A 57,671-nucleotide genomic window follows, 5' to 3' on the forward strand; every position below is an offset into this window, starting at 1 on the left:
GTGCCACGCTATAGTTTGGCTGCTTAAAACTCAAGGCGAATCCGCGGCCGGAGAACTGCTGGCCAAGATGCCTGAGAAAGGCGAGTCTATCCGTCAGCTCGCCTATCACCTCTATACCCTCTGCGAACGCAAGAAGTGGGCTGAAGACGCCCGCGTCTATAACGAATTGATCGGTTCTTGGAATGCCATCGTCGCCGCCTCTTACGAGATCGGCCATTATGGTACGCAAACCGAATTCGGATTGGACCCTTGAGGAGTGGATGATGAACTTGAAACCTTGGCGAGAGATCGCCCGCCCGCACAAGGACGTATTGGAAGGCACTTTCAAGCAGTCCGAATTCGCCGCCGATATCACTCGGGTCGCCGATGGCACTGCAACCGACGAATATCGAGATGCCGAGAAATTCTTCTCTCGCACCTTCATCACCGAAGGCATGCGGCTATTGCTGATCTCCGTTGCCCAACGCTTGGCAGGTCTTGGCGGCGATCCGGTCATCCAGCTGCAAACCGCCTTCGGTGGCGGTAAAACCCATACCTTGTTGGCGGTGTACCACCTTGCTTCTCGGGCGGTGGGTACCGATAGACTCAACGGCATTCCGCCGGTGCTCGATGAAGCGGGCATCGAGGGTTTGCCCTACGCCAAGGTCGCCGTGATCGACGGTATCAATCTATCACCCAGCCTATCTCGGCAGCATGAAGGAGTGATCGTCAACACCCTATGGGGCGAACTGGCATATCGGCTGCTCGGCGAAGAGGGTTATCGGATGGTGGCCGATAGCGATGCCGATGGTACATCCCCGGGCAAGGATGTATTGACCGACCTGATTCGCAAAGCCGCTCCTTGCGTGATCCTGATCGACGAGTTGGTGGCATTCATCCGTCAGTTGGAGATGGGCAAGCAGTTCAAGGCCGGCACCTTCGATAGCAATATCAGTTTTATCCAAGCCCTCACCGAATCGATGAAGGCGGTACCCAACGCCATCTTGCTGGCCACCTTGCCCGAATCCGAGTTGGAAGCGGGCGGCGATGTGGGCCAACGGGCACTCAACTCCTTGGAAAAATACTTCGCTCGCGTGGAATCCGTTTGGAAACCGGTGGGGACGGAAGAATCTTTCGAGATCGTGCGGCGTCGCCTGTTCGAAACACCCGGTGAGCGGGCCGATGTGGAGGATACAAGCCGCCGGTTCTCTGAATACTATCGCCAAAATGCCGATAAATTCCCGGCTGAGACGCAATCCAACGAATACTTCGAGCGGCTTTGTCGCTCCTATCCCATCCACCCCGAGATCTTCGATCGCCTCTACGAGGACTGGTCCACATTGGAGACATTCCAGCGCACCCGGGGCGTGTTGCAGTACATGGCCATCGTCATCCATCGCCTGTGGAACTCGGATAACAAGGATGCGCTGATTTTGCCCGGCTCGTTGCCATTGGAAGACAGCAATATCCGCAACAAGAGCACGCACTATCTGCCGCAAGGTTGGGAGCCGGTGATCGAGCGCGAGGTGGACGGTACTCGTTCGACCCCCTATGGTATCGACGGGCGCCATACGATATTCGGAAGCGTACAAGCGGCGCGCCGCACGGCACGCACCATCTTCTTGGGCAGCGCCCCTTCCGTACGGGAGCAGGTGGCCCGCGGCATTCAGGTCGAGCGCATCCTTTTGGGGGCGGCGCAGCCGGGACAAACCATCGGCATATTCGAAGACGTACTCAAGCGTCTGCGCGATCGCCTGCACTATCTCTATTCCGACAAGGATCGCTATTGGCTCGATACCAGACCCAACTTGCGCCGGGAGATGGAGAGCCGCAAGCAAAATATCGACGAGCGCAACGATCTGCTGCCGCTATTGAAAACCCGCGTGACCTCGGTATTCGGGCGCAACCATCGATTCGGCGGTATCCATGTCTTCACCCCCTCCGCCGACATACCGGATGATTATGCAAAAGGTCCCCGACTCGTCGTTTTGCCAACCGACGGCGCTTATGGCCGCGGCAACACCAACCAAGCATTCACCGCTGCGGAAAAGATACTGCGGAGCCGCGGCGATCAGCCTCGACATAAGCAAAATCGCCTGATATTCCTCGCCCCGGACTACGATGCGGTTAGCCGCCTCAAAGATCAGGGTCGAGTTTTCTTGGCTTGGAAATCCATCGTCGAGGATATCGAGAACGGGTCTTTGAACCAAGACATCTCGCACTTCAATCAAGCCAAGCGCTACCTCGAAGGAGCCGATCAATCCCTCGCTCAACTGGTACGAGAGGCCTATAAGTGGCTGATCGCACCCTCCGAAGAGATCGTCAAGGGCAAGCCGGTACTGAATTGGGAGGCGGTTTCGGTCTCACCCACCGCCCCAAATCTGATCCAGACCATCGAGGACAAGTTGCGCGAAGAAGAATGGCTGATCTACGAATGGTCGCCGATACATCTGCGCAAAGTGCTGAACGATTGGTACCTGAAAGAGAATGTCGAAGACATCAACGCATCGAAGGTCTGGCAGGACAGCTGCCATTACCTCTACCTGCCACGCTTGGTCAATGACAGCGTTTTCCGAGATGCCATCAATCGAGGCTTGGAGAGCGAAGACTTCTTCGCCTTCGCCTCCGGCAAGGAAGAAGATCGCTACCTCGGCTTCAACTTCGGCCGAGGCTCCGTCATCAACCTGGACGAATCCTCTTTGCTGATCGACCGAGAAGCCGCCATCGCCTACCGAGAGCGCACCCAACAACCACCCCCACTCACCTCCGAACCCGGCCAATCCATAAACGATGGAAGCCCTAAGATCCCAAGCGCCAAAACGAGTGACACGGGAACACCAGTCCCGACACCCGGTTCGTCAGGCAAGATCAACCAACCCTCCCCGACACCAACCACCAAACGCTTCTACGGCACCGTCACCCTCGACCCGGTAAAAGCCAAAATAGACTTCGCCACCATCATGGACGAAGTGATCCAACCCTTCACCACCAAACTCGGCGTCGATGTAACAATCTCGGTAGAAATCGAAGCCAAAAGCACCACCGGCTTCGACGAGGGCATCCAGCGCACCATCAAGGAAAACAGCAATACGCTACGCTTCCACAACGCAGAGTTCGAGAGCGGTGAGTGATGACGGAGGTCGAAGTTATGAGATGATTCATAAATCGGCCTCACTAGTACCGAATTGTCTGAAATTCAGAATTATGATTTGTGAAAGATGCATGATGTCTTGATCTGTAGTATTTGTCGGAATGTGATATGATCCAAGGCGTAAGGAAAGTCAATCGGTCAATTTATCGTCCCATTGCAGCGAAACGATTTATTTCAATCAACCGATGCCACAATCACCTGAACTTACTGGCGGAGAAGGCTTCACATTTGAAGGTAATGTGGCAGCGTTTTATCTCGCTGCTTTGCTTGCCGAGGATTATGCTCCCGGTATCGATGGTCGAATCGTTTCCCAAGTTTCGGTTCAACAACGGAACTTCGGCGAGCCATTGGATGATGTGATCGTCGACTTTGAGGACACTTCAAAGAATCAAGCCCGGCTTAGTCTCCAAGTAAAAAGCTCGCTCACGATCAGTAACTCAAAATCTAACAAAGCCTTCCGCGAAATAATTCGGGACAGTTGGGCGACTTTCAATAAACCCGACTTCCGCTCTAATGTTGACCGCTATGGGACTGCAGTCGGTACAGTAGCCGCCTCCAAAGAAAGAGCATTAAGGACCCTATGTGATTTGGCTCGAGCAAGCCTGACGGCTGAAGATTTTCATGCTCGTTTTTTGAAAGACGGAAACGCTAGCAAAATCATCAAATCTATGAAAAATCAGATTGTTACTCTATTAGAAGAAGTGAAAGGCTCGCCATGTACTAGAGAGGAAGAGCACCAGTTCATTGCTCATTTCATACTTATACCATTTGATTTTCTTCGCGAAGGTTCCATAAATCCTCCTGGTGCAATTAATTGTATTAAGAATTGCCTAGCGCCAGATAATTCAGACAAGGCGGCACGATCAGTCTGGGCATGGCTAATTGAATTGGCTCGATCATTGGCAGGGCAGTCAGGTCAGATTGATCGCAAGCGTCTTGTACATCGGATATCACCTATTGCAGAATTTCGTGGCGCACCCTCATTGCGTAATGACCTTGATAGATTAAAGGATCTAGCAAATAATTATGCAAATCTTATTTCGGACAATATTGCGGGGATAGAGTTTAACCGTACATATCTCCTTGAGAAAATGGAGGAAAAACTTACTACTGCTCGCGTCGTTCTAGTTAGCGGTTTGCCAGGGAGTGGAAAATCAGTATTGGTGAAACGAGCGGTGAAGCGCGCGCTAGAAAAAGGGCCGGTCATATTCCTTAAAGCGGAACAACTGCAAGGGAAAAGCTGGATCAGTTATGCGACATCGCAGGGATTATCAAAATATGTTCATCTGGAGGAATTGCTTGTAGAGATCGGACATGTAGGTACTCCAATTCTTTTTGTAGATGCGGTTGATCGTATCAAAAAAGTGCATCAGCCTATTATAATTGATATAATAAATACTATCAAAGAATCTCCTCTACTTGGTAATTGGCGTATCGTGGTCTCCATTCGTGAAACGAGCATCGAAGGTGTCCGCATATGGTTGAGTGATTGCCTTGATGCTCTGAAGTTCGAAATACTAAGTGTTGAACATCTGAATGATGATGAAATCGAGGCACTTGCAAAAATCAACCCACGCCTAAGAACAATTTTACTTGGATCGGATCAAGTGGAGGAAATTGTTCGTCGGCCTTTTTTCGCGAAAATTCTACATCAGAGTAGTATAGCTAATCCTGATACTTCAATGATCACACCACAATCAGAAGTGGATTTGATCGAGAGTTGGTGGAAAAGAGGTGGCTATGATAAGACAGGTCAGGATGCTATAGAGCGTCAGAGTGCATTGCGTGACTTGGCAATCGCTCGTGTTCGCCAAATTAGCCATCCGATTATTATTGACGAAATCAAGTCAGCAAAACATATCTATGATCTAATCTCAGATGGAATACTCCAATACGCTCGCGAGGGCGTTTCTGTTCAGTTCGCTCATGATATTTTCTTTGAATGGTCATTTTTCTATGTCTTAGCCAGTCGTGGATCAAAGTGGATGGATGCCATCAAGGATTGTGGTGAGCTGCCAGCCGTTGCGCGTGTTGTCGAACTCAGTTCCCAATGGGAATATGAAAAGGGAAAAAACTGGCGAGAGTATCTTGCACGCGCGGAGGATTCGAAGCTTATCAGATCGCAATGGTTACGAGCATGGTTGATCGGTCCTCTCGGATCTGCGAGATTCAAATCAAATGAAGAACAATACGCAGATGCCATTTTTGCCAAAGATTTTCGACTCTTCAGAAAAATGCTTGTCTGGTTTCAAGCTGAGAAAATTACTCCTAACAAAAATATTCTCGATCATGATCTCCCATATGAACAGTGCCAAAGACTTGCTTATGTTCTGGGGCGGCCGTCTGACATTTTCTCATGGCGTCGCCTTATAAATTTTATACTAGGGCGTATTATAGACATTCCGCAACGGTTTTATCCGGATATCCTATCAATCTTTGATGTTTGGCAGAATGCCTTTGCCGATCTTCAAAATTCGACATCCCAATCATTATTACGACAATGTGCTGCTTGGCTTGATGCTGTTGACTCATCTGCTATTGATATGCACGATGAGGGAATTGCTTATTGGGATAAAAATCTTGATTTAGGCGCTTTCAAGAAGTCATTGATCAAGATTCTCTTAGTGTCGTCGAGAGCCGGGTATTCCTTCGCAGCTGAATATCTGAAAAAGATATCCGATTCAAAGCAAATTCAAGACGATGAATTTCATGACATTATCGTTTACTCACCCATTCTTGCCCAATATTTGCCTCAATCATTAGTAGATACTTCGCTGGCATTTTTCCTAGAGAATCTTCCGGACGAACGAGCCGATCGAGAAAAAGTGGTTTTTTCGGATGGAACTTATTTGCCAACTAGTGTTCATTTCACTCTCTTTGACTGGGAAAATCTTTCGATTCACAATCGTCATAGAGATTTTCTGACTCCGTCGCCACTTCGAGAACCGTTTCATTCTCTTTTTCAATCATCCCCTGATCATGCGCTTCAGCTACTCCGAGATCTTTGCAATCATGCGATGACAGCATGGAGACAGATGCATGATCATTCGCATGATCGTGGAGGTATCCCTATACCGCTCGAAATTACATTTCCATGGGGTACTCAGATATTTTGGGGCACAGATCGTGAATATCTTTGGTTTCGGTCGACATGGGCACCCAAGCCCATTGGCTGCGCATTCATGGCACTTGAGGAGTGGTGCTTTGCCGAAATTGAGAAAAGCCGCGATGTTGACGAACTAATCCAGCAAGTTGTTGAGGGAAATGAATGCATCGCTATCCTAGGTGTAGCGTCAATGATTATGCTCCATACAGAAAGAGTGTCTAACGTAACATTACCACTTGTTACCTCGCAGCGTTTATTGACTGCAGACCATAATCGAATGGTACAAGATCCCTCGTCGTCAGTGAATCTGATGGGTTTTATGAACAAGGCTGATAAAATCCATATTGAAGCAATCCAAGCAGCAAACGCTAGGAATGTTCGTAGGATGCAACTTAGACAGATGGTGCCCATGTTTGTTTTCGGGAAAAAATCTTTTAGCGATAGAGTACGCAAGGCTATTCTTGACTTCGAGAAAAAGTTACCTTTTCAGTATGAAGAGGATTCTGGCAATTCAGATATACGAAATCACCTTGTAAAAAAAGCCATTGAATATGCCGAATTAGTAGATATAAAAAATTATCAGATGAGTCATTACGATGATGGCTCGGACCAAGCAAGTATTATTCATGTTAGTCCATCTGCTGCTCAGCCTGAAAATGTTGCTAGAACCGAAGAATCTGCTATGTATCTTAGGCTGACTAGTCTTTCTATTCGGGCATCCAAGTTATTGCAAAAAAGGAAGTTGGATGACGATTGTATAATTAATGATGCTATTTTATTATCCAAAGAAGTGAAAGAAGTGAATATTGAAGATATATTCGATGATCAGAATAGCTATAACGATACAATTCCTTTGGAAATTTGTCGGAGTGCAGTTTCAGCCGCAGCGGCAATAATACTTAACTTTCGAGGAGAATGTTCATACGAAAATATTGAGTGGGCTCATGATGTTTTAGAGCGTGCTATGCGTTTACCAGAAAAATCCGATCAGATGCTCTCCTATGGTTCGCTTGATTCGTTGCATCAAGGAATTTTTGTAGCCCGATGCTTTGCAGCGGATATCCGGGAGAATACAGCGGATTACAATGCAACGAATGAACTTATCAGACTAATTGCATATCCGCTGGAAGACGTTGCGATATCTGCATTCGAAGAAGCATGCGATCTTTGGTCTAAGGATTCAAAATTGACTTGGGCAGCATTGATGTTGGCGTTTTCACGATGCCATGTATCCTCCAGATCGCATGATTATCATATTCAGCACAGCGGAATATCTCACAAATCAAGCGAGGTGCAACTCGCCGTTGATACAGCGCTTGAATTTTATGAAAACGGAAATGGGTGGCCATCTCTTCCCTTACCGCCATCGCCTTGGGTAGCGGTTAATTCAAAAAAAGGATGGTTTGAGCATCAAAGATACGAAGAATATCATGAAGATGATTTAATTGATCCTAAAGATCTATGGGGTGAGCCAGATGTCTTTTGGGATTCAAAAAAGGCTAAAAGAATTTTTAGTCTCATTCCCATTAAGGAGATTCTTGATAGCAGTGCAAGAAGCGAGTTCCTCGATTTCCTTTCAGGGATTCTCGATTGGACAATACAGAAGAATGCGCCGCCATGGGTGAAACCGGGACGCCGTGATCAGCCATCGACCCAAATTATGGAGTGGACGGATGCTCTCGGTTCTAGGTTGGGTCATGTCGCAGGTCTTGTTCCGCTTGATTACCTTCGGAACCACTTCCTTGATCCGATTTTTGAACTTGAAAGGGAAAATTGCTGGGCTCTCCTAGCTCCGTTTACGATTGTTTATGTCAGGCATTATGTGTATGGTGCTTCGATTGTTCAAGATAGCACAGTTGATATACTGGATCGTTGTCTCGGGCGGTTCCTTAAAGCCTCTATATTCGATCGGGATAGCAGCCGGAGCGGAAGTTTTCTAGATTTTCATCAATATGATCTTATTCCCGATCTTATTCGCACTTTGATGTTTGTTTTGGACGAATATGCCGATTCATCCGATGGTTACGAAAATGACGAATGGAAAAAAGTCAGCCAAGTTTTGCCAGTGATCGATCGTTTCGTTCGCGCCGGCGGATGGATTGCTTTGGTGATGGATTCATTTTTGATGTTCTGTGAACGAGCCAAAGACAACTACCCAGCCGAAGATTTCGCGGATCAAGTGCTTGCAGTTATTGGTGATGGTCCCGATAGACTCAGAGGCTGGCATGGAACACCCATCCCGGCACGTATTGCAGGGTTGGTGCAACACTTTGCACATAGGGAAACACCGATGCAGCAGACATTGGCCCAGAAATTCCTGCGGATTCTCGATGTGCTGGTTGATATGGGAGATCGACGAAGTGCAGCACTTCAACAAAGTAATGCGTTCCGGGAAGTTCAAATGACACTTTCTTCCTAGGGTTATTTAGATCGTAGATATCACTTAAGATAAAAGTAGGGGATACGACGGATGGATTGGTAGGTGTTTATCGGGTTGAAGGTCAGTGCTGGATACGCAATCACTCCCATTCGATGGTGGCCGGAGGCTTGCCGGAGATGTCGTAGACGACTCGGGATATGCCCTCGATTTCGTTGATGATTCGGTTGGCGACGCGGTCGAGGAAATCGTTGGGGAGGGGGGCTCGGCGGGCGGTCATGAAGTCGATGGTTTCCACCGCTCGTAGGGCGATGACGTATTCGTAGCGGCGTTGATCGCCGGTGACTCCGACGGATTTTATGGGGAGGTGGACGGCGAAGGCTTGGCTGACGCTATCGTAAAGGTTTGCGGATCGTAGTTCGTCGATGAAGATGGCATCGGCTTGTTGCAGGGTTTTTACGTACTCGGGGCGTACTTCGCCCAAGACTCTTACCGCCAAGCCGGGGCCGGGGAAGGGGTGGCGGAAGACGATGTCTTTCGATAGTCCCAGGCCCAATCCGATGGTCCTTACTTCGTCTTTGAAGAGATCTCGCAAGGGCTCGATCAGTTTCAGGCGCATCCGTTCGGGGAGTCCTCCCACATTATGGTGGGATTTGATGACTTGGGCGGGGCCGGTGGCGGCCGATTCGATGACGTCGGGGTAGATGGTGCCTTGGGCGAGCCAGTGGACATTGTCTATCTTGGCGGCTTCTTCTTCGAAGATGTCGATGAACAGGCGGCCGATTCGCTTTCGTTTTTCTTCGGGGTCTTCAACGCCGGCCAAGGCGGCGAAGAAACGATCGGCGGCGTCGATGCGGATGAGGTCGATACCGAAGTGACCGGCGAAGGTGGCCATGACTTGATCGCCCTCGCCTGCGCGCAACAGACCGTTGTCGACGAAGATGCATACGAGGCGATCGCCGATGGCTCGGTGCAGGAGGGCGGCGACCACCGAGGAGTCGACTCCGCCCGATAGGGCGAGCAGGACGCGGTCGCCACAGGTGCGCTCTTGCACTTTGGTCACGGCGTCGTCGATGATCGCATCCGGGGTCCAGTGTCGGTTGCACCCGCAGATATCGTGGACGAAGCGGGCGATGATCGCCGCCCCTTGGGGGGTGTGGGTCACTTCGGGGTGGAACTGGAGGCCGTAGAGATCGCCGCTCTCGGAGGCGATGCCGGCGATGGGAGCGTTTGCGGTGGATGCGATGCGTCGAAAGTCCGGGGGCAGTGAAATGACTCGATCGCCGTGGCTCATCCATACATCGAGCAGGCCTTGTCCTTGGGGACCAGTGCGATCCTCGATGCCTTCGAGCAGGCGTGAATGTCCGTGGGCTCGCACCTCGGCGTGGCCGAATTCCCGGTGGCTTGCGCTTTCCACCTCGCCTTCGAAACGAGCCGCCATCGCTTGCATGCCGTAGCAGATGCCGAGTATCGGGACTTGCAGATCGAAGATCCCTTCCGGTAGTCGAGGAGCGTCGCTATCGTGCACCGATTCGGGTCCCCCGGAAAGGATGATGCCTTTGGGAGCCAAAGCGCGAAGCGTGGCGGGGTCGATGTGATAAGGGTGGATCTCGCAGTAGATGCGAGCCTCTCTGACCCGCCGGGCGATGAGCCGGGTGTATTGGGAGCCGAAGTCGAGAACGACGACGAGCTCTCGACGAATATCGAGGGCGCCGGCGGATGAGTCGGCGGGGGTGTTCATCCCGATCGGGCTTCGGGGGTGGCAACGAGCCGAGGCATCGGGCGCGGGGGTTTGGCAGGAGTTCTCGACACGAGTCTTATTAAGAAGGTCGATGAGTATGGGGGCGAAGGGCGAAGGCGTCGGGCGGTTGACCTGAGCGGATCAGCCGACTCGATAGTTCGGGGCTTCCTTGGTGATGCTGACATCGTGGACATGGCTTTCGCGCACTCCGGCGCTGGTCAGGCGTACGAACCTCGTCGATTTGCGGAAATCCTCCAAGGTGCGGCAGCCGGTATAGCCAAGGCTTGCGCGCAAGCCCCCGACGAGTTGGTTGAGCACCGCGGACAACGGTCCCTTGTAGGGCACCCGTCCTTCGATGCCCTCGGGGACGAGTTTTTCCAGATCGCTCACATTGTCTTGAAAATAGCGATCGCGAGATCCGGTGGCGCGGGCCATCGCCCCGAGCGAGCCCATGCCTCGGTAGGACTTATAGGAGCGCCCTTGGTAGAGCTCGACTTCCCCCGGTGATTCCTCGGTGCCGGCGAAGAGTCCGCCGATCATCACGCTATGGCTGCCGGCGGCGAGGGCCTTGGCGGCGTCGCCGGAAAAGCGGATGCCGCCATCGGCGATGGCCGGGATGTCGGTGCCGCGCAGGGCATGGGCGACCTCGGCCACCGCCGAGAGTTGAGGAACGCCGACCCCGGCCACCATCCTCGTCGTGCAGATCGAACCCGGCCCGATCCCCACCTTGACGGCATCGCAACCGGCCTGCGCAAGGGCCTTGGCGCCCTCGGCGGTGGCGATATTGCCGGCGATCACCGGCATATCGGGAAAGCGCTGCTTGATGGATCGCACCCGGTTGATGACCCCTTGGGAGTGGCCGTGTGCGGTATCGACCACGATCACATCCACCCCGGCCTCGACCAAGGCTTCCACGCGCTCGTCCGTTCCCGGACCCGATCCGACCGCCGCTCCCACGCGCAACTGTTCGTATTCGTCCTTGCAGGCATCGGGGAATTCGTCGGCCTTTTGCATGTCCTTGACCGTCACCATGCCGCGCAGTTCGAAGCGATCGTTGACCACCAAGACCTTTTCGATGCGGTGTTCGTGCAGCAGTTGTCGGATCTCCTCTTGCGAAGATCCCTCGCGCACGGTGACGAGTTTGTCCTTCGGCGTCATGACGCTGCTGACCTTCGCATCGTGGCGGGTTTCGAAGCGTAAGTCCCGATGGGTGACGATGCCCGCAAGTTCGCTTCCGATCACCACCGGCACCCCGGAGATTCGGTGTTCGCGGGTCAAATCGATCACCTCCCGGATGCTGGTATCGGGCGAGACGGTGATCGGATCGGCGATGACGCCGCTTTCGAACTTCTTGACGATGCGTACTTGCCGGGCCTGATCCGCCGCCGACATATTCTTGTGGACGATGCCGATGCCTCCCGCTCGGGCGATGGCGATGGCCAGCCGCGCTTCGGTCACCGTATCCATGGCCGAGGAGATGAGGGGGATATTGAGGCGGATATCGCGTGTCAACCAAGACGAGAGATCCGTCTCTCGGGGCAGGACCTCGGAGTAGCCGGGAACCAGCAAGACATCATCGAAGGTGAATGACTCGCGGACTTCAAGCATTTGCGGGGGATTCCATCGAAGAAGGACGGATTTCGCCGATCCGGATGGCGGCGATTCCCAATGACGATACGAGGATTGTAATGCCCCCGGCCGCATTCGTGCCGGTGTTTTGCGCAAAATTTTCTAATGCCAAGGCTCGAAAAGAGGGTCGATGCGGGCTCCGGGTTCGCCGGATAGGGGCGGATCCGCGTGCATCTCGACGAGGAGCGAATGTCGCCGTGATCGAAGCAAAGCGGCCCGTAAGCCACGAGCCCGATTTGTCCGAACCGCATCCAAAGAAAAAGGCGACCGATCGGTTCGGTCGCATTCGAGTATCGATGGCTCGAATCAATGAAGATAAAAATAACCGAGTCGCCCAAAGAAAAGATAGGCTGACGATATCCGTGATATCGCACTCGCCCCGAGTTCGGGTAGGAATCGAGCGTAAAGAGCTAGATTCCGGTTCCGGCTCGAAGAAGCAAAGTCGCCATCGTGAAAAGGCCGGCCATCGTTCCTCCCACGACGAAGCCTGCGATCATTTTCCAAGAAAGCTCTTTTTCGAGCCGAGCGAACCTCATATCCAATAGATCTTTGACGGAATCGATCTTCTTTTCCAGCCTCCCTACCGAAGACGTGACCTCGGCGACCCTATCCTTCAAATCCGCGATCGCATCCGCATTGCGCTCGACCACGCGCTCGATTCGATCAAGCCTTTTCTCATCACTCATCGTTATTCCCTGTCTCGTCCATGGTTGCCTTGCCGGGTTCAACCGGATCGATTTCCTCTTTACTCAACCCTTGCATCATCGATTGCGAAGAACGTCACCAAACTGCCCATTCTCGCTCGTCGGTCGTTATTCGAAAAGGCAGTGCTTGCAATTCGTATCACCATCAAAATCATCCGTGGCCATAGCGGGCAAGATCGTCGGGGAAGGGTGGATCACACCCCATCTTGGCGGTGAACGAATGTCGCCGTGATTGCGGTAAAGCGGTTTGTAAGCTCCGAGCCCGGCTTGCTCGATCCATGCCCAAAGAAAAAGCGACCGATCCGATATGACCCCCATCGAGTGTCAATAGGGTTGCATAGACGACTCAAGATTCTCCGTCCTTGGTTTGAATCGTCTCGAATCGGCTATCGTTCGTATCCCTGCCTAGCGCGTCGATCACGCCACCTAAAGTCGCCTCGCGATTATCGGGTGACGGCGGTGATCCGGTACTTTCGGGTTTGGCAGTCTTGATTTTTGGCGCAGGAGCCGTCCACTGCTTCAATCGCTGTACAACTTGACGATAAAAACGCAGCACCTCCTCTTCGGCAATTTTGGGCAGCCCATTACCGCTTTTGAGTTTGCCGACTCCCAAATCAATGACCCGTTTCAGCCTCACCGTGCTAGGAAGTTCTTTGAAGTTGTCAGGGATCAGGCTATCGCACTTGTCCTCATCAAGAGCCTTGCGAATAGACAGCGACGTGGTTGGTACCCTCTTCGGCCAATCTACATACACCTCTAGGTCATCACCCTCGAAATCTTTGATCTGATTGAGCACGAAGTTAATGGCGGTTCGCGGTCGCATACCTTCTTTCTTGGGCGCGTCCATCGAAATACTGAGATCGATAGTTTTTCTCAGAAGGCTGATCGACAATTCCAGCTTGCCGGCTGCGTTAGGGATTTCCAGTGCCGACCTCATCTCTTGGGTGCGGATCACATCGACAATCGTCTCGTCCAAACGCACCGTAGGGTCAGCGGCGTGCTTGCGTGGCATGGCCTCCTTGCAGATCACATTCACAGCGAGAGACAGCTTTATGGAGAGATAGCGCAGTAGTTGAAACCAGTCCGAAACGGCCTCGGTAACTTCCTCGTCGTTTTTTCCCAGATGAGCGTTTTGGTGAACCCTCTCCACAACACCTCGCCAACCACCTGACATGCGGATGCCTGTAGTGATGCCTGCCGCTTCGCTTTGCAGATACCTCACAAGTTCTTCGAGCATGAAAACCTGCTCGCGGTCGGTGAAGCCCTTGCTCTCGATAAGCATCCGCGCCCGGCTTATGAGACTTAGCCAGCTGAAATGGAATAGCTGCACTTTGCGCGTCTTGATCTTGTTGACTTTGATGGGATGATGTCTCGGTCGAGCGGCGAATTGGTTTCCGATGGTTATCACCGCATCGAATCCCTGTTCCTTGGCAATATCAAGATAGCCTTCGACCTGCTCGACGGTCAGTTCGGAGCGCCCCACTTTTGTCTCGACCAGTGCCGCCCAATTGCCTGAGATTGAAATCCATCCGTCAGGTCGCAGATTCTCGCCGCTTCCTTTGAACGCTACCTCGGTAAAGCAGTCCAATACCGCTTTCTTGCCGATAGGTGCTCCCGCATCTGCCAGTACCGCTCTTGCAAAGTCAGGGACGGCGGTAAAAACCGCCAGCAGAATTGAGGTGGCGCGCTCTTCTCGTCTAGATTCAGACAGTACAGGAAAAAGCCTCGCCCTCTGGCCCTTTTTCATGTTGGATTTAATCTTTTCAATGTCCATGATCTGACCTCTCTCCATGAAGGCTCTTTTTCGAGCCGGGTGAATCCGATTTCCATTCTCTTGTGGGTGCGGGCTGAATCGATTTCCTCTTATCGGGCTGATTTCGTCCCCCATCTGCTTCGTCTGCGCAGGTGCCTCATACAAGCGAATCTCGTAGGATAAGACCGATATTTCTTATCGTTGTGTGATATCGATGTCATTTTTTCGAAAAGGGGCGATGGATATCGTCGCGATCTCGGCGGGGTTGTTCGAGCGGGTTTGCATCTTCGAGGGCGGGGGGTGTTGTTTCGTCGTCGTGGTGTCGGTATTCGCCCTCGATGGGCTCGGAGGCCGTTCTCGGGTGGCTGTTTAGTCTTCCGGATCGGATCAGGCGCATGATCAAGGCTTGTCGCAGTGGTGGGATCAGGCATAGAAATCCCAAGGCGTCGGTTACGAAGCCGGGGGCCAGCAAGAGGGCGCCGGCCAGCAGCAAGAAGACGCTTTCGATCATCTCGATCGCCGGCAACTCGCCGGCGTCCATGCTGCGCCTCGCCCGACGCAAGGTGGCGAAGCCTTGGGCGCGCACCAGCATGGCGCCGACCACGGCGGTCAATACCACCAAGGCGATGGTAGGGAAGACACCGAGCGAACCGCCGACTTCGATCAAAAGGGCGATTTCGATCAGGGGAAAGCCGATCAGCAAGATGATCAAGAAGTGAAAGATATTCATCGGGGGATGGGGGCGATGGTTGGCGGTCAGGTCTCGGTGAGCGGTGGTGCCGGATATCCGGTGGGGGTGCCCTCGAGAATCGGCGATGTTCGGGGGTTGTTCGGTGAGTGAGGTCGGTTCGGTATCCGATTTTTCATGCTTCTTTCACGCTTTTTTCATGCCGCTGCGTTCGCCGAGTCTTTGGTTGCCAAGGAAAAGGATCCTTTTTGAGGGTTCCGATGAGCGTGCCGAAGAACCGAACAACCGAACAACCCTACAATTGCTTTGGTCCGCTCCGGTTGTCATGTTGGATCCGCAGCCCCGAGATCCAAGGCCCAGACCCGATTTCGAAGATCGAGGGGTGGCACGGTGGTCGGCGGGAGACAATGATCGCATATTACATGGATCGATGAGCGGATCGATGAACCGCTTGCGGGTTCATGATGTGTCGTGGAGCTACGCAGATGGCGGGATACTCGGGCATTCGACAAGTGCGCCAAGCAACGAGGCGGGGCGCTTTGGATGTGGCTCGGCGCGCAAAGGAGTCGGGGGCGATGATGCCTCGCCCGCTTGCCGGCGAGCGCAAGGGTTCGGTGCTAAGGAGCGAAGGATCGTGATCAAGCGCAGATGGATGATCGCCGCGCTCGCGGCGGGGGGCTTGGCTGCCGGTTTCGGCATTTCGAGGTGGCAGCGAGAGGGGCTTGCGTTTTTTTCGAGCGGCACATCGAGGGATGCGCCCTCGGATCGCTTGGCGGGATCGGATGGGGCGATGGTCGATGATTCCTACCTGCCGGATTTCGAGTTCACGGATCAGCATGGGAAAGTGCATCGTTTTTCCGATTTTCGCGATCGCCCGAGGTTGGTCAATTTTTGGGCGACTTGGTGTCCTCCCTGTGTCCACGAGATCCCGATCCTGATCTCTGCGCAACGGGAATATCGAGAGAAGGGTCTGCAAATCATCGGCATCGCCTCCGATCGCAAGGAAGATGCCTTCCCGATGGCGCTTCGATTCGATCTCAACTATCCGACGATGGCCGATACCGGACGCTCGCTCGATCTCCTGCGGGCTTTCAAAAGTCCTTCGGCGGCTTTGCCCTTTAGCGTATTCATCGACGCCGAGAACGTGATTCGAGAACGGCATACGGGGGATCTTTCACAGTCCCAGGCGAAAGAGAAGATCGAAGCGCTTTTTGCATGAGGTGTGATCATTGCAAAGGTCAACGATGCCTTCGATCTTCGAAAATTCGGTCAAGTCCTTTGGCGTTCGGCGGGGTTTTCGAATGCGCCTTTTCGAGTCCATGGCATTCGAGGGTGTGCCGATGCAAAGATAGCCGATGTAAAAGCCAAGGCATCCCCCAATCATGCGCCATCATGATGAAACTGCTATGATATCGCCGCTAAAAAGCGCGAATTCATCGCTATCCGCTTGCGAACATTCGATTCTCGATCATTCGATCGCGAGGGTTTGGATTCGGGCTTGTCGCTCAAAATGCATCTAGGCTTGATCGAGTGCTTGGCGGTTGCCAGATGCCCGCTCGGTCTTGAATGAACCAATGAAGGCGATCGATCGAGCCTCGTTAGGTCAAGTATCGTCAGGTCAAGTCTTGGCGAGTCGAAACGCGGATGCCGCCCAAGTGCCAAGCGGCGAGATACCCGAAAAGCGAAATACCGCAAGCGTCGAATATCGGAGAGACCATGAAACTGCTGCTGCTCAACGGCCCGAATATCAACCTTCTCGGCCGGCGCGAACCCGAAGTCTATGGCAGTGCGACCCTTGCCGATATCGAGGCGCGCCTGATCGGGCTGGCGATGGCCGATGGCCACGTTCTAGAGTGCTTTCAAAGCAATGCCGAGCATCGTCTGATCGAGCGGATCCATCTGGCGGCGTCGGAAGGGGTGGATCGCATCATCATCAACCCCGCCGCTTTCACCCATACCAGCATCGCCTTGCGCGATGCCATGCTCGGTGTCGCCATCCCTTTCATCGAGGTTCATCTATCGAATATCCACCGCCGCGAGGCTTTCCGCCATCATTCGTATTTTTCCGATATCGCCGCGGGAGTCATCATCGGGCTGGGGGTGGAGGGCTACCATCTCGCTTACCGGGCGGCGCTGTCGTTGCCCGGTTGAAGCCGACGAAAACGCAAGGCAAAGAGGAATTTTCGCATCGTGGATATTCGCAAGATCAAGAACCTGATCGAGTTGGTCGAGGAGTCCGGGATCGACGAGATCGAGATTCGAGAGGGCGACGGGCAGATACGAATCACCCGCCGCCGGGAGAATCCGAATCCGCCGGCAGCACCCGTCGCCTTGCATCCGCAAGCATCGATCGCATTGCCGGAGACGCAAAAGCCGCCGTCCGTTCCCGTCGCCGCCGATTCCGGGGCGCTCTCATCGGTGCCGGAAGCGGATGATGGGCTCCCTGCAGGTCATGTCGTCACCTCGCCGATGGTGGGGACCTTCTATCAGTCATCCTCCCCTAATGATCCTCCCTTCGTTTCCGTCGGCGCCCAGGTTGCGCAAGGCGATACGCTATGCATCATCGAGGCGATGAAAATACTCAATCAGATCGAATCGGAGGTGAAGGGGAAGGTGGCGGCGGTGGTCGCCGAGAATGGCCATCCCGTCGAATACGGCCAACCGCTTTTCGTGATCGCCACCGATTGACGAAGGGTGGGATCGAAGATCCATCGCTTTTTTTGCCCCCTCGCTCATTCCCGCTCATCTAGCCTTTGAAAGCCCGCATCGATGCTCAAAAAAATCGTCATTGCCAACCGGGGGGAGATAGCGCTTCGGATACTGCGCGCCTGCCGCGAACTCGGTATCCGCACGGTGGCGGTGCATTCCCAAGCGGATCGGGAGCAAAAGCATGTCCGCTTGGCCGATGAATCGGTTTGCATCGGCCCCGCCTCTTCGGGCGAGAGCTACCTCAATATTCCGGCGGTATTGAGCGCAGCGGAAGTCAGCGATGCCGACGCCATCCATCCCGGCTACGGCTTTCTTTCGGAAAACGCCGATTTCGCTGAGCAAGTCGAGAGGAGCGGTTTCGTTTTCATCGGTCCGCGCCCCGATACCATTCGTTTGATGGGGGACAAGATCTCGGCGATCTCGGCCATGCGCGAAGCGGGGGTTCCTTGCGTTCCGGGTTCCGACGGGCCGCTCGACAGGGATCCGGACAAGGCGATCGAGGCCGCCCGCAAGATCGGCTATCCGCTGCTGATCAAGGCCACGGCCGGCGGCGGCGGACGCGGAATGCGGGTGGTGCGTAGCCAAGATTCCCTCTTGGAGTCGATCGACTTGACCCGCAGCGAGGCGAAGGCGGCCTTCGGCGAGGATACCGTCTACTTGGAGAAATACCTCGAGAACCCCCGTCATATCGAATTTCAGGTCTTGGCCGATATGCATGGCAATGCGGTGCATCTCGGCGAACGCGATTGCTCGATGCAAAGGCGACACCAAAAGGTGATCGAGGAGGCGCCCGCTCCCGGGCTCGATGCCGATGCGCGAAGGACGATGGGCGCAAGGTGTGTCGAGGCCTGCCGAGAGATCGGCTACCGAGGAGCCGGGACCTTCGAATTCCTCTACGAGAACGGCGAGTTCCATTTCATCGAGATGAATACGAGGGTGCAGGTGGAGCATCCGATCACGGAGATCATCACCGGTATCGATATCGTCAAGACCCAGCTGCTGATCGCCGCCGGCGAAGCGCTGCCCTTCGTTCAAGACGAGGTTCGCATTCGAGGGCATGCCGTGGAATGCCGCGTCAACGCCGAGCATCCGCAGAACTTTCGCCCGTCGCCCGGGCGCATCTCGCTTTTTCATGCACCCGGCGGTCCTGGCATCCGTATCGACAGTCATATCTATACCGGCTATGTGGTTCCCCCCTACTACGATTCGATGATCGGCAAGTTGATCGCCTTCGGCGATACCCGGCAGTCGGCCATCGCCAGATTGCTGACCGCCCTCGACGAGATCGTGATCGAGGGGATCGATACCAATATCGCGCTGCATAAAAGGCTCTGCTGCGATCCGGGCTTTTTGGAAGGCGGCACCAATATCCATTATTTGGAACGAAACTTGGAGCGAATGACCCAAGGGTTGCGCCAAGCGGGGCGAAGTTGAGCGAGCGTCGGTGTTCTGCGTCCAAGCCGGTATCGCATGAGCCGGATGCTCCGCCTGCGGGCGAGGGTGGGCGAGAGGGCGAGCATGAAGACGAGCCTTGGTACGAGCTGATCTTCGAGTGCGAGAGCGCCGATGCGAATGCGCTTTGTGCTTCGCTCGAGGATGCATTGTCCGAAGCCGGCGGCGAGGCCCCGGCTTCGTTGACGATCGAGGATGCCAGATCCGATCGCCCGGAATTGCCCGATGCTTCCGATCCCTTGGAGCCTTTGTCGGGGGAGATGCCGCTTTGGCCGCAAGTGAGGGTGCGTGCGCTTTATCGAGATCCGATCGACCTGCAAGCGTTGAAGGTGCGATTGCCAGGAGCCACCGGCTTGCGGCGGCGCGTGCTTTGCGATCGCGATTGGCAGGCATCGGCCTTGGAGGCGATTCATCCGATCGAGATCGGGGATCTATGGATAGGACCGGAGCGACTGGCTCCGCCATCGTCTGCGCGCACCGGGCGCAAGGTGGTTTTTCTATCCCCGGGGCTCGCCTTCGGATCGGGAAGGCATCCGACCACCCGTCTTTGTCTGGAAAGGCTGGTGGCGAATCCGCCTTGCGATCAAGACGTGCTGGACTATGGCTGCGGGTCGGGCATCCTCGCCATCGTCGCCGCTATGCTTGGAGCCAAGCGGGTGTTCGCCTTCGATATCGAGCCGCAAGCCTTGGAGGCGACGAGGCGCAATGCCCGCCTCAACCGGGTTTCGGATCGCATCCGAACGATATCGGATCCGAAAGCGATCGAGGCTCTTCCGTGCGCTTCCTTTTCCTTGATCCTCGCCAATATTCTGGCGAGGACGCTCGTGGATCTCGCACCGGGCATCGGGCGGTTGACGGCGCCCGAGGGCGAGATCGCCCTCTCGGGTATCCTCGCCGATCAAAGCGATATGGTCATCGCCGCCTACGAGAGGGATTTCGATTCGAGACTTGCGGCGACAAGCGACGGCTGGTCCTTGATCGAGGGTCGCCGCCGGCGGGGTTGATGCACCGTTTTCGTTGGGTAAAGGCGGTCATATCATTGCCTTCGAGCGGCCGTGTCGTTGGGGTTCGGATCGCTGATCGCCTTCGCCGATCGAGGTGCGACGCAGCCCCACCATCATCCAACGGCGAGCGAGCCATCGACACCGATCACATCGGGTTCGACCGGGATTTCGGCGAGCGGGGCGGTGTAACGAACCTCTTGACAGCCCATCTGAAGCATGCTATTCGTAGAGAGACATCCACACGGAGTAGGGACACCCACCAAGGAGAATCGAGTGATGAAAAAACTTGCGATGATTGTGATGCTTTTCGGATTCGTCGGATCGGTTCATGCTGACGGCACGAGCGACGAGCCGATGATGCTTGCTTACGATGATCCGGATCAAGGAACATCCCATCAAAATAACGAAGGCGGTGCGATGTTGAAGCCGGAGCCGGAATATGACATCAAACTCGACAGCGACTCGCTCTGCGACACCGATCCGTACTCCTGTTTCCATTTGGCGGATAACGATGCGACCGTGATTCGTACCGAGGAGAATCTTGAGGCAGCGCAGCAGGCGTTTCTCATCCTGATATTTCTTCCAATCGGATGCGCGCTGGGCGAAAGCTCTATGTGCTAAAAGTTATAAACAAGGGGCTCCGTGCGAGCCCCTTCGTACTTGTCCTAACTCTTCTTACCTAAGTGCGAGGACGTACCCGATTTATTCGCCTAAAATGAGCCGCCCGTGCAATACCTAGGCTAGATAATAGCAACCTTCGCAAGTGCCATCGTACCGCTTGCCACCCTCGATCCGGTCGACCGCATAACCGAGGGCTGTCCATCGAACGCATCTTGCACTGCGCGCGGCACTTCGCGACTATCTTGTTCACCGCTCGCTCGAAATTCTCTTCGCATCGGAAGTTCTGACCGATGACACCACGGGTAGACAAGTCGGGTCCTTTCCCGGCGATACGCTTATGGTGCCGGAACGATTGCGCCGGCACGACAGCCGACACTTCGGCGATCGCGGACATCCTCGACTTGCCGTTGCGATCGGCCTGTATCGAGTTCAAACTACCGGTGTGCCGAGTCTTGCACCGGGTGCCAAGGCGAGCGAACCGGCGTTCCCTATCCCCCCCCAAACAGTCCTTGGGATTTAAAGAGTCTCGATCCCGAAAACATCATCCATTTCAAGGGTGGAAAATCTCGATGAGTCAATCCGCAGATTCTTTGTCGCCGCCGGCCTCGTCGTCCGGGATGTCGAGGCGGGCGCTTGCGATCATCGTCGCCGCTTGCCTGATCTCTTTGGTGGGTTTCGGGATTCGTGCCAGTTTCGGCCTTTATCTCGAACCGATGACCGGGGACAGGCAATGGTCGCGCGAGACCTTCGCCTTGGCGATGGCCATCCAGAATCTGCTTTGGGGGTTGGGGGTTCCGGTGGCGGGGGCGATCGCGGATCGCTTCGGGCCGACGTGGGTGATCGCGATCGGCACCGTCGTCTACGCGCTCGGAATGATCGGGATGTCCATGGCGGAAAGCGGGCTTCTCATGTATTTGACCGGCGGGTTGCTGGTCGGGATCGGGGTCGCCTTCACCGCCTTCTCGCTGGCGCTGGCCGCGATCGCTCGCGCCGTGGGTCCTTCCAAGCGCTCCCTTGCCTTGGGGTTGGGTACCGCGGCGGGATCCTTCGGGCAGGTGGTCTTTTCTCCGATCAGCCAAGGGTTGATCGCGGGCTATGGCTGGGATCATGCGCTGGTCATCGTGGCCGTGATATCGCTGGTGATGATCCCGCTGGCCATCGTCTTGCCCCGCAGCGGGGGTCAGTCATCGGGGGAAGCGCATTCCGATCAAACCCTCAAAGAGGCGCTCGGCGAGGCTTTTTCCCACCGTGGCTACCTATTGCTGACCGTCGGCTTTTTCGTCTGCGGATTCCATATCGCGTTCATCGTCGTGCACTTTCCCGCATACATCGGTGATATCGGTCTTTCGCCGATGGTCGGGGCTTATGCCCTTGCGCTGGTGGGTCTTTGCAATATCGCCGGATCTTTTCTTTCGGGGGCGATCGGGCAGAAGTTCAGCAAGAAAAGTGCGCTCAGCGCGATCTACTTCGCCCGATCGTTGGTGATTCTGTTCTTGTTGATGGCTCCGGCCACCGAAACCACCATCTATGTCTTTTCGATCGCGATGGGGTTTTTATGGCTCTCCACGGTACCGCTGACGTCGGGGATCGTGGTTCAGGTTTTCGGGATCAAATACATGGCATCCCTTTTCGGCATCGTCTTTTTGAGCCATCAGCTAGGCAGTTTCGTCGGGGTCTGGATGGGCGGTTTTATCTATCAGCAGCAGGGTTCTTACGACCAGATGTGGTGGGCGGGGATATTCTTGGGGCTCTTCGCCGCCGCCGTCCATTGGCCGATCGATGAAAAGCCCTTGCCCCGATTGTCCTTGGCCCCGGATGCGCAGGCGACGGGGGTACGATAGAGGGTCTACGATAGGCACTCGGCCAAGGTTCGAACTTGTCGGTCGGCGCAAGCGCCGGGGGTGGTTTTGAAAGCCCGCCCTCGGATCGGCCTTCGCCCGGTCGTTTTTTGCGTTTTTTGAAAAAGACGCATCGGATAGATCGTTATCTGCGGACAATGGTCGTACCCCCAACAAGAACATCACACGATCGGAGGAAAGATAAGATGAACGATTCAGTCAAGTCCTCTTCGAGCATCCCCCAATGGTTGGCCGCCTTCGGCGATGCCTTGGAGCGAGGCGATACCCAGGCGGCGGCGGATCTCTTTGCGCCCGAGTGCTACTGGCGCGATCTCGTTTCCTTTACGTGGAATATCAAAACGATGGAGGGAAGGGAAGCGATCCGCAAGATGCTCGATGTCCAGTTGGGGCATGTCAAGCCCTCCGCATGGGCCATGCAAGGCGATGAGAGCCATGCCGATGGCGTCAGCGAGGGTTGGATCACCTTCGAGACCGCAAAGGCCTCGGGCAAAGGATTCATCCGTCTCAAAGACGGTCGGTGCTGGACCTTGTTGACGACCATGGTCTGCCTCAAAGGTCATGAGGAAAGGAAGGGTCAAACGCGCGAGAACGGGGTCGAGCACGGGGCCATCCGGGATCGAAAGAGTTGGCTCGATCGAAAAACGCAACGGGCCCAAACGCTGGGGTTTTCCGTCCAGCCCTATTGCGTGATCATCGGCGGGGGGCAAGGGGGGATCGCTTTGGGTGCCCGCCTCAAGCGTTTGGGGGTGCCGACGATCATCGTCGAAAAGAACGAGCGCCCCGGGGATTCATGGCGCAAACGCTATCAATCCCTTTGTCTGCACGATCCGGTCTGGTACGACCATCTGCCCTACCTTCCATTCCCCGATCACTGGCCGGTATTTTCTCCCAAGGACAAGATCGGCGATTGGCTCGAGTCCTATACGAAGATCATGGAGCTCGATTATTGGAGTTCCACCGAATGCTTGGGCGCCGAATACGATGCCGCCGGCGGGCAATGGAAGGTCAAGGTCAAGCGAGAAGGACGCGAGATCACTCTTTCGCCGAAGCAACTGGTGCTGGCGACGGGGATGTCCGGCGTGCCGAATATGCCGCAATTCCCCGGTGCCGATCGTTTCGCCGGCGAGCAGCATCACTCCAGCCGACATCCCGGCGGTCAAGGATATCAAGGCAAGCGCTGTATCGTGATCGGCTCCAATAATTCATCGCACGATATCTGCGCCGATCTATGGGAGAACGGGGCCGATGTCACCATGGTGCAGCGATCGTCCACCCATATCGCCCGTTCCGAGAGTTTGATGGAGTTGGCATTGAAGGGGCTTTACTCCGAGGATGCGGTGGAACGAGGAATCGATCACCACACCGCCGATCTGATCTTCGCCTCGCTTCCCTATCGGATCATGCATACCTTTCATGTTCCGGTTTACGAGGAGATGGCCAAGCGCGACGCCGATTTCTACCGAAGACTCGAAAAGGCGGGCTTCATGCTCGATTTCGGGGATGACAATTCCGGTTTGTTCATGAAATACCTGCGCCGCGGCTCCGGCTACTACATCGATGTCGGGGCCAGCGAGCTGATCGCCGATGGCAGCATCAAGCTCAAGAGCAAGGTCGAGATCGAGGAGATCACCGAGAACGGCGTCAGGTTCAGCGACGGCAGCGAGCTCCCGGCGGATCTGATCGTCTATGCCACGGGCTATGGTTCGATGAACGGCTGGGCGGCGCAGATCATTTCCCAAGAGGTCGCCGACAAGGTCGGTAAATGTTGGGGGTTGGGATCGGGAACCACCAAGGATCCGGGTCCGTGGGAGGGGGAGTTGAGAAATATGTGGAAGCCGACGCAGCAAGAGGCATTGTGGTTCCACGGCGGCAACTTGCACCAATCCCGGCATTATTCGCAGTTTCTTTCCTTGCAGATCAAGGCGCGAATGGAGGGGATCGACACTCCGGTTTACGGGTTGGCCGAGGTGCATCACACCCATTGATTCGTCTTGATTCGCCGATATTGCGTTCCCTCGGATCCGGCTTCGTCTTGCGCCGGATCCGAAGGGATCGATCACGCAACCTTCTCATCACCGATTCTTCGCCCCTCGATCAGGCATCGATCCTCCCTTTACCACGGAGGGTCTTTCGAAAAGATATTGCCTTGATCGGGCGAGGATCGACCGACGCGGCAGGTCCGGTCCTTTGAGCAAGCCTCTTCCTCTTTGCGTAGTCGGCGGCGGGCTTGTGGGCCTGCGCCATGCCCGGATTGCCCACTCGAGCGCCGGTATCGATCTGTGTGCGGTGGTGGAGGTCGATAGCGCCAAGCGCAAGGAGATTGCGGCTTCGGGGTTGCCGGTGGTGGCGGATATGGCCGAGGTTCCCGCTCGGGCCGAGGCGGCGGTGATCGCCGTCCCGACCTCCGATCACTTCGCTTGCGCGTCGCAGGCGATTTCCAAAGGGTGGGCGCTGTTGGTGGAAAAGCCGATCACCGGGACCTTGGGGGATGCCCATCGCCTGATCGATGCCGCCGAAAAGAAGGGCCTTCCTCTTTTCACCGGTCACCATCGCCGCTGCCATCGCTTGATCGAGCGCTTCAAAAAACGGCTTCCACGCATCGGCCACCCGATCGCCGTGCAAGGGCTGTGGTCGTTGCGCAAGCACGATGATTATTTCGATGTTACTTGGCGGATGCAATCCGGCGGCGGGCCGCTGATGATCAATCTCTCTCACGATCTGGAGATGTCGATGTACCTGTTGGGATTGATCCGAACGATCGATGCTCGCAGCGCCCGCTTTGCCAGAGGCGGATCGATGGAGGATACGGCGGCATTGATCATGGCCTTCGAAAGCGGGGTGTTGGGCAGCTATCTGCTCTCGGATGCCGGGGCATCGCCTTGGTCTTTCGAGACTGCAACCGGCGAGAACCCGAACCTTGGCTATAGCGGCGAGGATTGCATGGTCATCATCGGGGATCGAGGGTCGATCGGATTTCCCTCCGGGGTTCTATGGGAAGCGGCATCGGGCGAATCCCCGGATTGGCGCAATTCCTTGGTCAGGGATCGCGATCCGTCGGCCATGGTCGATCGGGTCGAATTCGATACGCTGGCGGAGCAGATGGCCCGATTCGTTCGATCCCTCGAAGGAGAGGAGGTCGATCTCTGCTCGGGGGAACAAGGTCGAGATGCCTTGGCCGCCACCTTGGCCTGCGTGCTTGCAACGCAGCAGGCGCGATCGATCGCCCTTGCCGAGGTGCCGCTTGCTTACGATGGCACGTACGATGGCTCGGCCTTCGAATCCTCCCCTAAGTCTTCGTAGTCCCGTATCCCCAATGGCCTTTATCCACGATGATTCATCCCGTCCTTTATAAGGGGATCCCGGGGTAGCGATCCGAGCGGGTGCCCGGGATCGGGCGATTGTCGTCGGTGTGGTAGGTGAAAACGGCCGAGATCTTGGTCTTGTCGCTGCGGTTTCTACCGGCGGCGTGAAAGAGCCGACAGTGAAAGAACAGGACATCCCCGGTGCGAAGTTCCACCAGCTGCGAGCGCTCGATCATCTCTCGATTCTCGTCGAGCTCCGGGCGCAGAAAAAGGTTCTTGTCCAGCCGTCCTCGATCCGGATGCAGACGATGGCTGCCGGGGATCACCCTAAGCGCGCCGTTATCCTCGCGCTCGGGTCCCAAGGCCAGCCACACCGATACCAGCTCGGGGGTATCGAAAGACCAGTAGCGGATATCTTGATGCCAAGCGGTTTCGCTGCTGAAACCGGGGTGTTTGGTCATGATGCAGTTATGGTGGCATTGAGACATCTCGATCTTGGGTGAGCCCATGATGCAGCGCAAGATCGTTGCCACTTCCGGCGATCTTGCCCATCGACGAAAGACCGACCCTCTCGAAAAGGCATGCAGGAGACGCCTCGGGGTGCCGCCGCCGGTGGCGCCTCGGCTTTCCGGCGATCCCGGATAGCCCACCTCGGCCTCGAATTCCGCCGGGGCCTGCAAGGGGGACAATGCATGGCAGATGGCTTGGGTCATCGGCTCGGTGATATCCTTTCCCGCCAGCCCTTGCGCGACCAGATAGCCGTCGCGCGCGAAGTGATCGAGGCTCGTCGGATCGTTAAGGGTTCGTTCATTCATCGAAAGCATCCTCGGGCATCGGCCCCCTCGTTTTCGGAACTTCGGCGAGTTTTTCGATCCGCCGCCGACTCGATTTCAATCGTTCGCAAGCATGGTATCGATATCCGCCAGCAGATCGTCGATATGGCGATGGACATCGGGCGAGGGATAGTTCTTGAGGATACGCCCGTCGGCACCGATCAACACCGACAGGCGCAAAGCCTTGGCATCGTTCTCGCTTTTCGCCGCCCCCCACGCAAGGGCGACTTTGCGATCCGAATCGCTGAGCAGATCGAAGGGGAGATCGAGCTCGGCTTTCCACCTCGCCAAATCCTCGATCGGCGAGAACGTGATGCCCAGCGGTACCGTCTTGGTGGATTGGAAGTCGCGGAATCGATCACGGAATCCTTGCGCTTCCACCGTTCAGTTGCTGCCGAAGGCTCTCGAGAAGAACCATACGATCACGAGATGCCCCGATTGATCGCCGAGCGATATGATTTGCCCGTCTTGGTTCGGCAGGGAAAAAGTCGGAGCCATCGCTCCTTCGATCATCCTCGTCATTGTCGTCGTTCCTTGGAAGTTCATGATGATGGCCGATGGCAGCTGCGGATCGAGCGTTCTCGAAAGGCATCGGCGGTATGAAACAATACCACCTTGGATCGGCTTTTTTCATAACATTTTTTCACTAAAAGGAGCGATCGAGTGCCTATCGTTTCCCCCTTGGAAGATCGCGAGATCGACCGAACCTTGATGGAGAGCCTGCAGTTTTTCAAAGGCCCGTTGGGGGTGATCCCGAACAGCGTCCGGACGATGGCCTATCGACCGAAGGTGGCGGCGGCGTTCACTATGCTCAATGCCGCGGTCATGGAATGCCACGGGCAGGTCACGCCGGAATTCAAGCGACTTTTGGGCTATGCGACCAGTTTCGTATCGGGTTGTGGCTACTGCCAAGCGCATACGATATTGGGCGCCGAGCGTTTCGGATCGAGCCCGGATCGTTTGGAATCGGTCTGGGATTTCGAGAACAGCCCTTGTTTCAGCGAGGCCGAGAAGGCCGCTCTGGCTTTCGCCCGGGCCGCCGCTTCGGTGCCCTGCGGGGTCGACGAGCCGATCATCGATGAGTTGCGGGCGCATTGGAGCGACGAGGATATCGTCGAGATCACGGCGGTGATCGCGCTCTTCGGATTTCTCAATCGCTGGAACGATTCGATGGGAACGGCGCTCGAGGATCTGCCGATCGCCGCCGGTGAAAAATACCTTGCCCGCGGTACGAGCTGGGAGGTCGGCAAGCATCGGTGAATCGGGCTCGTGCCCGATGGACGAGCTGATATCGATCGGGGAATGGAAAAAGCGCCAAAGGGGATCCGAGCGTCTTTCGGCTCTTGTTCGTTGCAGATGGCGGATCGCTTCGAAGCGGAATTCGTGCGTCCCGATATACAATAATGACCTGTCATTCATTCAAGCCCCTTCGAGGTCTTCGTTGAAAGAGTCGCATTTCTTTCAAAAGACATGAAGACCGATTTTTTTTACGGGGTCTTGTCGGTGGTTTTTCTTTTGCGCCCGTAGCTCAGCTGGATAGAGTGTTGGCCTCCGAAGCCAAAGGTCACAGGTTCGAATCCTGTCGGGCGCGCCATTTCCATGATCGAAAGCGGTACCCGGCGATCGAGGCTCCGGCGATCGGGGGTCGAAGAGCGAGCGCTCGCTCAGGATCTGTCGGCGCTGCGAATTCTCCACCGGTTTCCAAGATATCGCCTTTGATCGCGATATTCGATCGGGCGAGGGGCCGACAAATGAAAACGACCGAGAGGCTTCGGTGCGCTCCCGGTCGTTTTCATTGCCGCAGGCTTATCGGAATATCGGCGATTATTTCAGGTCGTTTTGGGCAGGCTGTCGTTGAAGGCCTTGATGCTGTCCACCAAGATATCTTTCATCTCCGAGCCGGTCTCACGCTGGATTTCCGCGATACGGCCGGCGGAGGCGACGAAGCTCTCGCTCATGGACATCGCGATATCGGTCTGCAGGGCCAAGGCCTCGCTCGGCTGCTTGACGCCGGCGAAGGAGCGGGTGGATTCCATCGCCGTCTCGGTCCACTCCATCTGCTCGCGGGCGATGCGCTCGACTCCGCGGGCGATCACACGGTTGGTGCGGATGGTCTGCTCGAGCATCGCGTTGTAAAAGCCGACCGCTTGATCGTTCTTGAAGGGATATTGGACGCCGCCCATGACAGCCGCCTCTTTCTTCTTCTCGCTCATCTCGAAATCTCCTGGGTCGATCGGTGAATGGATTGAATCGCGGGTTATGTTGCACTGCAACATAAGCGAATCATAATATCGATCGACAATCGTGTCAAGAAAAAGATCGTCCGCTCGTCAGGTCGTCAGTTCCCGATCTTGGAAGTGATCAAGCGTCCGATCAGGCGCTCGATCGGCGCATGGTCATCCGAGAGAGCGGGCAGCCGATCCATCGGGGTTCCGGTCGATTCCAGCACTTTGGTGATCCGATGCCAATCGCGCTCGAAGCCGCGCTGGGCTCGCAAGGTCAAAGGGGGTTCGAAGCGATCCGTCGCCGAGAGGATGAAGGTCTCGCGCGATATGTTCTCGGGCAGGCGTTCGATCCATACATGGACATGTTCGAAGTGAGGGCGAAGGGTATTCACAAGGCTCTTGACGAGGAGCGGATCGGGATAGGCATCGATGAGGTTGAGGAGATAAAGGCCGTCTTGGGTGAGCCGGGATTTCACCAATCTTGCATATTCGTCGGTCATCAAATGCCACGGCATCGTAACATCGTGGGCGATGTCTCCGATGATCACATCGAAGCGCTCGTCATCCATCGACTGCAGCGCGATCCGGGCGTCCGAGTGAATGATGCGCATCGATGATCGATCCAGATAAAGGGACTCGGCGGCGACCCGGGTGACCTGAGGGTCGATCTCGACGACGGTGATCTTCGCATCCGGGGTCAAGGCCGCGACCGCCCGGGGGTGGGTATAGGCGCCGCCCCCGAGAAAAAGATAGCGGGCGTCGGATGCCTTCGAACCGAGGTAGCCGAGGATCAGCTCGTCGCTCAAATGCAAGTAAGGCGATATCAGCATTCCCGGCTCGGTGGCATGACTGATGCCATGCACCAGATGGTCGAGCACCATCGCCCGAGCTTCGCCGAAGGGCACTTCGCTGTCGGCGGATTCGATGCGAATGCAGTAGTACTGACTCTCCACGTTGCAGGGATTGAGAAAGCCTTGGCGGTCATGGGTCATCCATCCGGTTCCGAAGGCGATGCCAAGCAGCAAGGCGACGAGGGTGGACGACCGGCCCCGGCGCAATAAAAAGGGAAGCGCCATGGCGAAGAGGCTGCCGGCGCATAGCAGCAAGATGGCGCGGGTTCCGATATGTTGGATCAACCAAAATCCGGCAGTGAAAGTGCCGGTGATGCTGCCCAAGGCGGAAAGGGCGTGCATCATGCCGACGGTGCGTCCCGCTCGGGTGTCGACCCTCAAGGCCAGAGCGATCAGCAAGGGGGTGATGGTTCCGAGGAGGATCGAAGGTACGAAAAACAGCCCCAAGGCCAGCCAGAACGCCCCGGCCATCAGCGAGAGATCGGCGGAAAGAACGATAGGGGCGATCCATGTCAGCATCAGCAGAATACCGATGCTCGCCACTCCGGCTGCGCCCAAGGCGAGACCGACGGCACGCTCGGAATCGGAAGGCTCATCCGACCGATCCGCCCACACCCCGCCGAGCCAGCTTCCCAACGAGAGCCCGGCTAAAATCACTCCGATGATCGAGGTCCAGGAATAAATCGATACCCCGACATAAGGAGCGATGAGACGACCGGCGGTGATCTCGAGCATCAAAAGGATCGCAGACGAGCCGAAGACCACGAGGCCATAGAGCAAGCGAGCGCCGCCGGCGCCGCCGGCCTGCGTTGCGGGATCGTTCGAGGCGGGCTCGACCTCGCTCGACGAGGGATGCGAAGAGATCTCCGATCGATCCCGATCGAGGGATGAATCCGATGCGTTTTTTGCTTCGAGGCTCATCGGTTCGGTTGCCTGCATGGGTGCATGTTCGAGGATCGCTTGGTCGTTTTTTCGATTCGGGTTCGGATTGGGATTCGGATTGTGGCACGAGGCCGCTTGCTTGATATGCCGATTTTCGCATCAAGGTAGGGTGCTTTCGTCGGTCCGTTTGTCGAAAGCCGAGCGAGATCGTATGATTGCCCAAGCCTTGATCGATGGCCGGGCATCGATCTTATCGTTAGTGAAACGGGACTTGGAGGAGGTCGCTTTCGATGGTTCGGATTTCGATCGAGAGGGTGTTTTTTCGGCTGGTGTTGGGGATGGGAATCATGGTATCGAGCAGCGGGCTTGTCCATGCCGGCGATCCCGAAGCGGGCAAGGCGAAGTCCGTTGTATGCGCCGCTTGCCACGGTATCGACGGCAATAGCGTCAATCCGCTATGGCCCAATCTGGCGGGGCAACACGCTCCTTACCTTTCCAAGCAGATGCGAGCCTTTCGCTCCGGTGAGCGCAAAGATCCGGTCATGTCGCCGATGGCCGCCCCGCTGAGCGATGAGGATATCGATGATCTCTCGGCTTTCTATGCCAGTCGGAAGCCGAAATGAAATCATCTTGCTGCCCGATCGCTTCATGCGTGTCGTATGAAAGGCAGAGTGCCGGATAGGGCAAGAATATGAAGACTTGCGGTTTTGCAAAGACCCTCGTTTTTTTCCTGCGAGCGATATCACTCTCGATATCGGTTGCAGGAATGGCGGTAGCAGGTAGCGTATTCGCCGACGAGGCGCCTTCGAAGCATGGTGCGCTGCTCGGGGCCAAGAATACGGCGATACCCGAGTGGTTCAAAGAGAGTTTTCTCGATCTCGAAGAGGATGTCGCCGAGGCCAAGGGGCAAGGGCGCCGTGTGATCCTCTATTTTCATCAAGACGGCTGCCCCTACTGCAATGCGCTGATCGAGAGGGTGTTTATGCTCGATGAAGTACAAAGAAGCATTCGGGCCGATTTCGATGTCATCGAGATCAACATCTGGGGGGATCGGGAAGTGCTCTCCCTCAACGGCAAGACATGGACGGAAAAGACATTCTCCGCCGAGCTCGATGTGCAGTTCACCCCCACGCTGATCTTTCTCGGCGAGGCCGGGGAGGTCGCATTGCGATTGAACGGTTACCTACCGGTGGATGAGTTCAATATCGCCCTTGATTTCATCAAGGAGAAAGAATACGAAAAAACCACCTTTTCGGAGTTCTCCCGCTCCAAGACGGTGAAGGCCGATGGAGCGAGCGATGCGATGATCGCCGCTCCTTTTTTCTTGCCCCCTCCTCACGATCTGACTCGAGACGAGGATGCAAGGCCGCTTGCGATTTTCTTCGAACGCCCCTCCTGCAAGCGGTGCGAGGAGTTTCATCGAGGCCCGCTGGCTCTCGATGAAACCCTAAATCTGCTGGCCGGTTTCGATGTCGTGCAGATCGACGCATGGTCCGATACCCCGATCATCACCCCCGAAGGCGAGCGTCTGCCATCGTCGAAGTGGGCCACAAGGTTGAATATCATCTATACCCCGACGATGGTGCTTTTCGATGCCAAGGGAGAGGAGATCATTCGCTCCGAGGCTTTCTTCAAATCGTTCCACGTACAATCGATGCTCGATTATGTTCTTTCGGATTCATGGGTCGACGAGCCGCGTTTCCAACGCTATATTTCCTCTCGCGCCGATTCCATCCGAGCCCGTGGTATCGATGTGGATATCTGGAGATAGGGCGCTTGCCATCGACCGAAGCGAGAAGGCGATGACGGCTAGCCGACGATCGGGCTTGCCGTCCATGGTCGGCAAGGAGGCGGTTTTATGGATTGTTTCTATAACGAGCGATGTGCATGATCGCAGAAGCGATCTCTTCGACCTGTCCGGTAATATCGATTCCCTCGTTATGATCGAACTCACTCCATAGAAATCGATAAATATCGGCAATGGCCGAATTTTGAGCGATACTGTCCTCCCAGAAATTCACCTTATGGTATTTGTCGAGAATCTCGCAGCTTGCCAAAGATATCCTGGCCGCCGCATCATTCAGTGCTTTCGGCTCGGCGGATTCCGTTTTCAACAAGGATCTCACGGTCTTGTAAAAAACGCGGGCTTGAGGATTCGAATGAATCCCGGGATGAAAATCGGCTCTTCGATCCTCCGCGATCAGGGCCAAAACGGTATCGATTCGATTTAGATATTCCTCACCGTCGAACCCCCGTCGCCGATGGAATTGATCGATGGCGTCATCGATCCTTTCCGATAGGCTTTGATATAAAGCGGGATCTTCCATCCAATATTCCTGGGCGATGATCTTGAGTAGGTGTGCCTTTTCATCGGCGTAGGAAGCGGCGCTTCTTTTTTCGCAGGGACGATAGGCATCGAAGTGCTCTTCTTTCACTTCGAGCGAGCGATGATCGCCCGATTCGATTCTGTCTAAGTATCCATCGGGATCCTCGATGGAGGAGGCATCGATACCCTCATTCAGAAGTTGGCGCATAAGGAAATCGTAGCGGGTAGCATCGATTCTTTCGGCATATCGATAGCTGATGGAATCTTTCAGATTCTCGAAAAATCTCAGATCTTCTCGATATTTTTCGATCGTTTTCGGATCGGTATCAAGGATGAATTTCTTGGTGGACAGAGCGATTTTCAATATCTTTCTGAATTCCTTCAAAACATCATGAAAAATCCGTTTGATGTCGTCATCTTTGAGCAGTCGTTCGTATTCCTCCATATCGCTCGAATCGGGAATGTTTTTGAATAACTCCAAGAGTCTCTCATATACTCGAGGAAGTGTCTTGATTTTTTCTTCTACCGGAATGAGGGTGTCTTCGACATCCGCTTGGGAAAAACCGTTCAGAGCCTCGTAATGCATAACCGTTTTATCGAGATCGCCCAGAACGTTGTCATAATCGATGATGTAGCCGAATTCCTTGGGTCTCGGATTCGTTCCCTCCTCGTCGCAAAGTCGATTGACACGGGATATGGCTTGGAGCAGAGTGTGGTCTTTGATCCTTCTACATAAATAAAGGACGGTGTTGCGCGGGGCGTTGAAGCCGGTCAAAAGCATATCGACGACGATAATAATTTCCGGATCCGAGGCGAATTTGAATTTTTCCACAACGCTACGATTATGCTCATCGGGGGATTCGGTTATCGTTTTTCGCCAATAATCGATAACGAAATCATCCGGGTCTTCATCGAGGTCACCGTAGCGATTGTATGCCCCCGGGGGCGACATCACGATATCCGATGTGACATCGCCGATTTTATTCAGGTAATAATGATACTTGATGGCGGAACGTTTTTCCGGAACGACCAGTTGGGCTTTATAGCCCGTTCCTTTCCAATTGTCGAGGAAATGCCTGCTGATATCAAGGCAACGTTGTTCGATGATCCGATCCGATTGATTGATTGTTTCGATATTGGAATACTTTCGTTTGATCTCGACTCTTTTTTCTTCGGGGATGTCTTTCGTATAAAGATCGAATTTTTCGTCGATGAGTTTTTTATTCTGAGTTATTTCCATATTACGTACTTCATGTATCAATGGTACGATGGCTCCATCCTCGATAGCCTGTTTGATGGTGTAGGAGGGTTCGATGAGCCCCCCGAAAGTGAGAAAGGTATTTTTTTCTTTCTTCTGGAGCGGGGTGCCGGAAAAACCGATATAACATGCCTGCGGGAGAATTTTACGCATTTGGGCTGCGATATTTCCATATTGAGTTCGATGGCTCTCATCGACAAGAACGAATATATCATCGGAGGTGTCGATCATCCCCTTGGGCATATCGCCAACGGCGAATTTATGGATGAGAGTGGTGATCACCGATCGTCGACTTTTGATATGACGAATCAAGTCTCGCTTCGAGGTGGCGGGCGTCCGATCGATACCGCAACTTTCCAGAGTGTTGCCCAGTTGATTGTCCAAATCCGATCGATCGGTAATCACGACGATCCGGGCATTTTTGATCCCGTCGGTCAGAGCCAGAGCCCGGGTGAGCATCACCATGGTCAATGATTTTCCCGAGCCTTGTGTATGCCAGACCACTCCACCCTTTCGGCGACCTTCGCCGTCGCGCTCGGTTTTGATTCGATGCAGCGCGCGACAAATCAGAAAATATTGATGATATCTGGCGATTTTCTTTACATGGTTTTCGAATACGATAAATCGACGCGTCAGATCCAAAAGACGATCCGGTTTGCAAAGACAGTACAGACTCGTGATTCCCGAGTCATGGTTCTCGATTCCGGCCTTTCCCGAGGAGGCCGTAACGCATTCTTGATAGTCGCCCGAAAGAAGATCGCTTTGATCCTTCGATAAAGGCATTTCCAATGCTTTGATGATATTCGACTTGCTATAATCCATTTCTCTCCATTCTTTCCAATGAGCGAAGGGGGTTCCGACGGTTGCATATTTGGCCTTGTCGGGGCTGAAAACGAGCAATAGCTGGATATAACGAAATAGATGAGGGAGATGTTTTCTATCTTGGTCCTGCAAAATCTGCGCAATTCCCTGATCGATATGATCGCCGGAGGGGACGCATTTGATGACACAAAATGGAATGCCGTTGACGAATAGGACAATATCGGGGTGAGATATATGGGAAATCAGGGTGCTGGCGATAGGGAATTCCGAGGCGATATGATAGATATTGTTTTCCGGCTCTAGCCAATCGATATATTTCAACGAGTGGTGCTGTATTTGGTTGCCGATCGTCTGCTCGACCGAGGTACCGTTGACAAGCCAGTTGTAGACCCTTTCGTTGGTCTGATTCAGTCCGTCATCGCGAATGGAGCGAAGTTTCGAAACGGCATCGATGATATTTGCATCCTTGAAAGGCACGATAAGACCGAGGTGCTCGATATGATTGATTCGCGTCAGCTGGGCTACCAAAATATCCTCCAAAAGGACATTGTGCAGGTATTCATCGCGTTGCCCGAACACGATTTCTTTCGGTAGATATTGGTAACCGCTTTTTATGAGAGTCAACAGAGCATCGAATCGCAATCTGCTGACGATCGAGGCCGCGGTGTTCATTTCAAGACAGTTGCTTGAGATGGGTGATGATCGATTCCAATCCCTTCGGAATCGAATCCTCCCTCGCAAGGCTTTTGATCGCAGGTGGTATCCTCGGGCGATTCCTCGCTCGGCCTCGGCCATTCAGGTGGAAGTTGGGAGATGGGCCATTGGCCGCTCAGGAATTTTTGGATGATCCCCTGCTTTTCCTTGCGATATAGCATCGAGATCATGTCCAATATATAAATTTCACGGGAAGCGACATCCAAGACCCTTCCGATATATTCTTGTTCGGGTAGGGATTTCACCGGTATCTCGAAATTCAGGATATCGCTATGATTGACGGACGGATAGGCGCCTCCGGTCTGTGATTGTCTCATGTGGACTTTGAACTTCTTGTGTTGAAGGCAATAGAAGGGATAGTTATTGTCGATTCTCACACGACAAAATGCGCTCGATACATAAAGATCCTCTCGGGTGATCGTGATCGCCCCTCGGGTCGGGCGCACGGTGGAAACCAGCATCGTACCGGCGGGAACATAGATGGATCCCTCGATGGGGGATTTCTTTTTCCGGTCGAGATTGTATCTCTTGCTTTTTATATTGATATCGTTGATTTCAAGATATTTTCTTTTCTCTTTGGGAGGGGGCGTTTTATTTCCGCGAGCGATTGGGCACATCTCTCCTAGAGGTATCTTGGGTTTCGAATCGAAACGTATCAGATCGGATAGAAGATATTCGAATTTCCTTTTTTTCTCATCAATCAAATTGCCGATTGTCTCGATGGATTTATTCCATATTTCCACGAATTCGACAATTCTCTTCTGCTGAGCGATATCGGGATATGACAATATCGCATTTTTCAACAGAGAAAAATGCCGGCGATAGCCCCGAATGGATATCCTTTTATTCTCGATGAGATAGTAGAAGAATTTATCGTGCAATACATGGCGAGGCTTCAATATTTTCACCCCTTCGCCCCCGACGCAAAATGGAAAATCCACATACTTCACACAGCATGTATGATCGCCGAAGACGGTAACCGGGGTATCGGAATCAAGAACATTCCCTTTCTCGTCGGAGTAGCCGGATATAAAAGGCGCCTCTTGAGATACGATGGGAAATCTCCCTTGGGAAAGATACTTCGCCTTTTGTATCCGGTTGCGCGGGGTGATGACTTTGCAGGCATCGATCAGCTTCACTTCCTGCCATCCATCGGGCAATGGCCGGGACTCGGGGTTTTTCATGAACTCCACTCGTTTCGATTGCACTAAGGGTCGATTTCGCATGGAAGGCGACGATGGGATCGATATTCGACGCTTTCTCTCTTTCAAGCGTTCCGATACGGGGGCGTGAATTTCAGCAGGAGGGGCCATTTTAATTCCCGAGTCGAATTCCAAGACTGAATCTTCTTCGGAAAAGGATTACGAAAACGAGATAGAGACCCGACTATAACAGAAAACGGTTTTTATTGCAAATGGATTACATCAAGCAATCGGGTGTTTTTGGAGGGGTCGAAAAGGCTTGCATATCGGCGAGTGCATTCTTCGAATCGGCCGACTCGGGCAGGTGCCGGGTTTTTTGGATCGGATTCGAATCCGTCGTATCGGATATTGGCTTTTTCGCTCGATCTCAGAAGCGGGATCGTCGATCAAGCGGTGGCGATATTCGAGTCTCGATGGTGATGGATGCCCCGCGCATTCGATGCTTGCTCGCGCATCGGATTCCTCGCCGGCTCCTTCGTGCTTGTCGGCAACTTCGCTCCCCGCAACGATCGATCGGGTCGACCGCAAGAGGCTTTGATGAGACATGTCCGGTGGTCGACGGTGCCGAAAAACGGCATCCCGACCCGTTCGGGGTCATCGACCGATCGCGGTGTCGATCGCATCGGCGGGCTACGGATGTGCTAGGGTATTTCAAATGACATTGCTGAAATTCGTTCCGGGTTTGAGACCGAATACTCGCTCGAGATCGAATTCGAGGATCAGACCGTCCACTGCCGCTTGACCGTGATGCAATTGGATCTCGCGCAGAATGAGCCGCACCGCATTCCGGTTATAGCCGCTACTGAGACCGATTTGCACTTCGATGAGCTCGCGGGCTCTTTTGATATCCATCAATGAACCTCCTTACCCGGGAAATTGCCGAGACGGACGCTTTCGTGATCGGCCTGGATCCTCAGCAAGGTCAAGGCGCATTCTCCGATGGTCGAGAATTCGTCGATCCCGACCCCGAATCGCTCCATATCGGAGTAGAAAAACTCCGCTCGATAACGCTCGATGCCGAGTTTGACCACGAGGAAATTGCATCCTCCCATCTGCCAGAAGATCGCCGGGCACTCGCAGGTGGGAGTCGATGCGTCGGGAGAGAATTCGACATCCGCAAGATGAATGTCGATATTCTCGTTTCGCCAACGACCCTCGATTTTTCCGCGGACGATGGCGACTTCCTCTTCGCTCATGTCGATGGTTTGCGTCGGGATCTCGATTCCGTTTTCGTCGGTGGGTCGTTGCATGGTCGTTCCCTTGCGGTATCGATGGTCGGTGGCCGAAGCGAAAGGGTCATGGTCGAAAAAGCCCCGTCCCCCTTCGGCGCCGGATCGAAGGAGGATATCGTTTCGCTTCGAGGGTATTTTAAATTATCGAAGCGATCGGGAACGGCCTCGGGATGAAATACCGCTCCCGTTTTTTTTCAAAATCATCGAAAAGGAGAATGTTGATCATGAAGAACGAGGATTCGATGGTTCGTTTGGAGTCGCCCCCGGAGTTGTCGATGCCGATCGGCGAGGCGATGTTCTCTCAGCGCGCCATTCGCCGTTTGGATAAGGATCGACCGATCGACGATGCTCGGATCAAGATCCTTCTCGATGCCGCATCCAAAGCCCCGAACGGAGGCAATGCCCAACCGGGGCGTTTTTTGGTGGTCCGAGATCGGGATCTGATCCGTCGTTTCGGAGCCCTCTATCACGAGGCGTGGTGGGCGAAACGGCGCGATGAATATGGATGGACGGATAAGAAAGACATCCCCGTCGGCTCGGTCTATACCATGCCCGCCTTGCTTGCCGATGAGATGGTGAATGCGCCGGTCGTGGTGTTGGCGTTCTCGATCGGCAATGCCGCGATGGCTCACTCGATTTTCCCCGCGGTGCAAAATCTCCTGCTGGCAGGTCGGGCATTGGGGATCGGCTCGGTATTGACGACGCTGCATCCACAGGTGATGGAACGGGTTTATGCCTTATTCGATATACCGTCCGAAATCGAATTTTATTGTTGTATTCCCCTCGGCTGGCCCCGCGGGAATTTCGGACCGACCCGAAGATTGCCGACGGCCCGCACGACCTATTGGAATCGCTGGAACGAGTCCCCGCCATGGGCGGGCTAGGATCCTCGACGCTTCTCGTCGGGATGGGTAGGGGTAAGATGGGTAGGGGATCGAGGCTTCGTTGAAAAGGCGAATCGGATGGGGATCGATAAGGGTGTTGGCAAAGAACCGAGCGATTCGCCATCGCCTACATTGCGATCATTCGGCTCATTCAACGCTCCTCAAGCGACCGCGACAACGTTCGATTGTCGGGCCGCTTGAGGATAAAACGCCCGCTCGGGGGTTGTGGTGGATGCTCAACCCTCGAGTTTTTCCCGCTTTCTCTGCTCGAGCAGTATCTGAGCCTCCCTCTTTCCCATCTTTTTGATCTTGGCCAGCTCGGCGATGCTGGCCGGGCGGGGTTTCGCCTTGCCCCCTTCCCAGTTGTAGATCGAAAGGGCGGAGACTCCGAGAAGACGACCGTACTCCCCGGCCGATAAATCGATGCTCTTGCGATGGGCTTTGAGACCGGAAGCCGAAAAACGAGAGCTGTCTTTGCGCTCCGTTCCCGCACTGGCGACTTCCGCATTCTCCGCCGATGCCTGCGACCTTCTACCGGTGCGTTGGGCAGCGGCTTTTCTGGTCGGCGCTTTGCGGCCGGCGGCGCCCATTGTTCCCGCAGCACGATCCGCAGCTTTCCTACCGCCCGTTTTTCTTCTCGTTATGGTTCTCGTTTGACGCTTCGGCGCTCCGCCGGTGACGGCGGCGGCCAAAGGCTGCAGGGCGGCAAGGGCCGCGACTTCGCGCTGTAGAGTGCTCAGCGATTTATTGATCTCGGCCATCTCTTTGCGCAACTGCGCGCTGACGGCATCGGAGATTTCCTGCTTGAGGACATTTGCCAAGTTAGCCATGGAATGATGTGCTCCCTAGGGTGTATCGGATCGGCATCGGTCTCGTCCGGCGAAGAAACGATAATGGAACGCAAGGACTGTGGGTGGTTTCTAAAATTCCTTTCGGTCGATTAATGCCCCGGACTGCCGAACCGAAAAGGATAGGAAAAAAACGCGATCACACAATCGGTGCATATTATGCCTAATATGAAATGAAGTCGCAAGTATCCAAACGAAAAAATCGATATCGAAGCGATGGCGATAGAAAAATATACAACATGATATTTTGCTATCGACGGGTCTTCGACGAGGAATGATTCGAATTCATGATGTCAATTTGCGATAGATATCGGAGAGATGATTCGGCAGTTGGCGCACTTCGTTCACGATGACGAAATTCGCCATCCCGTACATGCGCGGAAGATAATCCCCGGCATCGGTATCGATAGTCACGCAAAATGGATGGATACCCGCGCGTTTGGCTTCGAAAAGAGCCATCCGGGTATCCTCGATTCCGTAGCTGCCGCGATAGTCGGTGTAGTCATCCGGTTTGCCATCGGAGAGCGTGATGAGGATTTTGGTCTTGGCTTCTATTTCGCTCGTGATTCGCGTCAGGTGGCGAATCGCAGCCCCCATGCGAGTGTAATCTTGGGCCTCGATACCACTGATTCGGGCCTGTACCCGATCGCTGTATTCCTCGTCGAATCGCTTGATGCGATAGATCTCGCATCGCTTGCGGGTGGAGCCGGAAAAGCCGTAGATCGCATAGCGATCGCCGAGCGTTTCCAAGGCTTCGCAGAGTAAAACGAGGGCCTTGCGTTCCGCATCGTTGATCCAACCTCGGGTCGAACCGCTCATATCGACCATCATCATGACCGCAAGGTCGCGTTCATGGAGAACGCGACGAGTGAAAAGACGCTCGGGACATTCGCCCCCGGCGCGCATCCATGCGAAGGCGTCCACGCAGGCATTCAGATCGATATCGTCGCCGTCGGGCTGTCGATGCTCCCGGCGCTCTTTCGCGCGCAGGGCCTCGAAGCTTCGGCGGATCGACTTCACCAATCCCCGATAGCGGCCCAATGTGCGCATTGCAAAGCCATCCCATAAAGGATGCACATCTCGCTCGCGCAGCACGCACCAGTCTTTGCGGTAGCGCTTTCTTTCGAAATCCCATTCATCGTAAAAGAAGGCTCCGTCTTCGTGATAGACGCCCTTCCAGACATCATCGGGGTTTTTTTCCGGTGGCGGGGTGCCGCTCTCGCCGATGTCATATCGCCCCGATCCGGCCGCTTCGAGGTAGTCGGGGGGGATTTCGCCGAGGTCTTGCACGATGGATTCGGCAATCCCCGAAGCGTTATCCGGAATCGGCATCGGCAGATCATCGAAACGAAGAAGCGTCGAGCTATCGAATCCCGCCTCGTCGGTCGATCGCTCCTCTTCGATGGAAATCCGGTTCGAGGATCCCTCATGCTTCTTCGAGGGTTCGGGTGTCGGTTTTTTTTCCAAGGCCTTTTCGGATTCGATGATAAGTTTGCGAAATTCCTTGCGCTCTCGGGCGATCCGCTCGCTCATCACCGCCTTGATCGCCTCCGGTTTCATGGTGCCTTCATAACACCCGATCTCCGGTGGTGATTGTCGGCTTCGTTTTTGTGCCAGATCGAGGGAATCGCTCGCATTCGCATCCGGCGATTCGAGATGCCGAGCATCGGGGCGCAAGGATGAAAGTCGATCTTGTCGATATTCGAGCCGTCGGCTCAGATTTTGCATATCCCGGTACAGACCCGGAAGGGTGCGGGCAAGACAAGCATCGAGGCGGATCGATTCGAAGGTACGAAACCAGCCCAAGATGCGAGCCGAATCCGGCCCCGAGGGAAATAGCGCTTCGAGTCGGATGCGCCAAGTGCCGAAGCGAACCTGAGCCCAGTGATGGCCCGCCAAGGCTTTATAGAGAGCGAAGTTGTCGCTGCGTTTTTCGAAACGGGAAATCGAAGGCGGTAGATGGATGGTTGCGGTATCCGTATAGGTTTCGGGGCCGGATACGATATGCAAATTCCGGCCGCCGAGTCCGTGGACGAATCGTTCCAATATCCCGTCGACTTCTTCCAAGCGGATGCCGATGCGATCGAGGGCGCGATCTTCGGCGAATTCCTTGAAATTCCTCAAGGTGGCGATGGCTTCGGTCAGCCCTCGTTCGTCGAATCGATCGACGGCGGTGATAATCCAAGCCTCCAGATCCTCGTGATCGGATCGACCGTATTCGGATTTCTCACCACCCAAGGCTTTCAAAGCATAAGCGGCATGGTTGGCCAGGTGATAGGCGAGCTCTTGATTGGTGCGGGCGATAATTCCCACCCAATGCAGAATGAATTCTTGACTTTCACTATCGAGTTCGGCCAGCGAAGCGGCGGCATCGGTCGCACTGCGTCTCGATGAAAGCGCGGCCTCGACGATTTCATCGAGGCGCTCTTCGATTCGATTTCGGTCAAGGGGATCGTTCATCGGGCAAGGAAAGCGATCGCTATGCTCGCAGGTTTCGGTGGAGAATTCGAAGGGGATGCTTTACGCCCGCTCCCCGAATCTTTGGTGATCGTTGTCCCGGGCATGGGCATGGCAAAGGAGCGAGATGAGCGTTCGAGATATCGACAAGGGGCTGCCGAAAGAGATTCGCCTTGATCGAAAGCGGCGGATTTTATCGATCGAATTCGCCGATGCCACGGGATACGAACTCCCCTTCGAGTACTTGCGTATCTTCTCCCCCGCCGACGATACCGGTCCCGGTCTTCGGCACCGAGGCAGCGGGATCGATCTTCTTGTCGGCAAGGAGAATGTGATGATCGAGAGCGTCGAGCCCGTGGGAGGGTATGCGGTGCGCTTGCGCTTCGATGACGGGCATGACACGGGGGTGTACTCCTTCGATACCTTGTGTCGCCTCGGCCGGGATCGGGATCGGAACCAAGCGCACTATCTCGATCAGTTGGAGCGCGCAGGTCATAGCCGTCCTCGGACATGGGATACCCCCGAAGATGATTGGGTGGAAATCAAGATCCTTTATTTTGCGACAGTGGCCGAGGCATTGGATCGCCTATCCGAGGAGATCCTGTTGCCGGATGGGATCCATACCGTGGATGCCTTGCTCGAATGGTTGCGCGAGCGCGGCGATCCATGGACGAGCGTGTTGCATCCGGATCGGGTGCAGGTCAGTGTCAACCGGCGATTCTCCCTCTTGGCGACACGGCTTTTGGATGGTGACGAGGTCGCCATCACTCCTTCGACCGTCGATGATCGATAGCCGATGGCCGATCGGATAAGCCGAGAAAAAAAGACGACCGAGGAAAAGGCGATACGAGTGAGCGACCCCCGGCAAGCCCCGGGCTTTTTTCGGCGGCAAGAGCGCAAGACGGGGATTTTCAAAAAAGCGAAGCCGCCAGTTCGTTGATGGCGGAGACGATCTCGGGATCGTCGGTCAGGCTCGATGAAATCGCGCTTTCGCAAGCGATCCTCGGAGCGATGCCTGCCACCATCAGCTTGGCGGCGTGGACGAGCAAGCGGGTGCTTGCGCCTTCGTCGAGTCCGCTGCCCTTGAGGTTGCGGGTCATCTTCGCAAGTTGCACGAGGCGCCGGGCGATATCCGAATCCACCTCGGATTCGCTTTGGACGATGCGCTCTTCGAGGCTCGCTTCGGGATAGTCGAATTGCAGCGAGACGAAGCGTTGGCGGGTGCTGTGCTTGAGGTCTTTGAGCACGCTTTGGTAGCCGGGATTGCAAGAAAGCGCTAGACAGAAATCGGGTCCCGCCCGTAACTCCTCGCCGAGTTTTTCCATCGGCAGGGTGCGGCGGTCGTCGGCCAGAGGGTGGATCACCACGGTGGTGTCCTTGCGGGCTTCGACGATTTCGTCGAGATAGCAGATGGCGCCTTGGCGCACCGCCCGGGCCAAAGGTCCGTCGGTCCATACGGTCTGGCCGCCTTGAATCAGATAGCGTCCGACCAGATCCGAAGCCGTGAGATCGTCATGGCATGAAACGGTGATCAGCGGGCGATCGAGCCGCCACGCCATATATTCCATGAAGCGGGTTTTTCCGCAGCCGGTGGGGCCTTTGAGCAATACCGGCAGGGTATTGGCACAGGCGGCCTCGAATATCTCGATCTCCGATCCCACCGCTTCGTAATAGGGAGCGGGGTTTTTCGATTGCCGATCGCCGGTCTCGATCGCATCCCCGATCGCGCTCTCGCTTCGCTCTTTCGGGATCATTCGCCCTATCCGATTCGATGCCTGATTGATCGCAAGGAAGTGATCGCAAGAAGGTGATCGCAAGGGCGCTAGGCGCGTTTCATCGCGTCGAAGAACTCGGCATTGGTCTTCGTCGCCTTGAAGCGATCAAGAAGGAATTCCATCGCTTGGACCTCGTCCATCGATGCGATCACCTTGCGCAAAATCCAGATCTTCTGCAGGTCCGCAGGATCGACCAAGAGATCTTCTCGCCTCGTACTCGAGCGGTCGATATTGATGGCGGGATAGATGCGCCTTTCGGCGATCTTGCGCTCCAAGTGGATCTCGCTGTTGCCGGTTCCTTTGAATTCTTCGTAGATGACCTCGTCCATCCGCGAGCCGGTATCGACCAAGGCGGTGGCGACGATCGTGATGCTTCCGCCCTCCTCGATATTGCGGGCGGCACCGAAGAAGCGCTTGGGGCGTTGCAGGGCGTTGGCGTCGACGCCGCCGGTGAGCAATTTGCCCGAAGAGGGCACCACGGTGTTGTAGGCCCGGGCGAGGCGGGTGATCGAATCGAGCAGGATCACCACATCGCGTTTATGTTCCGCAAGCCTTTTGGCTTTCTCGATCACCATCTCCGCGACTTGCACATGACGGGTCGCCGGTTCATCGAAGGTGCTAGAGACGACCTCTCCGCGGACCGAGCGCGCCATTTCCGTCACTTCTTCCGGGCGCTCGTCGATCAACAGCACGATGAGATAACACTCCTCGTGGTTGGCCATGATGGCATGGGCGACGCTTTGCAGCATCATCGTCTTGCCCGCCTTGGGGGGAGAGACGATCAGCGCCCGCTGCCCCTTGCCGATGGGGGCGATCAGGTCGATGACCCGAAGGGTTATATCTTCGGTGCTGCCGTTGCCGCGCTCGAGATGGAGGCGCTCTCTGGGAAAAAGAGGAGTGAGATTCTCGAAGAGCATCTTGTTCTTCGAGGCATCGGGGGTGTCGTAATTGATCTGATCGACCTTGAGCAGGGCGAAATAGCGTTCCCCGTCTTTGGGCGGGCGGATCTTTCCCGATACGGTATCGCCGGTGCGTAGATTGAAGCGTCGGATCTGACTCGGGCTGATATAGATATCGTCCGGTCCGGCGAGATAGGAACTATCGGTGGAGCGCAGGAAACCGAAACCGTCCTGGATGATTTCAACGACTCCGTCGCCGTAGATATCCTCACCTTTTCGGGCATGGCCTTTGAGGATGGTGAAGATGATGTCGTGCTTGCGCTGGCGCGCCATGCCCTCGATTCCCATCTTTTGCGAAAGCGCGAGAAGATCGGGCGCGGGCATCTGCTTCAGTTCGGTTAGGTTCATGGATGGATCGTTATCGGCTGAGGTGAGGGGGTACAAGAGGCTGGTGTGAAAAAACGCAAGACTCGTCGGTCGAACTCATACTGGCAAGGGGTGGCTTTTGTAAAGATACGGTGCTTTTCAAGATTCGACCGCGCCGGTCGCCGGGGTCGAAAAGGGCTTTCGTTCGACGAAGAATGCGGATGGATATCCGGGCGATCGGGCGTCTCGTCTCGTTCGGCCTTGCCGGGTGTTCGCGCTAAAAGCGTTCGCTTGGGTTCTAAGTCGGTCCCGTCAGGCAAGGGAGAAGAGATTCAAGATCATCGGGGATTTGAAGATTCAAGCGGCCTTCGAAGGGGCGTGGGAAACATTTCGGCGTATCACCCGAGATCGATCCGAACGAGACCGACCGACATTCGAAGCCTCTACCTATTCGACTCGCTCTTCGACCTTCCGAGGCAATCCGATACGCTCGGCTCGAAACGCCATGAGAGATTCACCGGCACCTCATGGAGCGCATTGTCGCACCGTCATTCGAAAGGGGTCGAGCTCTTCAAGCATCGAGGGGAGGGATCTCCGAGGATCGTACGACTTATTATTATTCACGACAACCCGACCGAAATGCGCGGATCGAATCCCGCGCTTCATCTGCCGGTGGCATCGCATCTTGCCGATCCCGGTCCATTGTCGATCATTTTCGGTCCGATGGGGGGATGCGGCGAGCGATCTCGGCAAACCAATCTATCGTTATCACCGGGGTTCTCGGTCGAGCGCCCTTCGCATCGAGGGCAATCGATCGATCACCCTCGATCGGTTGCCAAGTGTACCCGCATTTTTTCGCTTGCGGGTCAAGGCTTCGATATTCAAAGATTGCCTTCGAGGAAATCCGTGAGCTGGGATTTGGAAAGGGCTCCGACTTTGGTCGCCTCCACATTGCCGTCTTTGAACAGCATCAAGGTCGGGATACCGCGGATACCGTATTTGGGCGGGGTAAGCGGATTGCTGTCGATATCCAGCTTCGCGACTTTGAGCCGCCCCGCATACTCCTCGGCGACCTCGACCAGGATCGGTGCAATCGCTTTGCAAGGCCCGCACCACTCGGCCCAGTAATCGACGAGAACGGGGTCGGCGGCGTTGAGGACATCCTCTTCGAAGCTGTTGTCGGTAACATGAACGATGCTGTCACTCACTTGATGTAGTCTCCCGATGATTTCGAATCCTTGGGGAATTGTGTCGGCAATTGCCCGATATTTGCAAGTCTCGACGTTCGGTCGGGATCGAGGCTCGCTATCCGCAAGGCGCTCCGTTCGGGTGGCCTGCGCGGTGGGGCGTATTATAGGGGGCTCGATATTCTCGTGATCGACCGATGGGCTCGCGATCGATTTTCGCGAGCGATCCTTAAGCGGCGATCGCTTCGGCTCGACGGACGAGCCGTGCGGTCTTTTTCAAAGAGGTGCCGATGAGCGACCTAGTACCCGATCGTATCCCTTTTTCCAGCCTCGATATCGAGGCCTCCATATTGCGGGGGATCGAAGCCCTCGGATTCGAGTATTGCACACCCATCCAAGCCCAGTCGTTGCCTTTGGCCCTCGCCGGCCGGGATGTGGAGGGTCAAGCCCAAACCGGCACCGGCAAGACCGCGGCTTTCTTGACCGCGATCATGAATGACTTGCTGCGCAATCCGCGTCCGGCAACGGTCGATGACGGCGCGCCGCGGGCGATGGTATTGGCTCCGACCCGCGAGCTTGCGGTGCAGATCCATGCCGACGCCGAGCGAATCGGGGCTTTCACCGGCCTTCGTTTCGGGGTGGTTTTCGGCGGAACCGGCTACTTCTCGCAGCGGGAGATGCTCGAAGCGGGGATCGACGTGTTGATCGGCACCCCGGGTCGTCTGATCGACTATTTCAAACAAGGGGTCTTTCATCTCGATGCGATCCGAGTGATGGTCCTGGACGAAGCGGATCGGATGTTCGACCTCGGCTTCATCAAGGATATCCGCTTTTTGATGCGACGCTTGCCGCCGAGCGACCGGCGTTTGAATCTGCTTTTCTCCGCCACTTTGTCGATGCGGGTCAGCGAGCTCGCCTACGAGCACATGAACTCGCCGACGGTGGTCAATACCAATGACGAGCAGGTCACGGTGGCCACGATCAATCAGGCCATCTACCATGTCGGGGAGGGCGAGAAGATCCCGCTTCTGATCGGCCTCTTGCGTCGGATCGATGTCGTGCGCACCATCGTTTTTTTCAATACCAAGCGCGAAGCGGAGAGGGTCGACGAATGGCTCGGCGGCAATGGATTTCTCACCGGGATGCTCAACGGCGATATTCCGCAAAAGCGACGTCTTTCCCTTTTGGAGCAATTCAAGAAGGGCGAGATCCCCATCTTGTTGGCGACGGATGTGGCGGCTCGGGGATTGCATATCCCCGATGTCAGCCATGTCTTCAACTACGACTTGCCGCAAGATCCCGAGGATTATGTGCATCGGGTGGGGCGCACCGCTCGGGCCGGGGCCAAGGGCGATGCGATCAGTTTTTCCTGCGAGCGTTTTTGCTATTCGCTGGGCGATATCGAACGATTCATCGGATACAGCATCCCCGTTCGCTCCCCGACTCCCGATCTGATGGTCACCCCCGAGCCGCCGACCAAACGCATCAAGGGACGAGCGAAGAGCAAGGGGCCTTCAAAAACCCATCGGGGAAGATCCGGCTCCGGTCGATCCCGCTTCGGCAAGCCCCGCTCTTCGGCCGGAAGGGGGCGGGCGTGAGGGGTATCGATCCCTCGTTCTTCCGAGCGAGCGTCCATCCCTTGTCCCCGCTCGCCGATCCATCGACCGCCCGCGCTTCATCCCTTAGGTCTTCATCCCTTTCGAATCCGCACAGAGAAAAAGACGATGTCCATCCTCGATGCCCTTGATCCGCCGGTGGTGATCGCTCCTTCCGATCCCGACAAAGTGCGGGCGGCGGTGGTTTGGCTGCACGGGCTAGGAGCCGACGGGAACGATTTCGTCCCCGTGGCGCAAGAGCTCGTTCGAAGGGGGTTCGACGATGTGCGTTTTATCTTCCCCCACGCCCCTTTGCGCAAAGTCACCATCAACGGTGGCATGGAGATGCGGGCGTGGTACGACATCGTCGGCGCCGATCTCGATCGAGGCGAGGACGGAGCGGGGGTGAGGGAATCGGCGCGGATCGCAAGCGCCCTGGTCGAGGAGCAGATGGCCCTCGGGATCGAGCCCGGGCGGATCGTGCTCGCCGGATTTTCCCAAGGCGGGGCCATCGCCTTGCATGCCGCCTTGCGCTTTCCTCGGCTTTTGGCGGGGGTGCTCGCCCTGTCCACCTACCTTCCCCTGCCTAAGACGGTGGCGGACGAGGTCCGCTCGGAGAATCGGGATCTGGCGATTTTCCTCGCTCACGGCTCCGAGGATCCGATCATCCCGCTGGCTCTTTCGGATCGCTCCTGCGATCGGCTGGCGGAGATCGATATCGAGGTCGAGACCCATACCTACCCGATGCCGCATTCGGTCTGTCCCGAGGAGATAAGGGATATCGCCAACTGGCTGGGGCGGGTGCTTTAGGCTCTTGGCTTTCGAGCGCTTGGATTCACAGGTGATTTCTCAAACCGAGCGTATCCGGCCACGGTGCGAGGTAGTGCTGCATTTCGGCATGGCGATTCGGGGCCTTGCGGAAATGATGGCGCAAAAAACGGATCGGCAGGGTCAGGGAAACGGATCCGAGGCGGTATTCCTCGATCAGATCGATGAGCTCTCGCCGATCCGCATCGCCCAAAGATCGTTTGAGATAACCGGCAAGGTGTTGCAGAACATTGGTGTGGCGGCGGCGGGTGGTGCGTCGTCGCATCCCTTCCATCAATAGCCCGATATATTCTTGGGCGGTCTTCTCGATATCTCCTTCCCCCGCTCGGGCCACGAGTCGACCGGCGGTGCGATAGTGCACTTCGCTATGGGCCAGGAGCAGGAATTTATGACGGGTGTGGAAGTCGACCAGCTTTCCCGGGCTGCAGCCATCGTCCATCGTTCGCATCCAGCGGCTGCGGGTGAACACCCTCTCGACGAAGCTCTCGCATAACGATGGATCGTTGAGTCGACCCTCGTCCTCGCAGGGAAGCAAAGGCACCGCCTCCATGATCCCGCGGGCGAAGATCCCCCGACCCATGCGGGGGATCGCTTGCGAGCCCCGGCGGTCCCCCGATCCATCGGGGGGCGAGGCGGACCTCGGATAGACCTTGATCCGCTCCATCCCGCAGCTCGGCGAGCCGCGTTTGAAGATATAGCCGCAAAGCCGCTTCGCCCTCGGCGCCATCGTTCGCGCCACCTCGGCCAAGGCTTCGGTGACATCCCCTTCATCCTTTCCGATCCGCACCGCTTTCGGATCCTTCGGATCCCCGGTCAGCCGGATCGGGGGGCGCGGAATGCCCAGACCGGCCAAGGCCTCGGGGCAGCAGGGCACGAATTCGAAATGACGGGCGAGCACTTCGGTGAGATAGCGATTGTGTTTATGCCCGCCGTCATAGCGCACCGCCTCGCCGAGCAGGCAGCTGCTGACCCCGACCGGAATGCGTTCCCCAAAGCCTTCCGTCGACGGATCGGATGCGCCGGTATCGGGGGATCCGGCGGCGGGGTTTCGCAAGTCGAGGGGGGCGGACATGGCGAGGTGGTCGAAAAGAATGCTCGGATGAGCGCTCGAATCAATGGTGCGAGCCGGAGGAACGAGAAGGGGGGCAAGCCCGATCCGCCGGGAGATCTCGATCAGTCTTTCAGACGGCGAGCGATGGCGTCGATCTCGACGAGTCCTTGGCGGGCCAGCCCCGAAACCCCGATGCAAGTGCGAGCAGGCAATCGATCGGGGGGGAAGAAGGTGCGATAGATCTCGTTCATCTTGGCATAGTCCCTATCGAAATGGGTCAGGAAAACCCGTATCGAGACGACATCTTCAAGCCTCGATCCGACGCCATAGAGAACGATGCGAAGGTTATTCATCACCCGAAGGGTTTGGGCCTCGATCCCTTGGGGGAAGGGCCGATGGTCATCCTCGGGATCGTTGGGCAGCTGGCCGGTGAGAAAGATGAAACCGGCGCTTTCGACGGCATGGCTATAAGGGGCCACCGGTCGGGGGGCGCCGGGGACCATCAAAAAAAGAGGATCGTTCATGGCGGTGAATCCTTGATCGTTTGAAAAGTGCGGATGCGAAATGCGTCGGTAAAAGAATCTTTGGAGATTGCCTTGGCTTTGCCGGTCGTTTCATTGCCAGTCGTCTTTACAGCAAGTCGTCTTATTGCAAGACCAGGAGTAGCTGACGATTCCCCCGCAGGAGGCGAATCGTCAGATTGCGGGGGTTCGGGCGCAAGACGGATTGCATATCCTCGCTGTTACGCACCCTTCGGTTGTTGATGGCGAGGATGATATCCCCGGGGCGAATGCCGTTCCAAGCCGCCACCGAATCGCGCTCGACTCGGGCGATCAAAACCCCATCGACGCCGCGGTATTTTGGATCGTCCTTCTCGATATCGCGGATCGTCGCACCTTGGAGCGCAGGATGGGAAAGGGGCGATGTGTCGCTTCCGATCGTGGCCGTAAGGCGCAGCGGCTCCCCCGCCCGGATCAGATCCAGATCGATATCCTCGCCGACCCGTATCAAGCCGATTGAATTGAGCAGGTCGCGGGCATCGTCCACCGGCGAGCCGTCGATGGCGGTGATCACATCCTCGATGCGAAGCCCGGCGCGCTCCGCCGGGGAATCCGCCTTGACTTCGACGATGACCGTCCCGCGGCCGTTTGCAACCCCCAAGGCTTCGGCCAGGTCCGGATCGAGATCCTGTACCACCACCCCGATCCCCCCGCGCACCATGTCCCCGTATTCGGCCAACTGCCGCATCACCGCCGAGGCCATATTGCTCGGCACGGCAAAGCCGATCCCGATATTGCCGCCGCTCGGTCCCAAGATCGCGGTGTTGATTCCCACCAACTCGCCCTTGAGGTTGATCAGCGCTCCGCCGGAGTTGCCGGGATTGATCGAGGCATCGGTTTGGATGAAATCCTCGAAATCCTTGAAGTCGAGCCCGCTGCGACCCAAGGCGCTGACGATGCCGGAGGTGACGGTCTTCCCCAAGCCGAAGGGATTGCCGATGGCGATCACGAAATCGCCGACATGAAGATCGTCGCTATCGCCGACGGGTACCGAGGTCAGTCCCTCGGCGTCGATTTGCAGCAAAGCGATATCGGTGCCGGGGTCGCTGCCGAGCAGCTGCGCAACGAAACGCCGCTTGTCTTCCAAGATGACCACCACGGCATCGGCGCGCTCGACGATATGGTGATTGGTCAATACCAAGCCGAGGTCGGCATCGACGATCACCCCCGAGCCTGCGGCCCGTTCTTGCAAGCGCGGGGGCTCGGCTTGGGGCAGATCGAAAAAATGACGGAAGAAGGGATCGCGCAGCAGGGGGTTGTAGCGTCGGGGGGCCGGGGTTCTGACCGAGATATTGACCACGGCCGCGGTGGTCTTTCGAAGCAGCGGTGCAAGCGAAGGGATTCCATCTCGTACGGGCAGGGCGGCCTCGGCGATGCTCGATCGTTCGATGAACGAGGCTCCGGTATCGAGCAGCGCCAGGCAGCATAAAAGCGCGATCGCCCTTGACAGGCGAAATCCGAGGCGAAGATTCGAGAAGATCTTTTTTTTCAGGCCCCCGCTTTCACCGCCATCGATCTCGGTCGACGAGCGCAGCCCTTGAGGGGCGTGATCCCGGCGACATCGAAGTCTCTTCTCGATAAGAGGGATATTAGGGATATTGATAAGTGGGATTGAATCGAGCGTCCCTACCTGCGATTCATCGGATGGATCGCCGCTTCCCTCGAAAGGACGCGCAGGTGTCGGTTGATTGGCTCGCATGGTTTTTTATCGCCGATCGATCTCGAAGGGGTTTTCGAGGGTCATAAAGCGCAGATTCGTTTTCCAAAGGCCCTTTCGGATTCGCCGAGACTTGCGATTTTCGATCCCAAGGATCGAATCGGCACGCACCGGGTTCGATCATCGATCGAGGATCGAGGCCCCGAAGCATCGTGGCGATGGGATTTTATCTTTTTCCCGCCCCTTTGCGGATCGACGGCAATCACCCTCGATGCGCTTTCGATCGCCGATCCGTCGATCGCCCGAGGCTCTCGAAGCGGATCGAACCCCGTCAAGGGGATCGCAAGGATTTCGATCCGACGAAAGCGTCAAGCGGCCGACGAACCGGGCAAAGACCCCGATGGGATATGACAGGTTCGAGACGAGCCTAATATCCCGGCAGCGAACACGATGCCACCTGCTCGATCTCGGTGACGACACAAGCCCCCGGTAGGGCATCGGCGTCGGGGGTGATGGCGACGATGATCAGGTCGCGGCTCGACGGAAAAGCCCATGAAAGGCGATCGCTCACATCCTCGGCTTCGATATTTCCCGGTGTTCGATCCGAACGATGTGCATCGCCGCTTTCGCTTTCTTTCAAAGCCGATTTCAAGATCGTTCTTGCCGCGCCATCGACATCGCCGGAATAACCATGGAATAACTCGGTGAGTTCGCGTTGCGATTCATCGATATCGATCGGGTCGGGATCCGCTCGATAATCCTCGTATCGGCGAAGGACCGACAGGGCGGCCTTTGCCAGTTTCGATTCGTCGACATCGACGCTGATGGACATGAGTCGTATCGTACGGTCGTAATCGACGAATCCCGCCTCGAAGCCATTGGCCGATATCGGCTCTTTCATCAGCGTATCGAAGAGCGCTCCGCCCCGTCGGGTAAAGGAATGCAATGCAAGCAGGTCGGTCGGACCCCCACCCTCGGCGAAGGGCGATATGCGTCCGAAAAAACCCAGCATCGATCTCGATGCCTCGGGGGTGTGCAGCAAGATGGTTCTGGGCGAAAAGTCCGTTTGCACCGCAGGCGCCGCCGCTTCGTTTTTCCCGTCCGGCAATCCCGACAGCAATCGATCGATCGCCTTGCCGGCATCTTGGCGGGTGATCGCTCCGGCGACGGCGATCGTCAAGCCGGATCCGACGATGGTCTGTCTGTGCCAGCGGCGTAAATCATCGATCCCGATCCTTTCGATGGCATCGGCATCGGCAAGACTCAAGAAATCGTTGAGCGGCCCGTCGCCCAAAATCGCCAGCCGGGCCATATCCTCGATTCGATCCCTCATTCCTTTTTGCGCTCGCTCATCGATCCGGGTTGCCGATCGATCGCTCTTGATCCGCTCGACCGAGGCCGGATCCATCAGCGGCATCGAAAGCATCTCGCTCGTCATCGAGACGATGTCATCGAGATGCGCTCGGGGAACGCTCAGCTCCCCGATGACATGATCCGAGCGGATATATAGCCGCCCGAGGGCGTTCCGGTCGTTGAAAAAATTCAATACATCCTCGGGAGCGAGATCGTTCGTTCCACCGGTCATGATGACCTCGGCCGCTATTTCGGGCACCGCCGGATTGTTGTGCGCTCGATAAGCCCAAGGCGTCGGCCATGCGCTCGTGATCATGATTTCATCGACACCATCTTCATCGATCGGCATGAAGTGAAAAGTCCGTCCCTCGGGGGTCTTGGCCACGACGACTTTTCGATCGATATCCCGCTTAGTCCCATATTCACCGTTCAAGAGACCGGTATCGGTGCATGAGACCAAAGCCAGCGCCAAGACCATAGAGACCGGAATTCCTCTCATTGCAAATCGCTCCTTTGCGCAAGCCTGCGAGTGCTATCCGATCGCTATCCAATCGCAGGTCGGGAGTGCGATCGATGAACGGTAGGATCGATGATAAAAACGCATTATCGTTGCGGACACCGTACCACCTGCTCGATCTCGGTGATGATACAAGCACCCGGTAGGGCGTCGGCGTCGGGGCTGGAGGCGACGATGATCCGATCGTCGCTCGGCGGAAAAACCGATAAAAGACGATCTTGGACGGTATCCAATTCGATATCTTCGAGTATTTCACCCAAACGAGAGATATCGCCGGTTTCGCGATCTTCCACAGCGAGTATCGAGATCGTTCTCGCCGCGACATCGACATGTCGAATATCTCGTAAAATCCCGCCGCTGATTCCCCGCCGCATGGCCACTTCGACCCTTTCGATGGCATCGAGATCGTCCAGACCCAAGAAATCATCGAGCGGCCCGTCGCCCAAAATCGCAAGCCTGGCGATGGCGTGCATTCGATGCGCGATCTTCGGTTGTGCTTGGCTTTCCAATGCCGGCAGACCCTTTTTGATCCTTTCGACCCAAGCCGGATCGAGGTGCGGGGCGAAGAGCAAATCGCCGGTTATCGAAATGATTTCATCGAGGTATTCTCGGGGAAGGTCAGTTCTCCGATCATATAATCCGCATGGATACGAAGGCGCCCGCGTGAATCTTTATCACTGAACAATTCGAATAGATCTTGTGGTTCGAGATCACCGGTTCCGCTGTTGGAGGAGGGTGTCGGCCGCTATATAAGGCACCGCCGGATCGTTGTCGGATCGATAGGCCCAATGCATCGGCCATGCGCCGGCGATCGTTATTTCGGTGGTGCCGTCTTCATCGACCGGCATGAAATGAAAGGGATTTATGCTGGCCCCGATAATAGTTTGGATAGCATGAATATCTACGCAAATCGAGCGGGATCGCCCGCCTGCGGGCGCAGGTGCCCGCACCCCATCCGCATGGCGGGAGGTCTCGATCTTCGAATAACCGCCGGGGCCTCGGTGCCTTGGGCCATCGATCGATGCCGGTGCGAAGCGAAATCCCCCTTCCAAATTCCTCTACCGAGCCCTTGATATCGAGATCGAACCCCGGCGAACACTCGAGCGAGGGCCATCGAATCGATCATCGGGCGAGGTGCAGGTCTTCGATGCTTGCATCGTCGAACGAGATATCTCTTTCGATCGCCTCGGACGCGCCGCTTTTTTCAAGCCACCGAGCCGGCCCACCAAGGCGATCGGATTGCCGATGCGCTCGAAATCTCACAAAATAGGCCCGGCGGGCGACCCGTCCCCTTTTTCGATGTCGGCGATCGTCATGCGAAGGTCCGGTTAAGGGGGTGGATGCGGGGTTGAAATCCGGTGTGTCGTTCCCCATTTAACGCCCGATAATCGTCGAAGTCGAAGGATCTTTGTCGAAAGATCTTCGAGGTACGGACCGAAATCTTCTTTCAAAGGAGCACGGTTTCAAGATGATCGAGATCAGGAAGTTGACCAAGCGCTTCGGGTCCTTGGTTGCGGTGAACCGGATTTCTTTCGATGTCACCCGCGGCGAAGTGCTCGGCTTTCTCGGCCCCAACGGAGCCGGGAAATCGACCACCATGAAGATGGTGACCGGATTTTTGGCCCCCGACGAGGGAAGCATCGTCGTCGATGGCGTGGATATCGCTCGCGATCCCGTCTCGGTCAAGAAGCGGATCGGCTATCTACCCGAAGGCGCTCCTCTGTACGGCGAGATGACCCCTATCGCCTTCTTGGGATTCATCGCCCGCATCCACGGCTATCGGGGAAGCGAGGCCAAAGAGCGGGTGGATTCGGTGATCGATCGGGTCAGCCTCGAGTCCGCAGCGCACAAACCGATCGATACCTTGTCCAAGGGATTCAAGCGCCGCGTCGGTTTGGCCCAAGCCATCTTGCACGATCCGGAGATTCTGATTCTCGACGAACCCACCGACGGCTTGGATCCCAATCAAAAGCACGAGGTACGCACCTTGATCCGCGGCATGGCGGCGGAGAAGGTCATCATCCTATCGACTCATATCCTCGAGGAAGTGGATGCGGTTTGCACCCGAGCCACGATCATCGCCGACGGTCGGATCGTCAGCGACGATCGTCCGGAGGATCTCCTGCGGCGCTCGAAGGGACACGGGGCCTTGCGGATTCGGCTGCGCAGCGGCGGGGATCCCGATCGGGCGGCGGCGATGATCGCTTCCTTCGGCTCCCTATCCGGGGTCAAGGAGGTCGAGGAAGTCGCCAATCATGAAGGAACGGTGGAACTGTCGCTCTTTTCCGACGGCGGCGTCGTTCCCACCGTCGCGGTTGCCGATGCCGCTCGCAGCGGCGGTTGGGAGATCTTGGAGATGTACGTCGAGCGAGGGCGTCTCGATGATGTCTTCAGAGAGATCACCACCGATATCGGCCCCAAGAAAGACCGAAAAAAAGATGCCGCCAACCGAGGAGGTGCGGATCATGGCTGATACGTGGACGATCTGTCGGCGGGAACTGGCGGGGTATTTCGGTACCCCCATCGCCTATGTCTTCCTCGCCATCTTCGTTTTTTTGAGCGGAATCTTCGCCTTTTATATCGGCAATTTCTTCGGTCGAGGTCAAGCGGATCTGCAGGCTTTTTTCGTCTATCACCCGTGGCTTTATCTCTTCTTGATCCCGGCTTTGGCGATGCGACTGTGGGCGGAGGAGCGGCGTTCGGGCACGATCGAACTGCTCTTTACCCTACCGATCACCATGGGGGCGGCGGTCTTGGGCAAGTTCCTTGCGGCGTGGATTTTCACCGCCGTGGCCTTGGCCATGACCTTTCCGGTATGGATCACCGTCAACTATCTGGGGGATCCGGATAACGGCGTGATCCTCGCAGGCTATTTGGGCAGCCTGTTGATGGCCGGGGCCTTCCTCTCGATCGGCTCTTGCGTCTCGGCCCTGACCCGCAATCAGGTGATCGCCTTCGTGGTCAGCGGAGTGGTTTGCCTAGGGTTCGTGCTCAGCGGGTTTCCCATGGTGCTGAATTTCTTTGAGGCTTTCGCCCCGCCGATCATCGTCGAGACCATCCGCTCGTTCAGCTTCCTCGATCACTTCCATGCGATCGGCAAGGGGGTGCTGAACGCCGTCGACGTGATCTATTTCGCCTCCCTCATCGTGTTTTGGCTATTCGTCAATGCATTGGTGATCGAGTGGCGCAAAGCCGCTTGAAGGTGCGGATCGAAGGCTTCTTCGGCGCTCGGGGAGGGTTTTTGGAAATGAGAATCGACATGAAAAGGCCATCG

At 55.8% G+C, this 57,671-nt stretch carries 48 protein-coding genes and 1 tRNA gene; 24 read left to right on the forward strand and 25 right to left on the reverse strand.

The features are described from left to right. The 3 genes from BF99_RS22360 to BF99_RS0102435 form a co-directional block, all read left to right on the forward strand. On the forward strand, positions 1 to 253 hold a 253-nt coding region (locus BF99_RS22360), incomplete at its 5' end, for a hypothetical protein (RefSeq protein ID WP_197019014.1). 10 nt (positions 254 to 263) lie between these two features. Continuing rightward, positions 264 to 3,110, forward strand: a complete 2,847-nt coding sequence (locus BF99_RS0102430; protein WP_025769619.1) for an ATP-binding protein — start codon at positions 264 to 266, stop codon at positions 3,108 to 3,110. 205 nt (positions 3,111 to 3,315) lie between these two features. Next, positions 3,316 to 8,655 carry an ATP-binding protein gene (locus BF99_RS0102435; protein WP_025769620.1) on the forward strand — a complete coding sequence of 1,780 codons (5,340 nt, stop codon included), beginning with the start codon at positions 3,316 to 3,318 and terminating at the stop codon, positions 8,653 to 8,655. A 100-nt stretch (positions 8,656 to 8,755) separates the two neighbouring features. Here BF99_RS0102435 and guaA read toward each other — a convergent pair whose 3' ends face one another. From guaA to BF99_RS20030, 5 genes are all read right to left on the reverse strand, one after another. Then, positions 8,756 to 10,354 carry a glutamine-hydrolyzing GMP synthase gene (gene guaA, locus BF99_RS0102440; protein WP_025769621.1) on the reverse strand — a complete coding sequence of 533 codons (1,599 nt, stop codon included), beginning with the start codon at positions 10,352 to 10,354 and terminating at the stop codon, positions 8,756 to 8,758. Positions 10,355 to 10,495: 141 nt separating this feature from the next. Next, positions 10,496 to 11,962, reverse strand: a complete 1,467-nt coding sequence (guaB, locus tag BF99_RS0102445; RefSeq protein ID WP_025769622.1) for an IMP dehydrogenase — start codon at positions 11,960 to 11,962, stop codon at positions 10,496 to 10,498. Between the two features lie 431 nt (positions 11,963 to 12,393). Next, the gene (locus BF99_RS21745; RefSeq protein WP_156013127.1) at positions 12,394 to 12,669 is read right to left on the reverse strand and encodes a hypothetical protein; all 276 of its coding nucleotides are present in this window, start codon (positions 12,667 to 12,669) and stop codon (positions 12,394 to 12,396) included. 364 nt (positions 12,670 to 13,033) lie between these two features. Continuing rightward, positions 13,034 to 14,461 (reverse strand): hypothetical protein, encoded by a 1,428-nt coding sequence (locus BF99_RS0102470; protein WP_156013128.1) that lies wholly within the window; start codon positions 14,459 to 14,461, stop codon positions 13,034 to 13,036. A gap of 196 nt (positions 14,462 to 14,657) precedes the next feature. Beyond that, the gene (locus tag BF99_RS20030) at positions 14,658 to 15,170 is read right to left on the reverse strand and encodes an FxsA family protein (RefSeq protein ID WP_025769627.1); all 513 of its coding nucleotides are present in this window, start codon (positions 15,168 to 15,170) and stop codon (positions 14,658 to 14,660) included. Between BF99_RS20030 and BF99_RS23895 the strand changes: the two genes are divergently transcribed. From BF99_RS23895 to BF99_RS0102550, 11 genes are all read left to right on the forward strand, one after another. Further along, positions 15,156 to 15,281 carry a hypothetical protein gene (locus BF99_RS23895; RefSeq protein ID WP_306699469.1) on the forward strand — a complete coding sequence of 42 codons (126 nt, stop codon included), beginning with the start codon at positions 15,156 to 15,158 and terminating at the stop codon, positions 15,279 to 15,281. The two genes, BF99_RS20030 and BF99_RS23895, sit on opposite strands and share 15 nt — an antisense overlap. Positions 15,282 to 15,613: 332 nt before the next feature. After that, the gene (locus BF99_RS23255) at positions 15,614 to 15,766 is read left to right on the forward strand and encodes a hypothetical protein (RefSeq protein WP_197019015.1); all 153 of its coding nucleotides are present in this window, start codon (positions 15,614 to 15,616) and stop codon (positions 15,764 to 15,766) included. Further along, positions 15,763 to 16,347, forward strand: a complete 585-nt coding sequence (locus tag BF99_RS23260) for a TlpA family protein disulfide reductase (protein ID WP_197019016.1) — start codon at positions 15,763 to 15,765, stop codon at positions 16,345 to 16,347. The genes BF99_RS23255 and BF99_RS23260 overlap by 4 nt, the downstream gene beginning before the upstream one ends. A 497-nt stretch (positions 16,348 to 16,844) precedes the next feature. After that, positions 16,845 to 17,279: a type II 3-dehydroquinate dehydratase gene (gene aroQ, locus BF99_RS0102495; protein ID WP_038097022.1), complete on the forward strand. Its 435-nt coding sequence runs from the start codon at positions 16,845 to 16,847 to the stop codon at positions 17,277 to 17,279. A gap of 39 nt (positions 17,280 to 17,318) precedes the next feature. Then, on the forward strand, positions 17,319 to 17,816 hold the full coding sequence (gene accB, locus BF99_RS0102500) for an acetyl-CoA carboxylase biotin carboxyl carrier protein (protein WP_025769630.1): 498 nt from the start codon (positions 17,319 to 17,321) through the stop codon (positions 17,814 to 17,816). Between the two features lie 81 nt (positions 17,817 to 17,897). Then, complete coding sequence (gene accC / locus BF99_RS0102505) at positions 17,898 to 19,271, forward strand: acetyl-CoA carboxylase biotin carboxylase subunit (protein WP_025769631.1); 1,374 nt, start codon at positions 17,898 to 17,900, stop codon at positions 19,269 to 19,271. Then, positions 19,268 to 20,293: a 50S ribosomal protein L11 methyltransferase gene (locus BF99_RS20035; RefSeq protein ID WP_025769632.1), complete on the forward strand. Its 1,026-nt coding sequence runs from the start codon at positions 19,268 to 19,270 to the stop codon at positions 20,291 to 20,293. Before accC ends, BF99_RS20035 begins: the two co-directional genes overlap by 4 nt. Positions 20,294 to 20,569: 276 nt before the next feature. After that, a complete protein-coding gene (locus BF99_RS0102525; protein ID WP_025769633.1) occupies positions 20,570 to 20,914 on the forward strand; it encodes a hypothetical protein in 345 nt (114 codons plus the stop codon). Between the two features lie 569 nt (positions 20,915 to 21,483). Continuing rightward, complete coding sequence (locus BF99_RS0102530; protein ID WP_081759078.1) at positions 21,484 to 22,755, forward strand: MFS transporter; 1,272 nt, start codon at positions 21,484 to 21,486, stop codon at positions 22,753 to 22,755. 203 nt (positions 22,756 to 22,958) lie between these two features. Further along, positions 22,959 to 24,758, forward strand: coding sequence for an NAD(P)/FAD-dependent oxidoreductase (locus tag BF99_RS0102540; RefSeq protein ID WP_025769635.1), 1,800 nt, complete (start codon positions 22,959 to 22,961; stop codon positions 24,756 to 24,758). A 202-nt stretch (positions 24,759 to 24,960) separates the two neighbouring features. Beyond that, on the forward strand, positions 24,961 to 26,073 hold the full coding sequence (locus BF99_RS0102550) for a Gfo/Idh/MocA family protein (RefSeq protein WP_025769637.1): 1,113 nt from the start codon (positions 24,961 to 24,963) through the stop codon (positions 26,071 to 26,073). Positions 26,074 to 26,119: 46 nt separating this feature from the next. Here the strand turns inward: BF99_RS0102550 and BF99_RS0102555 are convergent, their stop codons facing one another. The 3 genes from BF99_RS0102555 to BF99_RS23900 form a co-directional block, all read right to left on the reverse strand. Then, a complete protein-coding gene (locus BF99_RS0102555; RefSeq protein WP_025769638.1) occupies positions 26,120 to 26,890 on the reverse strand; it encodes a phytanoyl-CoA dioxygenase family protein in 771 nt (256 codons plus the stop codon). 75 nt (positions 26,891 to 26,965) lie between these two features. Then, positions 26,966 to 27,289 (reverse strand): redoxin domain-containing protein, encoded by a 324-nt coding sequence (locus BF99_RS21750; protein ID WP_051482744.1) that lies wholly within the window; start codon positions 27,287 to 27,289, stop codon positions 26,966 to 26,968. A gap of 3 nt (positions 27,290 to 27,292) precedes the next feature. Next, positions 27,293 to 27,430, reverse strand: a complete 138-nt coding sequence (locus BF99_RS23900; protein ID WP_197019017.1) for a redoxin domain-containing protein — start codon at positions 27,428 to 27,430, stop codon at positions 27,293 to 27,295. A gap of 141 nt (positions 27,431 to 27,571) precedes the next feature. Here BF99_RS23900 and BF99_RS0102585 point away from each other — a divergent pair, with 141 nt between their 5' ends. Beyond that, positions 27,572 to 28,168, forward strand: a complete 597-nt coding sequence (locus BF99_RS0102585; protein WP_025769640.1) for a carboxymuconolactone decarboxylase family protein — start codon at positions 27,572 to 27,574, stop codon at positions 28,166 to 28,168. Between the two features lie 257 nt (positions 28,169 to 28,425). After that, a tRNA-Arg gene (locus BF99_RS0102595) sits at positions 28,426 to 28,502 on the forward strand. Between the two features lie 235 nt (positions 28,503 to 28,737). Here BF99_RS0102595 and BF99_RS0102605 read toward each other — a convergent pair. Beyond that, positions 28,738 to 29,121 (reverse strand): phasin family protein, encoded by a 384-nt coding sequence (locus BF99_RS0102605; RefSeq protein ID WP_197019018.1) that lies wholly within the window; start codon positions 29,119 to 29,121, stop codon positions 28,738 to 28,740. A gap of 125 nt (positions 29,122 to 29,246) precedes the next feature. After that, positions 29,247 to 30,905 carry a fused MFS/spermidine synthase gene (locus BF99_RS0102610; protein ID WP_156013129.1) on the reverse strand — a complete coding sequence of 553 codons (1,659 nt, stop codon included), beginning with the start codon at positions 30,903 to 30,905 and terminating at the stop codon, positions 29,247 to 29,249. A 251-nt stretch (positions 30,906 to 31,156) separates the two neighbouring features. On the opposite strand from BF99_RS0102610, the gene BF99_RS0102620 reads away from it, so the two are divergent. Continuing rightward, complete coding sequence (locus BF99_RS0102620; RefSeq protein ID WP_231471284.1) at positions 31,157 to 31,489, forward strand: c-type cytochrome; 333 nt, start codon at positions 31,157 to 31,159, stop codon at positions 31,487 to 31,489. A 68-nt stretch (positions 31,490 to 31,557) separates the two neighbouring features. Beyond that, on the forward strand, positions 31,558 to 32,637 hold the full coding sequence (locus BF99_RS0102625; RefSeq protein ID WP_081759081.1) for a thioredoxin family protein: 1,080 nt from the start codon (positions 31,558 to 31,560) through the stop codon (positions 32,635 to 32,637). Positions 32,638 to 32,722: 85 nt separating this feature from the next. Here BF99_RS0102625 and BF99_RS0102630 read toward each other — a convergent pair whose 3' ends face one another. The 4 genes from BF99_RS0102630 to BF99_RS21760 all read right to left on the reverse strand — a co-directional run bounded on the left by BF99_RS0102630 (position 32,723) and on the right by BF99_RS21760 (position 38,438). Beyond that, positions 32,723 to 35,944 (reverse strand): type I restriction endonuclease subunit R, encoded by a 3,222-nt coding sequence (locus BF99_RS0102630; RefSeq protein WP_025769645.1) that lies wholly within the window; start codon positions 35,942 to 35,944, stop codon positions 32,723 to 32,725. After that, positions 35,941 to 37,170 (reverse strand): restriction endonuclease subunit S, encoded by a 1,230-nt coding sequence (locus BF99_RS21755; protein ID WP_025769646.1) that lies wholly within the window; start codon positions 37,168 to 37,170, stop codon positions 35,941 to 35,943. Before BF99_RS21755 ends, BF99_RS0102630 begins: the two co-directional genes overlap by 4 nt. 669 nt (positions 37,171 to 37,839) lie before the next feature. Then, entirely contained in the window at positions 37,840 to 38,040 is a 201-nt protein-coding gene (locus tag BF99_RS0102655; protein ID WP_025769649.1) for a hypothetical protein, read from the reverse strand. After that, a complete protein-coding gene (locus BF99_RS21760) occupies positions 38,040 to 38,438 on the reverse strand; it encodes a hypothetical protein (RefSeq protein ID WP_025769650.1) in 399 nt (132 codons plus the stop codon). The genes BF99_RS0102655 and BF99_RS21760 overlap by 1 nt, the downstream gene beginning before the upstream one ends. A gap of 206 nt (positions 38,439 to 38,644) precedes the next feature. On the opposite strand from BF99_RS21760, the gene BF99_RS0102670 reads away from it, so the two are divergent. After that, the gene (locus BF99_RS0102670) at positions 38,645 to 39,304 is read left to right on the forward strand and encodes a nitroreductase family protein (RefSeq protein WP_197019019.1); all 660 of its coding nucleotides are present in this window, start codon (positions 38,645 to 38,647) and stop codon (positions 39,302 to 39,304) included. Between the two features lie 236 nt (positions 39,305 to 39,540). On the opposite strand, the gene BF99_RS21765 is transcribed toward BF99_RS0102670, so the two are convergent. Continuing rightward, complete coding sequence (locus tag BF99_RS21765) at positions 39,541 to 40,134, reverse strand: helix-turn-helix domain-containing protein (RefSeq protein WP_156013130.1); 594 nt, start codon at positions 40,132 to 40,134, stop codon at positions 39,541 to 39,543. A 303-nt stretch (positions 40,135 to 40,437) separates the two neighbouring features. After that, positions 40,438 to 42,612, reverse strand: a complete 2,175-nt coding sequence (locus BF99_RS0102685) for a nitric oxide reductase activation protein NorD (RefSeq protein WP_025769653.1) — start codon at positions 42,610 to 42,612, stop codon at positions 40,438 to 40,440. Between the two features lie 124 nt (positions 42,613 to 42,736). Between BF99_RS0102685 and BF99_RS23265 the strand changes: the two genes are divergently transcribed. Beyond that, entirely contained in the window at positions 42,737 to 43,402 is a 666-nt protein-coding gene (locus BF99_RS23265; protein WP_025769654.1) for a gamma-butyrobetaine hydroxylase-like domain-containing protein, read from the forward strand. A gap of 118 nt (positions 43,403 to 43,520) precedes the next feature. On the opposite strand, the gene BF99_RS0102700 is transcribed toward BF99_RS23265, so the two are convergent. From BF99_RS0102700 to trxA, 3 genes are all read right to left on the reverse strand, one after another. Then, positions 43,521 to 44,363, reverse strand: coding sequence for a CbbQ/NirQ/NorQ/GpvN family protein (locus tag BF99_RS0102700; RefSeq protein WP_025769655.1), 843 nt, complete (start codon positions 44,361 to 44,363; stop codon positions 43,521 to 43,523). Positions 44,364 to 44,431: 68 nt separating this feature from the next. Further along, positions 44,432 to 45,691, reverse strand: coding sequence for a transcription termination factor Rho (rho, locus tag BF99_RS0102705; RefSeq protein WP_025769656.1), 1,260 nt, complete (start codon positions 45,689 to 45,691; stop codon positions 44,432 to 44,434). Between the two features lie 839 nt (positions 45,692 to 46,530). Further along, positions 46,531 to 46,857: a thioredoxin TrxA gene (gene trxA / locus BF99_RS0102715; RefSeq protein ID WP_025769658.1), complete on the reverse strand. Its 327-nt coding sequence runs from the start codon at positions 46,855 to 46,857 to the stop codon at positions 46,531 to 46,533. A gap of 269 nt (positions 46,858 to 47,126) precedes the next feature. On the opposite strand from trxA, the gene BF99_RS0102720 reads away from it, so the two are divergent. Continuing rightward, complete coding sequence (locus tag BF99_RS0102720) at positions 47,127 to 48,434, forward strand: DEAD/DEAH box helicase (RefSeq protein WP_025769659.1); 1,308 nt, start codon at positions 47,127 to 47,129, stop codon at positions 48,432 to 48,434. Positions 48,435 to 48,560: 126 nt separating this feature from the next. Then, positions 48,561 to 49,241, forward strand: coding sequence for an alpha/beta hydrolase (locus BF99_RS0102725; RefSeq protein WP_025769660.1), 681 nt, complete (start codon positions 48,561 to 48,563; stop codon positions 49,239 to 49,241). A gap of 25 nt (positions 49,242 to 49,266) precedes the next feature. Here the strand turns inward: BF99_RS0102725 and BF99_RS0102730 are convergent, their stop codons facing one another. The 6 genes from BF99_RS0102730 to BF99_RS23270 form a co-directional block, all read right to left on the reverse strand. Further along, a complete protein-coding gene (locus BF99_RS0102730; RefSeq protein WP_025769661.1) occupies positions 49,267 to 50,331 on the reverse strand; it encodes a YbgA family protein in 1,065 nt (354 codons plus the stop codon). Positions 50,332 to 50,432: 101 nt separating this feature from the next. Next, positions 50,433 to 50,834, reverse strand: coding sequence for a RidA family protein (locus BF99_RS0102735; RefSeq protein WP_025769662.1), 402 nt, complete (start codon positions 50,832 to 50,834; stop codon positions 50,433 to 50,435). Between the two features lie 121 nt (positions 50,835 to 50,955). Beyond that, positions 50,956 to 52,569, reverse strand: a complete 1,614-nt coding sequence (locus BF99_RS0102740; protein WP_025769663.1) for a Do family serine endopeptidase — start codon at positions 52,567 to 52,569, stop codon at positions 50,956 to 50,958. Positions 52,570 to 52,954: 385 nt separating this feature from the next. Continuing rightward, positions 52,955 to 54,379, reverse strand: a complete 1,425-nt coding sequence (locus BF99_RS0102755) for an insulinase family protein (RefSeq protein ID WP_156013131.1) — start codon at positions 54,377 to 54,379, stop codon at positions 52,955 to 52,957. A 104-nt stretch (positions 54,380 to 54,483) separates the two neighbouring features. Continuing rightward, positions 54,484 to 54,969 carry a hypothetical protein gene (locus tag BF99_RS0102760; RefSeq protein WP_025769666.1) on the reverse strand — a complete coding sequence of 162 codons (486 nt, stop codon included), beginning with the start codon at positions 54,967 to 54,969 and terminating at the stop codon, positions 54,484 to 54,486. A gap of 138 nt (positions 54,970 to 55,107) precedes the next feature. Next, the gene (locus BF99_RS23270; RefSeq protein WP_197019020.1) at positions 55,108 to 55,245 is read right to left on the reverse strand and encodes a hypothetical protein; all 138 of its coding nucleotides are present in this window, start codon (positions 55,243 to 55,245) and stop codon (positions 55,108 to 55,110) included. 620 nt (positions 55,246 to 55,865) lie between these two features. On the opposite strand from BF99_RS23270, the gene BF99_RS0102785 reads away from it, so the two are divergent. Further along, entirely contained in the window at positions 55,866 to 56,870 is a 1,005-nt protein-coding gene (locus BF99_RS0102785; protein WP_025769669.1) for an ABC transporter ATP-binding protein, read from the forward strand. After that, positions 56,863 to 57,597 (forward strand): ABC transporter permease subunit, encoded by a 735-nt coding sequence (locus tag BF99_RS0102790; protein ID WP_025769670.1) that lies wholly within the window; start codon positions 56,863 to 56,865, stop codon positions 57,595 to 57,597. Before BF99_RS0102785 ends, BF99_RS0102790 begins: the two co-directional genes overlap by 8 nt. The last annotated feature ends 74 nt before the right edge of the window (positions 57,598 to 57,671 follow it).

Origin of the sequence: Thioalkalivibrio sp. HK1 (assembly GCA_000583135.1) — a bacterium.
GTDB lineage: Bacteria > Pseudomonadota > Gammaproteobacteria > HK1 > HK1 > HK1.

Excerpts from the sequence above, each read along its gene's own strand:
- BF99_RS0102430 (WP_025769619.1), top strand. The coding sequence starts at position 264 with ATGAACTTGAAACCTTGGCGAGAGATCGCCCGCCCGCACAAGGACGTA.
- BF99_RS0102435 (WP_025769620.1), top strand. The coding sequence starts at position 3,316 with ATGCCACAATCACCTGAACTTACTGGCGGAGAAGGCTTCACATTTGAA.
- guaA (WP_025769621.1), bottom strand. The coding sequence starts at position 10,354 with ATGAACACCCCCGCCGACTCATCCGCCGGCGCCCTCGATATTCGTCGA.
- guaB (WP_025769622.1), bottom strand. The coding sequence starts at position 11,962 with ATGCTTGAAGTCCGCGAGTCATTCACCTTCGATGATGTCTTGCTGGTT.
- BF99_RS21745 (WP_156013127.1), bottom strand. The coding sequence starts at position 12,669 with ATGAGTGATGAGAAAAGGCTTGATCGAATCGAGCGCGTGGTCGAGCGC.
- BF99_RS0102470 (WP_156013128.1), bottom strand. The coding sequence starts at position 14,461 with ATGGACATTGAAAAGATTAAATCCAACATGAAAAAGGGCCAGAGGGCG.
- BF99_RS20030 (WP_025769627.1), bottom strand. The coding sequence starts at position 15,170 with ATGAATATCTTTCACTTCTTGATCATCTTGCTGATCGGCTTTCCCCTG.
- BF99_RS23255 (WP_197019015.1), top strand. The coding sequence starts at position 15,614 with ATGGCGGGATACTCGGGCATTCGACAAGTGCGCCAAGCAACGAGGCGG.
- aroQ (WP_038097022.1), top strand. The coding sequence starts at position 16,845 with ATGAAACTGCTGCTGCTCAACGGCCCGAATATCAACCTTCTCGGCCGG.
- accC (WP_025769631.1), top strand. The coding sequence starts at position 17,898 with ATGCTCAAAAAAATCGTCATTGCCAACCGGGGGGAGATAGCGCTTCGG.
- BF99_RS0102525 (WP_025769633.1), top strand. The coding sequence starts at position 20,570 with ATGAAAAAACTTGCGATGATTGTGATGCTTTTCGGATTCGTCGGATCG.
- BF99_RS0102530 (WP_081759078.1), top strand. The coding sequence starts at position 21,484 with ATGAGTCAATCCGCAGATTCTTTGTCGCCGCCGGCCTCGTCGTCCGGG.
- BF99_RS0102540 (WP_025769635.1), top strand. The coding sequence starts at position 22,959 with ATGAACGATTCAGTCAAGTCCTCTTCGAGCATCCCCCAATGGTTGGCC.
- BF99_RS0102555 (WP_025769638.1), bottom strand. The coding sequence starts at position 26,890 with ATGAATGAACGAACCCTTAACGATCCGACGAGCCTCGATCACTTCGCG.
- BF99_RS23900 (WP_197019017.1), bottom strand. The coding sequence starts at position 27,430 with ATGACGAGGATGATCGAAGGAGCGATGGCTCCGACTTTTTCCCTGCCG.
- BF99_RS0102605 (WP_197019018.1), bottom strand. The coding sequence starts at position 29,121 with ATGAGCGAGAAGAAGAAAGAGGCGGCTGTCATGGGCGGCGTCCAATAT.
- BF99_RS0102610 (WP_156013129.1), bottom strand. The coding sequence starts at position 30,905 with ATGAGCCTCGAAGCAAAAAACGCATCGGATTCATCCCTCGATCGGGAT.
- BF99_RS0102620 (WP_231471284.1), top strand. The coding sequence starts at position 31,157 with ATGGTTCGGATTTCGATCGAGAGGGTGTTTTTTCGGCTGGTGTTGGGG.
- BF99_RS0102625 (WP_081759081.1), top strand. The coding sequence starts at position 31,558 with ATGAAGACTTGCGGTTTTGCAAAGACCCTCGTTTTTTTCCTGCGAGCG.
- BF99_RS0102630 (WP_025769645.1), bottom strand. The coding sequence starts at position 35,944 with ATGAACACCGCGGCCTCGATCGTCAGCAGATTGCGATTCGATGCTCTG.
- BF99_RS21755 (WP_025769646.1), bottom strand. The coding sequence starts at position 37,170 with ATGAAAAACCCCGAGTCCCGGCCATTGCCCGATGGATGGCAGGAAGTG.
- BF99_RS0102655 (WP_025769649.1), bottom strand. The coding sequence starts at position 38,040 with ATGGATATCAAAAGAGCCCGCGAGCTCATCGAAGTGCAAATCGGTCTC.
- BF99_RS21760 (WP_025769650.1), bottom strand. The coding sequence starts at position 38,438 with ATGCAACGACCCACCGACGAAAACGGAATCGAGATCCCGACGCAAACC.
- BF99_RS0102670 (WP_197019019.1), top strand. The coding sequence starts at position 38,645 with ATGAAGAACGAGGATTCGATGGTTCGTTTGGAGTCGCCCCCGGAGTTG.
- BF99_RS21765 (WP_156013130.1), bottom strand. The coding sequence starts at position 40,134 with ATGGCTAACTTGGCAAATGTCCTCAAGCAGGAAATCTCCGATGCCGTC.
- BF99_RS0102685 (WP_025769653.1), bottom strand. The coding sequence starts at position 42,612 with ATGAACGATCCCCTTGACCGAAATCGAATCGAAGAGCGCCTCGATGAA.
- BF99_RS23265 (WP_025769654.1), top strand. The coding sequence starts at position 42,737 with ATGAGCGTTCGAGATATCGACAAGGGGCTGCCGAAAGAGATTCGCCTT.
- BF99_RS0102700 (WP_025769655.1), bottom strand. The coding sequence starts at position 44,363 with ATGATCCCGAAAGAGCGAAGCGAGAGCGCGATCGGGGATGCGATCGAG.
- rho (WP_025769656.1), bottom strand. The coding sequence starts at position 45,691 with ATGAACCTAACCGAACTGAAGCAGATGCCCGCGCCCGATCTTCTCGCG.
- BF99_RS0102720 (WP_025769659.1), top strand. The coding sequence starts at position 47,127 with ATGAGCGACCTAGTACCCGATCGTATCCCTTTTTCCAGCCTCGATATC.
- BF99_RS0102725 (WP_025769660.1), top strand. The coding sequence starts at position 48,561 with ATGTCCATCCTCGATGCCCTTGATCCGCCGGTGGTGATCGCTCCTTCC.
- BF99_RS0102730 (WP_025769661.1), bottom strand. The coding sequence starts at position 50,331 with ATGTCCGCCCCCCTCGACTTGCGAAACCCCGCCGCCGGATCCCCCGAT.
- BF99_RS0102735 (WP_025769662.1), bottom strand. The coding sequence starts at position 50,834 with ATGAACGATCCTCTTTTTTTGATGGTCCCCGGCGCCCCCCGACCGGTG.
- BF99_RS0102740 (WP_025769663.1), bottom strand. The coding sequence starts at position 52,569 with ATGCGAGCCAATCAACCGACACCTGCGCGTCCTTTCGAGGGAAGCGGC.
- BF99_RS0102755 (WP_156013131.1), bottom strand. The coding sequence starts at position 54,379 with ATGAGAGGAATTCCGGTCTCTATGGTCTTGGCGCTGGCTTTGGTCTCA.
- BF99_RS23270 (WP_197019020.1), bottom strand. The coding sequence starts at position 55,245 with ATGCCGGTCGATGAAGACGGCACCACCGAAATAACGATCGCCGGCGCA.
- BF99_RS0102785 (WP_025769669.1), top strand. The coding sequence starts at position 55,866 with ATGATCGAGATCAGGAAGTTGACCAAGCGCTTCGGGTCCTTGGTTGCG.
- BF99_RS0102790 (WP_025769670.1), top strand. The coding sequence starts at position 56,863 with ATGGCTGATACGTGGACGATCTGTCGGCGGGAACTGGCGGGGTATTTC.